The 57,671-nt window shown below is 69.1% G+C and carries 49 protein-coding genes and 1 pseudogene (1 of these 50 running past the window's edge); 35 read left to right on the plus strand and 15 right to left on the minus strand.

The genetic code is table 11. From position 1 onward, the window contains the following. On the plus strand, positions 1–1,307 hold a 1,307-nt coding region (locus tag ASF18_RS24095), incomplete at its 5' end, for an Ig-like domain-containing protein (RefSeq protein WP_244472619.1). Positions 1,308–1,365: 58 nt separating this feature from the next. On the opposite strand, the gene ASF18_RS07700 is transcribed toward ASF18_RS24095, so the two are convergent. The 3 genes from ASF18_RS07700 to ASF18_RS07710 all read right to left on the minus strand — a co-directional run bounded on the left by ASF18_RS07700 (position 1,366) and on the right by ASF18_RS07710 (position 3,526). Next, positions 1,366–1,581, minus strand: a complete 216-nt coding sequence (locus tag ASF18_RS07700) for a hypothetical protein (RefSeq protein WP_056213480.1) — start codon at positions 1,579–1,581, stop codon at positions 1,366–1,368. Between the two features lie 376 nt (positions 1,582–1,957). Next, positions 1,958–2,833, minus strand: coding sequence for an SDR family oxidoreductase (locus tag ASF18_RS07705; protein ID WP_056213482.1), 876 nt, complete (start codon positions 2,831–2,833; stop codon positions 1,958–1,960). Between the two features lie 84 nt (positions 2,834–2,917). Then, on the minus strand, positions 2,918–3,526 hold the full coding sequence (locus ASF18_RS07710) for a phosphatase PAP2 family protein (protein ID WP_244472620.1): 609 nt from the start codon (positions 3,524–3,526) through the stop codon (positions 2,918–2,920). A gap of 353 nt (positions 3,527–3,879) precedes the next feature. Here ASF18_RS07710 and ASF18_RS07715 point away from each other — a divergent pair, with 353 nt between their 5' ends. After that, positions 3,880–4,542: a DUF2147 domain-containing protein gene (locus ASF18_RS07715; RefSeq protein ID WP_056350608.1), complete on the plus strand. Its 663-nt coding sequence runs from the start codon at positions 3,880–3,882 to the stop codon at positions 4,540–4,542. Between the two features lie 79 nt (positions 4,543–4,621). On the opposite strand, the gene ASF18_RS07720 is transcribed toward ASF18_RS07715, so the two are convergent. Continuing rightward, positions 4,622–5,848: a serine hydrolase domain-containing protein gene (locus ASF18_RS07720; RefSeq protein ID WP_056350610.1), complete on the minus strand. Its 1,227-nt coding sequence runs from the start codon at positions 5,846–5,848 to the stop codon at positions 4,622–4,624. 271 nt (positions 5,849–6,119) lie between these two features. Here ASF18_RS07720 and ASF18_RS07725 point away from each other — a divergent pair, with 271 nt between their 5' ends. Continuing rightward, positions 6,120–7,238, plus strand: a complete 1,119-nt coding sequence (locus ASF18_RS07725) for a metallophosphoesterase (RefSeq protein ID WP_056350612.1) — start codon at positions 6,120–6,122, stop codon at positions 7,236–7,238. Positions 7,239–7,319: 81 nt separating this feature from the next. Here the strand turns inward: ASF18_RS07725 and ASF18_RS07730 are convergent, their stop codons facing one another. After that, the gene (locus tag ASF18_RS07730) at positions 7,320–7,814 is read right to left on the minus strand and encodes a DUF427 domain-containing protein (RefSeq protein ID WP_056350614.1); all 495 of its coding nucleotides are present in this window, start codon (positions 7,812–7,814) and stop codon (positions 7,320–7,322) included. Between the two features lie 159 nt (positions 7,815–7,973). On the opposite strand from ASF18_RS07730, the gene otsB reads away from it, so the two are divergent. The 10 genes from otsB to ASF18_RS07780 all read left to right on the plus strand — a co-directional run bounded on the left by otsB (position 7,974) and on the right by ASF18_RS07780 (position 18,392). After that, complete coding sequence (gene otsB / locus ASF18_RS07735) at positions 7,974–8,729, plus strand: trehalose-phosphatase (protein WP_056350615.1); 756 nt, start codon at positions 7,974–7,976, stop codon at positions 8,727–8,729. 61 nt (positions 8,730–8,790) lie between these two features. Then, the gene (locus ASF18_RS07740) at positions 8,791–9,801 is read left to right on the plus strand and encodes a glucokinase (protein WP_056213498.1); all 1,011 of its coding nucleotides are present in this window, start codon (positions 8,791–8,793) and stop codon (positions 9,799–9,801) included. A 14-nt stretch (positions 9,802–9,815) separates the two neighbouring features. Continuing rightward, a complete protein-coding gene (locus ASF18_RS07745; RefSeq protein ID WP_056350617.1) occupies positions 9,816–10,568 on the plus strand; it encodes a DUF2459 domain-containing protein in 753 nt (250 codons plus the stop codon). 86 nt (positions 10,569–10,654) lie between these two features. Beyond that, complete coding sequence (locus ASF18_RS07750) at positions 10,655–12,184, plus strand: Do family serine endopeptidase (RefSeq protein ID WP_056350619.1); 1,530 nt, start codon at positions 10,655–10,657, stop codon at positions 12,182–12,184. Between the two features lie 267 nt (positions 12,185–12,451). Further along, entirely contained in the window at positions 12,452–13,747 is a 1,296-nt protein-coding gene (locus ASF18_RS07755; RefSeq protein WP_056350621.1) for an aminotransferase, read from the plus strand. A gap of 65 nt (positions 13,748–13,812) precedes the next feature. Next, positions 13,813–14,301 carry a hypothetical protein gene (locus tag ASF18_RS07760; RefSeq protein WP_244472621.1) on the plus strand — a complete coding sequence of 163 codons (489 nt, stop codon included), beginning with the start codon at positions 13,813–13,815 and terminating at the stop codon, positions 14,299–14,301. A gap of 39 nt (positions 14,302–14,340) precedes the next feature. Continuing rightward, positions 14,341–14,850, plus strand: coding sequence for a hypothetical protein (locus ASF18_RS07765; protein WP_244472622.1), 510 nt, complete (start codon positions 14,341–14,343; stop codon positions 14,848–14,850). A 60-nt stretch (positions 14,851–14,910) separates the two neighbouring features. Next, positions 14,911–15,744, plus strand: a complete 834-nt coding sequence (gene kdsA / locus ASF18_RS07770; protein WP_200917534.1) for a 3-deoxy-8-phosphooctulonate synthase — start codon at positions 14,911–14,913, stop codon at positions 15,742–15,744. A 188-nt stretch (positions 15,745–15,932) separates the two neighbouring features. Then, complete coding sequence (locus ASF18_RS07775; RefSeq protein ID WP_082487217.1) at positions 15,933–16,262, plus strand: hypothetical protein; 330 nt, start codon at positions 15,933–15,935, stop codon at positions 16,260–16,262. Positions 16,263–16,472: 210 nt separating this feature from the next. Beyond that, entirely contained in the window at positions 16,473–18,392 is a 1,920-nt protein-coding gene (locus tag ASF18_RS07780; protein ID WP_244472623.1) for a Hint domain-containing protein, read from the plus strand. 28 nt (positions 18,393–18,420) lie between these two features. Here the strand turns inward: ASF18_RS07780 and queF are convergent, their stop codons facing one another. Continuing rightward, a complete protein-coding gene (gene queF, locus ASF18_RS07785; RefSeq protein ID WP_056213513.1) occupies positions 18,421–18,885 on the minus strand; it encodes a preQ(1) synthase in 465 nt (154 codons plus the stop codon). 132 nt (positions 18,886–19,017) lie between these two features. Between queF and ASF18_RS07790 the strand changes: the two genes are divergently transcribed. The 4 genes from ASF18_RS07790 (at position 19,018) to ASF18_RS07805 (ending at position 21,936) form a co-directional block, all read left to right on the plus strand. After that, a complete protein-coding gene (locus tag ASF18_RS07790; protein ID WP_056183260.1) occupies positions 19,018–19,221 on the plus strand; it encodes a hypothetical protein in 204 nt (67 codons plus the stop codon). Between the two features lie 206 nt (positions 19,222–19,427). Further along, complete coding sequence (gene eno, locus ASF18_RS07795) at positions 19,428–20,717, plus strand: phosphopyruvate hydratase (RefSeq protein ID WP_055951092.1); 1,290 nt, start codon at positions 19,428–19,430, stop codon at positions 20,715–20,717. Between the two features lie 102 nt (positions 20,718–20,819). Further along, positions 20,820–21,230 (plus strand): DUF393 domain-containing protein, encoded by a 411-nt coding sequence (locus ASF18_RS07800; RefSeq protein WP_056350677.1) that lies wholly within the window; start codon positions 20,820–20,822, stop codon positions 21,228–21,230. Positions 21,231–21,282: 52 nt separating this feature from the next. After that, positions 21,283–21,936: a DUF1345 domain-containing protein gene (locus ASF18_RS07805; protein WP_056350628.1), complete on the plus strand. Its 654-nt coding sequence runs from the start codon at positions 21,283–21,285 to the stop codon at positions 21,934–21,936. Between the two features lie 21 nt (positions 21,937–21,957). Here the strand turns inward: ASF18_RS07805 and ASF18_RS24595 are convergent. After that, positions 21,958–22,330, minus strand: a 373-nt coding sequence (locus tag ASF18_RS24595) for an endonuclease/exonuclease/phosphatase family protein (protein ID WP_244472624.1), incomplete at its 5' end; no start/stop codon positions are given. Positions 22,331–22,333: 3 nt separating this feature from the next. Then, positions 22,334–22,995 (minus strand): annotated as a pseudogene (locus ASF18_RS25160) (endonuclease/exonuclease/phosphatase family protein); the annotation flags it as partial. Positions 22,996–23,108: 113 nt separating this feature from the next. Between ASF18_RS25160 and ASF18_RS07815 the strand changes: the two are divergent. The 4 genes from ASF18_RS07815 (at position 23,109) to ASF18_RS07830 (ending at position 29,482) form a co-directional block, all read left to right on the plus strand. Continuing rightward, a complete protein-coding gene (locus ASF18_RS07815; RefSeq protein ID WP_056350631.1) occupies positions 23,109–24,485 on the plus strand; it encodes a pentapeptide repeat-containing protein in 1,377 nt (458 codons plus the stop codon). A 31-nt stretch (positions 24,486–24,516) separates the two neighbouring features. Then, positions 24,517–25,287, plus strand: coding sequence for a potassium channel family protein (locus ASF18_RS07820; protein WP_056350633.1), 771 nt, complete (start codon positions 24,517–24,519; stop codon positions 25,285–25,287). A gap of 192 nt (positions 25,288–25,479) precedes the next feature. Beyond that, a complete protein-coding gene (locus ASF18_RS07825) occupies positions 25,480–28,464 on the plus strand; it encodes a response regulator (RefSeq protein WP_056350635.1) in 2,985 nt (994 codons plus the stop codon). Positions 28,465–28,537: 73 nt separating this feature from the next. Next, a complete protein-coding gene (locus ASF18_RS07830) occupies positions 28,538–29,482 on the plus strand; it encodes an aspartate carbamoyltransferase catalytic subunit (protein ID WP_056350637.1) in 945 nt (314 codons plus the stop codon). A 22-nt stretch (positions 29,483–29,504) separates the two neighbouring features. Here the strand turns inward: ASF18_RS07830 and purN are convergent, their stop codons facing one another. Both purN and purM read right to left on the minus strand, forming a co-directional pair. Next, on the minus strand, positions 29,505–30,179 hold the full coding sequence (gene purN, locus ASF18_RS07835; protein ID WP_056350640.1) for a phosphoribosylglycinamide formyltransferase: 675 nt from the start codon (positions 30,177–30,179) through the stop codon (positions 29,505–29,507). Then, positions 30,179–31,246, minus strand: a complete 1,068-nt coding sequence (gene purM / locus ASF18_RS07840; protein WP_056272042.1) for a phosphoribosylformylglycinamidine cyclo-ligase — start codon at positions 31,244–31,246, stop codon at positions 30,179–30,181. The genes purN and purM overlap by 1 nt, the downstream gene beginning before the upstream one ends. A gap of 252 nt (positions 31,247–31,498) precedes the next feature. Here purM and ASF18_RS07845 point away from each other — a divergent pair, with 252 nt between their 5' ends. From ASF18_RS07845 to ASF18_RS07870, 6 genes are all read left to right on the plus strand, one after another. Next, complete coding sequence (locus ASF18_RS07845) at positions 31,499–32,590, plus strand: AI-2E family transporter (protein WP_056350642.1); 1,092 nt, start codon at positions 31,499–31,501, stop codon at positions 32,588–32,590. Then, entirely contained in the window at positions 32,591–33,355 is a 765-nt protein-coding gene (locus tag ASF18_RS07850) for a hypothetical protein (protein ID WP_056350644.1), read from the plus strand. Positions 33,356–33,475: 120 nt separating this feature from the next. Beyond that, a complete protein-coding gene (locus tag ASF18_RS07855; RefSeq protein ID WP_082487219.1) occupies positions 33,476–35,896 on the plus strand; it encodes an RNA degradosome polyphosphate kinase in 2,421 nt (806 codons plus the stop codon). A 22-nt stretch (positions 35,897–35,918) separates the two neighbouring features. Next, positions 35,919–37,466: an exopolyphosphatase gene (gene ppx, locus ASF18_RS07860; protein ID WP_082487221.1), complete on the plus strand. Its 1,548-nt coding sequence runs from the start codon at positions 35,919–35,921 to the stop codon at positions 37,464–37,466. A 52-nt stretch (positions 37,467–37,518) separates the two neighbouring features. Beyond that, on the plus strand, positions 37,519–37,848 hold the full coding sequence (locus ASF18_RS07865) for a hypothetical protein (RefSeq protein WP_056213546.1): 330 nt from the start codon (positions 37,519–37,521) through the stop codon (positions 37,846–37,848). Between the two features lie 328 nt (positions 37,849–38,176). After that, positions 38,177–38,884 carry an SAM-dependent methyltransferase gene (locus ASF18_RS07870; protein ID WP_244472625.1) on the plus strand — a complete coding sequence of 236 codons (708 nt, stop codon included), beginning with the start codon at positions 38,177–38,179 and terminating at the stop codon, positions 38,882–38,884. Between the two features lie 19 nt (positions 38,885–38,903). Here ASF18_RS07870 and ASF18_RS07875 read toward each other — a convergent pair whose 3' ends face one another. Beyond that, complete coding sequence (locus ASF18_RS07875; RefSeq protein ID WP_056272028.1) at positions 38,904–40,349, minus strand: acetamidase/formamidase family protein; 1,446 nt, start codon at positions 40,347–40,349, stop codon at positions 38,904–38,906. 205 nt (positions 40,350–40,554) lie between these two features. On the opposite strand from ASF18_RS07875, the gene ASF18_RS07880 reads away from it, so the two are divergent. Further along, entirely contained in the window at positions 40,555–42,000 is a 1,446-nt protein-coding gene (locus tag ASF18_RS07880; protein ID WP_056350646.1) for a helix-turn-helix transcriptional regulator, read from the plus strand. A gap of 129 nt (positions 42,001–42,129) precedes the next feature. Here ASF18_RS07880 and ASF18_RS07885 read toward each other — a convergent pair whose 3' ends face one another. The 4 genes from ASF18_RS07885 to ASF18_RS07900 all read right to left on the minus strand — a co-directional run bounded on the left by ASF18_RS07885 (position 42,130) and on the right by ASF18_RS07900 (position 49,982). Beyond that, positions 42,130–44,952, minus strand: coding sequence for a bifunctional transaldolase/phosoglucose isomerase (locus ASF18_RS07885; RefSeq protein ID WP_056350681.1), 2,823 nt, complete (start codon positions 44,950–44,952; stop codon positions 42,130–42,132). A 197-nt stretch (positions 44,953–45,149) separates the two neighbouring features. After that, positions 45,150–47,225 (minus strand): transketolase, encoded by a 2,076-nt coding sequence (gene tkt, locus ASF18_RS07890; RefSeq protein ID WP_056350648.1) that lies wholly within the window; start codon positions 47,223–47,225, stop codon positions 45,150–45,152. A gap of 51 nt (positions 47,226–47,276) precedes the next feature. Continuing rightward, on the minus strand, positions 47,277–49,181 hold the full coding sequence (locus ASF18_RS07895; protein ID WP_056213624.1) for a glycoside hydrolase family 15 protein: 1,905 nt from the start codon (positions 49,179–49,181) through the stop codon (positions 47,277–47,279). A 132-nt stretch (positions 49,182–49,313) separates the two neighbouring features. Further along, positions 49,314–49,982, minus strand: coding sequence for a hypothetical protein (locus ASF18_RS07900; RefSeq protein ID WP_156649712.1), 669 nt, complete (start codon positions 49,980–49,982; stop codon positions 49,314–49,316). Positions 49,983–50,304: 322 nt separating this feature from the next. Between ASF18_RS07900 and ASF18_RS07905 the strand changes: the two genes are divergently transcribed. The 7 genes from ASF18_RS07905 to ASF18_RS07935 form a co-directional block, all read left to right on the plus strand. Continuing rightward, positions 50,305–50,892, plus strand: coding sequence for an ANTAR domain-containing protein (locus ASF18_RS07905; RefSeq protein ID WP_056213559.1), 588 nt, complete (start codon positions 50,305–50,307; stop codon positions 50,890–50,892). A gap of 13 nt (positions 50,893–50,905) precedes the next feature. Next, positions 50,906–51,916, plus strand: coding sequence for a CmpA/NrtA family ABC transporter substrate-binding protein (locus ASF18_RS07910; protein ID WP_056350651.1), 1,011 nt, complete (start codon positions 50,906–50,908; stop codon positions 51,914–51,916). A 409-nt stretch (positions 51,917–52,325) separates the two neighbouring features. After that, on the plus strand, positions 52,326–53,615 hold the full coding sequence (locus ASF18_RS07915) for a CmpA/NrtA family ABC transporter substrate-binding protein (protein WP_056213563.1): 1,290 nt from the start codon (positions 52,326–52,328) through the stop codon (positions 53,613–53,615). Next, entirely contained in the window at positions 53,615–54,478 is an 864-nt protein-coding gene (gene ntrB / locus ASF18_RS07920; RefSeq protein WP_056213565.1) for a nitrate ABC transporter permease, read from the plus strand. The genes ASF18_RS07915 and ntrB overlap by 1 nt, the downstream gene beginning before the upstream one ends. A gap of 12 nt (positions 54,479–54,490) precedes the next feature. After that, positions 54,491–55,285: an ABC transporter ATP-binding protein gene (locus ASF18_RS07925; RefSeq protein ID WP_056272007.1), complete on the plus strand. Its 795-nt coding sequence runs from the start codon at positions 54,491–54,493 to the stop codon at positions 55,283–55,285. 17 nt (positions 55,286–55,302) lie between these two features. Next, the gene (locus ASF18_RS07930) at positions 55,303–56,523 is read left to right on the plus strand and encodes an FAD-dependent oxidoreductase (protein ID WP_056350654.1); all 1,221 of its coding nucleotides are present in this window, start codon (positions 55,303–55,305) and stop codon (positions 56,521–56,523) included. Positions 56,524–56,534: 11 nt separating this feature from the next. Then, positions 56,535–57,671, plus strand: the 5' portion of a protein-coding gene (locus tag ASF18_RS07935; protein WP_056350656.1) for a NirA family protein. 651 nt of this gene lie beyond the right edge of the window; the window shows 1,137 of its 1,788 coding nt (coding positions 1–1,137); it begins with the start codon at positions 56,535–56,537; the stop codon falls past the right edge of the window.

A 57,671-nucleotide genomic window follows, 5' to 3' on the forward strand; every position in this document is an offset into this window, starting at 1 on the left:
CCCTGACCGCCACGGCGACGGATGCGGCCGGCAATTCCGCCGATCCGGTCGGCTTCAGCTTCATGGTGGCTGGCACCCCGATCGCGGCGGCGGATACGGCCGCCCTCGACGCCCACACCTTCGCGACGGGGAACGTGCTCGCGAACGACGTCGATCTCGGCGGTGCGGCCCTGCACGTCACGACCATGCGCACGGAGGACGGCGCGACCACCGCCGTGCCGGCCGGCGGCACCGTCACCCTCGCGAGCCCCCACGGGGCCCTGACGATCGGCGCCGACGGGCGCTACGCGTATCTCGGGCGGAGCCCAGGGGCCGATTCCTTCGCCTACACCATCGCCGACAGCGACGGCGCCACCGCCTCGGCCACCCTCACCACCGCCGTCGCGGCGCACGGCCCCGCTGCGGAGGCGACCTTCGCCTTCGCCTTCACGCAGGCGACCCTGACCTATCAGAACGGGGCGGCGGTGCTGACGGGGCCGGATGGCACGGTCCAGGACGTGACCGGCATCGGCCGCCTTCACTTCACCGACGGCACGATCGACGAGGCCGACGGATCCCCCCTCGTGGACGATCTGTTCTACCTCGCCCAGAACCGCGATGTCTGGCAGGCGCGCGTCGATCCCGATCGGCACTATGCCGAATGGGGCTGGCGCGAAGGACGCGATCCCAACCCTCAGTTCTCGACATCGGGCTACCTGGCGGCCAATCCGGACGTGGCCGCGGCCGGTGTCGATCCGCTCACCCATTACGATCGGTTCGGCTGGCAGGAGGGACGCAATCCCTCGGCGGCGTTCGATACGGAGGCGTACCTGGCCGCCAACCCGGATGTCGCGGCGGCGGGGATCGACCCCCTCGCGCACTACCTGGAATACGGGCAAGTCGAGGGCCGCACGGCCCTGCCCGTCCCGCCCGCGGGGCCCGCCGCCCACCACCTCGATGGCGCGTTCGATGCCACCTACTATCTCGCGCAGTACCCGGACGTGGCCCGCGCGGCGGCGGCCGCCGGCGGTGATCCGGACAGCTTCGCCTTCGCGCATTACCTGCGGTACGGGGCCGTCGAAGGGCGCGACCCGGACGCCTACTTCTCGACGACGGGCTATCTGGTGGCCAATCCCGACGTGGCCGAGGCCGGGCTGAATCCGCTCCTCCATTACGAGGCCTACGGCTGGCGGGAGGGCCGCAACCCCTCCGCCCTGTTCGACACGAAGGCGTACCTCGCCGCCAACCCGGACGTGGCCGCCGCGGGGATCGACCCGCTCGCCCATTATCTCCAGTACGGCCTCGCCGAGCATCGGGACCTCGCCTGACGGGGCACACGGCGCCCGGGCACCCGACGCCCGGGGAACACGGCCTCGTCGAGCCGGATCAACCCGGTGCGCGCCCCCGCGTGTCGCGGCAGAGGGCAGCCGCCTCGGCCATGGCCTCGCGACCCTGGCGCAGGGCGGCCTCCGCGTCGGGCAGGGAATAAAGGGCGCTCCGCACCACCTGGTCCGCCTCCCGCACGGTCCAGCGGTACCGGGTGGCGTCCTCGGGGCAGCTCTCAACCTCCAGGGTGAGGGGACCCATCGCTTCGCGCGCCATCGTGACCTCCTGCGGTGCCGGGTTCGACGCCCGCGGCGGCGGGCGGACACTCGGGGAAGTCCATCCAGTCCGTGAAGGCCTCCGCCGGGTAGCTGTGCTGGCAGGAGGCGACGTGCCACGGCCGGGGATCGCCCAGGCCCGCCGGGTCCCAGCGGATCACCGCGCGCCGGTCCGGGTCGGACCGGTGGATCGCGATGATCCAGCGACCGTCATGCGGGGCCCGGTCCATCGCCCTCCAGGTGCGCATCCTGCTTCTCCCCCTCCGAGGCCACAGGAACGCGCGAACCGGCCGAACCGTTCGGCGAACCGTTGGGCGAACCCTTCGGCGAACACTTCGGAACGACCCCGGCGCCGAGGCCGGGGTCGGCAGGGTCCCTCAGAGGACCGGCATCGCCCCGGCGACAGTGACGAGGGCGCCGGAGGTGTAGCTGCTCTCGGCCGAGGCCAGCATCACGTAGGCGGAGGCGAGCTCCGCCGGCTGGCCCGGGCGCCCGAACGGGACCTGGCTGCCGAAGGACTTGACCGCGTCCTCGCTCATCCCCGCGGGGATGAACGGCGTCCAGATCGGCCCCGGCAGCACGCCGTTCACCCGGATGCCCTTCTCGGCCAGCAGCTGCGCCAGGCTCAGGACCATGTTGCTGAGCGCCCCCTTGGTGGCGCTGTAGGCCATCAGCGAGGGCATCGGGTGCTTCGAATTCACCGAGGAGGTGAAGATCACCGAGGCCCCGGGCTTGAGGTGGGGCAGGGCGGCCTTGGTCACGTAGAACGGCCCGAACACGTTGGTGCGGAAATGGTCCTCGAAGACCGCGTCCTCGATGGCGTCGAGCCCCTGGTTCGGCTGCTGGAAGGCGCCGTTGTTCACCAGCACGTCGAGGCGGCCGAAGGCGGCGACCGTGCGCGCCACGAGGTCGCGGCCATGGGCCGGGTCCTTGAGGTCGCCCGGCAGCAGCAGGGCGCGCCGGCCCGCCTTCTCGATCCAGCCGGCCACCGCCTCGGCATCCGCCTGCTCCTCCGGCAGGTAGGCGATCGCCACGTCGGCGCCCTCGCGGGCGAAGGCGATGGCCACCGCCCGGCCGATGCCGGAATCGCCGCCGGTGATCAGCGCCGCCTGGCCCGTCAGCTTGCCCGAGCCCCGGTAGCTCGCCTCGCCGTGATCCGGCTCGGGCACCATCCGGTCGGTCTTGCCGGGAAAGCTCTGCGGCTGGCCCGCGAAGGGCGGGCCGGGATAGGTCGTCAGGGGATTGTCGGTCACGCGGCATCTCCGATGGAATGCCGCGTCAACCGGAGGTCGCGTCGCGGCGTTCCCGGCACGCGATGCCGCGCGACCTCGCCGCGATCATCCGGGTATACCGCGCGCCGCCAGACCGGCGACGCCATCCCGCCCGAGGGCGATCCGGTGGTCCACCGCCTCGGCCGAAAGCCCGATCAGCGCCCCGGCGGCGACGTCCACCGGAAAGTGCGCGCCACGCAGGACCTGGACGACCACGACCCCGAGGGCCGCCGCCGTCGCGACGCCGCGGATCTCGGGATAGGCCCGGCCGGCCGCCGTCGCCACCGCGACGCTCAGGGCCGAGTGTCCCGACGGAAACGACTGCCACGGCCCGACATTCGGCCCGAACCAGCCCTTCTCGTAGAGGCCCTCATCCATCAGCACGTTGGGCCGGGTCCGGTGCACGACCCGCTTCACGGTGGTCTTGGTGGCCGCCGCCAGGATCCCGGCGAGGAGCATGTGCCGGCCGGCCTCGGCCAGACGCGGGTCCCGCCGCAGCACGCCGAGGGCGAGGGTTCCGCTGGAGAGCGCCAGCAGCCACTTCCAGCCGCCCGCCTCGCTGGCCGCCGCCAGGGCCCGCACCCGGCGGGTGTCCTTGGCACGCGCCAGAGAGACGCCGAGACGGATGTCCGCCGCTTCGAGGCGCCGACCCATCCCGACCGATCCATCCGCCATCACGTCGTCCGCCATCCCCGAGAAGCACGGCCGTAAACGCGGTCCCCGGCGGATCGTTCGCGGCACGGCCGGCGATCGCGGGCGCCGGCAGTCCGTCTCCGCGCCGGAGGCCGAAGGGCCGGTTCGCCGTGGCACCCCGGCACGATCCAGCGAACATCAAGACTTCGCCCTCGGCCGGGCTCGGCCACGAAGATAAGGCCACGTCGTCACGACGAATCTGCAGGATTCGGTGCATGCCGGCCATGATCCCGTCACCTTCACGTCGGATGGCGAGGCATCACGTGACAAGCGCTTGCCGTCCTGCGGACGAGGGCGGATCGCCACGGGGCGAGCGCATGAGGGTTGTTGGAAGCATGACGAATCGATCCACCATGGCGGGCGCCGCGCGCCGGCTGGCGCCCCTGGCCGGGCTCGTTGCCGCCGTTCTGCCGGGCCTCGCACTGGCTGCCGCCCCCAACGATGCCAGCGGCACCTGGCTCACCGAGGATGGGCGCGCCCGCATCCGCACCGAGAGGTGCGGCCCGCAGAACACCAACCTGTGCGGCTACGTCGTCTGGCTGAAGGTGCCCCTGAACGACCAGGGTCAGCCCCGCATCGACTTCAAGAATCCCGATCCGAAGAAGCAATCCCGTCCCTCCCTGGGCCTTCAGCTGATCATGGGCCTGAAGCCGCAGCCGGACGGCCATTACGGCGGCAAGATCTACAACGCCGACGAGGGCAAGTTCTACGACGTGACGATGTGGTCGGACCAGCCGACGGAGCTGTCGGTGCGCGGCTGCCTCCTCGGCTTCCTCTGCGGCTCGCAGACCTGGAACCGGGTCAACGACGTGGTGCCGGGCCAGCTCACCGGCCCGACCAACGGCCCGGGCGGCCCGCGCGCCGATGCGGAATGGGCCCCCAAGGCGGCGCCGAGCGCCGGAGCGGGTGCGCCCGCCGCGACCGGCACGGCCAAGGCGCCTGCGCCCAAGCCGGCGGCCAAGCCGAGTGCCGCTCCGGCGGCGGCACCGACCGAGTAGTCCCGCGCCGCACGCGCGAGGGGTCGTGAAACGCCGCCGTCCCGCCAAGGGCCGGCGGCGTTTCGCGTTTCCGGGGCCTTCAATCCACCAGGGCCGCGTAGGTCAGCACGCGCAGCTCGCGTCGCAGCGGCAAGGCCGAGGAGGGGATGAGCTGCGTGAGCAGCACCACGGCGAGATCCTCGGCCGGGTCGACCCAGAAAGCGGTGCTGGCAAGTCCGCCCCAGGCCACCTCGCCCGGCGTGCCGACGATCTGGGCGCGGGCCGGATCGAGCATCACCGAGAAGCCGAGGCCGAAGCCGATCCCCGTATAGGCGGTCTCGGAGAAGCGCGGCTGGCCCATCGCCGCCAAGTCCCCGTCGAGGTGATTCATCAGCATGAGGTCGACGGTCTTGCGCCCGAGGAGCCGGGTGCCCTCGAGTTCGCCGCGCCCGAGGAGGAAGCGGCAGAAGCGCATGTAGTCGGACGCGGTCGAGACGAGGCCGCCGCCGCCCGAGGCCACCGCCGGCGGGCGGGCGAAGCGACTGCCGACCGCATCGTCGTAGAGCTTCAGCGTCCGGTCCCGGAACAGGCTGTAATTGGCGGCCAGACGCGGCAGCTTCTCGGCGGGCACGAAGAAGTCCGTATCGACCATGCCGAGGGGACCGATCACGCGTCGGCGCAGGACGTCGGCGAAATCCTCGCCGGAGACGACGGCCACGAGGTGTCCGAGGACGTCGGTGGCCACCGAATAGTTCCACTCGGCGCCGGGCTGGGCGAGGAGGGGCTGCCGGGCGAGCCGGGCCACCACCTCGGCGAGGCTCGCCTCCTGGGCCTCGCCGAAATCGACGCCGTTCTGGCGATAGAGCGCATCGACGAGGGTCGCCTCCATGAAACCGTAGGTCAGGCCGGAGGTATGGGTGAGAAGGTCGCGGATCGTGATCGGGCGCCGGGCCGGCTCACTGTCGAACTTTGCCCGGTTGCCGCCGGTGAGAACTCGCAGATCCGAAAATTCCGGCAGGAAGCGGGTGATCGGGTCGTCGAGTTGGAAGCGGCCCTCCTCATAAAGCATCATCACCGCCACCGAGGTCAGCGGTTTCGTCATCGAGTAGATGCGCGCGATGGTGTCGGGGGCGAAGGGCGCGTCGCGCGCGATGTCGGCCCGGCCATGGGCGCGGAAGAAGGCCGTCCGGTCACCGCGGGCCAGCATCACCGACAGGCCCGCGACCTTGCCGTCGTCGACGAGGCGCCGCATCCAGCCGTCGATCCGCTCCAGGCGGTCCGGGCAGAGCCCGAGGGCCCGCGGCTCGCTTGCGATCTCACCGTGCATCACACCTGCTCCGTCCCTGGCCACCAGCCCTGCCGACCGGCCCTGGCATAGCGGCGCGGCCGGACGGCGCAAACCCTGGCCTGCGCCGGAACGCCGACGCGATCACCCGACGCTCAGTCCCGCCTCGAAGGCCGCCCGGCGCTCCCCTCCCAACGCTTCCCTCCCAACGCTTCCCTTGCGGGTCGGTGGCGACCCCGAAGCGTCCCTCGGGCTCCGCAACGCCGAGCAGAAAACTTTGCGCTGGGCCCCTGCCGCGGTCCATGGAGCAGCCATGATCCACCTGATCTTCAGCCTGCCCTGCCTGTACGTCGTCACCCGGGGCGTCTGGCCGCTGCCCTGGCCGCTTCCGCTCAAGCTCGGTCTCGCCGCCCTCCTGCTGGTCGCCTCGCAGTACCACCTGTGGAGCCGCCTCTCCTCCGGGTCCGTCTTCTCGCCCGAGTTTCCGCGGCCCATCGTTATGCTGTTCAGCGGGGCGTTCGGTGCGATCATCCTGCTGGCGGTGCTGCTCTTCGCGCTCGACGCCGTCGCCCTGGCATCCCTGGCCCTGCCCGGCGGCGGTTGGGCGGTTTCCAGCGCCTGGCGCATCGGGGCGGCCCTGGCGGTCGCGGTCCTGGCGGCGGTCGCGGTGCAGCAGGCCGTGCGCGTGCCGCCCCTGAAGGATGTCACGGTCGCGGTCAGGGACCTGCCGCCGGGCTTCGAGGGATACACCATCCTCCATCTCACCGACCTGCACATCAGCCGCCTGTTCCCCGCGACCTGGGCACAGGCGGTCGTCTCGCGCGCCAACGGGCTCGGCACGGACGTGATCCTCGTCACGGGGGATTTCATCGACGGTTCGTTCGCGGCCCGGCAGGCCGACGTGGAGCCGCTGCGCGACCTGACGGCGCGGGACGGCGTCTGGGCCATCCCCGGCAACCACGAATACTTTTTCGACGTCGAGACCTGGATGCGCCACTTCGCCGGCATGGGGATGCACATCCTCGCCAACGCCCATGCGGTCGTGACCCGCGGCGGCGACGCGCTGGTGCTGGCGGGAGTCACCGATCGCTCGGCGCCCGCCATCGGCCATCCGGGGCCCGACCTCGACGGTGCCCTGGCGGGTGCGCCCACGGATGCGCCGATCGTGCTCCTCGATCACCAGCCGGCAAATGCCCCTCGGGCAGCCGCGCGCGGGGTGGCGCTGCAACTGTCCGGCCATACACACGGCGGCATGATCATCGGACTGGACCGGCTCGTGGCGCGCGGCAACAACGGGTTCGTCTCCGGCGCCTACCAGGTCGGCGGCATGACCCTCTACGTCAGCAACGGGACGGGCCTGTGGGCCGGCTTCGCACTGCGCCTCGGCCGCCCGTCCGAGCTGACCCGCATCACCCTGCGCCGCACGTCTTGAGGGGGCACGGATACCGGGCGTCGCGCAGGCAGTCCGACGGGGCCTGGATCGGCGGCGATGCCTTTCGGCCCAGCCCGCGCTTCACCACCCCATGGTGCCGGGGCCGCCCTTGAACGGGCCGACGATGGCGGGCGTGATCCAGCCGCCGTAGAAGCCGCCGGGCTGCGGCGTCACACGCGCGTCGCCGACGAAGCAGGCCTCCATCGGACCGGCATAGAAGGCGATGTAGCCCGCGATCGCGGTGAAGTCCGGCGTGGGGGCGGGGTAGGCCCAGGCCGCGCCCTCGACGCGAAAGCCGCCCGCCGCGACGTCGTACAGGACGGCGCGCCCCTTCCACTCGCAGATGCCGGCCCGGCGAGCGGGCCCGAGCACGCCGGCCACCACATCGCAGGGCGGAAAGTAGTAGGTCGGCGGATGGCTGGTCTCCAGCACCCGGTATCCGGCACCGGTCTCGGCGATGGTCCGGCCGTCGAGCACGACCCGCAGCCGCTCCGGAACCCTCTCGAGGCGGGGCGGGCGCGGGTAGTCCCAGACGCTCTCCTCGTTCGGGCCGGGCGGGATCGGGGTGGGCCACATGCGATCGGGACCTTGCCTCACAGGGATCGGAAGGTCGGACAGATAGGGCAGGGTGTTGCGCCCGCCCTGTTTTCCGGCCTCCCGATTTCCCCATCCCGCGTTTTCCCCCGGCGCAGGGCATGCTAGCGCAGGCCCGGATCAGACGAAGGGACAACCTGCGTGACCGACCCGACCGCCTTCGCCCTCTATCTCGACTTCGACGGCACCCTGGTGGAGATCGCGCCCAAGCCCGACCAGGTCCGGGTCGATCCCGCCCTCGCTCCGGCCCTGGAGCGTCTGCGCGCCCGGCTCGGGGGCGCCCTCGCCATCGTCACGGGCCGGCCCATCGGGGTGATCGACGATTTCCTGGTCCCCGCCCGCTTCGATGTCGCCGGCCTTCACGGCGTCGAACGGCGGGTCGACGGCATCGTCTCGGGCGGCTCCGCCGAGGATCACCCTGACCTGCGGGCCCAGGTGCCGGCCCTGCATGCGGCGGTCACCGCCCTCGATCACGTCCTGATCGAAGACAAGGGCGCCTCCGTGGCGGTGCATTGGCGCCTCGCCACCCCGAGCGATGCCGCCGCGGCCGAGGAGGCCGTGAAGGCCGCCGCCACCGCCCTCGGATCCGCCTATCGGCTCCAGCTCGGCAAGGCGGTAGGCGAGATCGTGCCCGCCTCCGCCACCAAGGGCCATGCCATCCGGGCGCTCGCCGAGAACCCGCCCTATGCCGGCCGCCGGGCGATCTTTCTCGGAGACGACCTCACCGACGAGAAGGCCTTCGCCGTGATCAACGAGACCGGTGGCGTCAGCGTCCGTATCGGCGGGGCCGAGACGATCGCGTCTCGCCGCCTCATCGATCCGGAGGATGTGCGCCGTCTGCTCTACGCCTGGGCCGATGGAGCACAGATCGACCCAGACGCCCTGCCGGCCGCCTGAGCGGCGTCCCACGACCGATCCCTAATCCCCGTTCCCCGGGGCCCAGACGGAAGCGACGCGCATGTTCGAATTTCCCGTCCTCGTCGGCGATATCGGCGGCACCAACGCCCGCTTTGCCCTGGTCCCCGAAGCGGGGGCGAAGCCGGTCCTCCTCTCCCACGAGGAGACGGCCGGCCACCCCGATCCCAGTGCCGCCATCCGCGCCTCCCTGGCCAAGGGGAACGGCACCGCCCCACGCTCCGCCATCCTGGCGGTGGCGGCCCGGGTCGACGGGCCGGCGGTGCAACTCACCAATGCCCATTGGGTGATCGAGGGCGCGCGAATCGGGCAGGATTTCGGCCTGTCGCGCTCGGTGGTGGTCAACGACTACGTACCCGTGGCGGCAGGTGCTGCCGGGATCAGCCCCTCCGAGCTGACGCCCATCGGTCCGAACCGGGAGGAGGGCCGGGCCGGCGACCAGGGGGCGCGCCTCGTCCTCGGGCCCGGCACCGGGTTCGGTGCAGCGGCCCTGTTGCCGGTGGGCGGGCGCCTCGTCATCGTCTCGACCGAGAGCGGCCACGTGGATTTCGGGCCGAGCTCGCCGGCCGAGCTCGCCCTGTGGCCGCATCTGGAGCGGGTCGAGGGCCGCATCACCGTCGAAACTCTCCTTTCCGGCCCCGGCCTGACCCGGCTCCATGCAGGCCTGCACCGGCTGCGCACCGGCGCCGACGGCCCGCGCCTCGACCCGGCCGCGGTCACGGAGGCGGGGCTCACCGGCGCCGACCCGGACGCGGCGGCCGCCCTCAACCTGTTCGCCAAACTCCTGGGCCGCGTCTGCGGCGACCTCGCGCTCACGTTCCTGGCCACCGGGGGCGTCTATATCGGCGGCGGGATCGCGCCCCGCATCATCGACGTGCTCCGGCGCGGCGCCTTCCGCGCGGCCTTCGAGTACAAGCCCCCCTTCGTGGCGCAGATGGAGGCGATCCCCACGAGCGTCATCGCCGTGCACGATCCCGCGCTGACGGGCCTCGCCGCCCTCGCAAGCCAGCCTGACCGGTTCGACTATCACGGCCAGGTCTGGCAGGCGCCCTGACCGATCGCGCAGCCATGCGCACGGGTCGATGGGGACTCGCTCGAATTGTCGCGGGCCTCGCCGCCCTGATCGTCACCCTGGTCGGACTCGTCGTCCTCGCAGCGCTGCTGACGGCGCAGCGGGGCGACCCGGACCTTTATCCGCCGGCGGACGCGGACAGTATCGGCATCGCGCTGGTGTCGCACGGCTGGCATTCCGGCCTCGTGCTGCCGCGGGCCGCTCTGACGGGAGCGGGGAGCGGGCCGGCCCTCGCCAGCATCGCAACGCGGTTCCGCGCCTATCCGCAGATCGAGTTCGGTTGGGGCGAGGCCCGCTTCTACCGGACGACGCCGACCCTGGCCCAGTTCGATCTCGGCCTCGCGCTCGCAGCCCTGTTCACGCCGGGCGGACGGGCCGGGGTGGTCCAGGTGGTCGGCCTCGAGCGGCCGGTGCGTGATAGCTTTCCCTATTCGGACCTCGTGCCGCTGCGGGTTTCGAAGCCCGGCCTCGCGCGCCTTCTCGCTCGCCTGGAAGGAAGCTTCCGCCTCGTCGACGGACAGCCGGCCGCGGGCGGTCCGGGCCTCTACGGGCCGAGCCTGTTCTACGATGGGGCAGGGCGCTTCTCCTACGCGAACGTCTGCAACCACTGGGCGGCACGCCTGTTGCACGCCGCAGGCCTACCCATCACTCCCGTCCTCGATACCCACCCGGCGGGCCTCCTCCTCGACCTGCACTGGCGGTCCGGACTTGCCCCTCAGCCGCCGTCCGCGAACCTGTCCAAACCGTAATCTTCACGCCACGCCCGGGTCAGGCGGCGCCCTCTACAAACCGGATCACGGCCTGCCGATGGCGGCCCCCCGATCCGGAGACCCCTATGACCGCTCAGCCCAACCGTCTGCGCCGCAACGCCCTCGCCTCCGTCGCCGTGGCCGCCCTCGTGGCGACCGGCGCGGCCGGTGTCGGCCTGACCCAGCCGGCCGCGCCGGCCTACGCCCAATCCCTTTCCAAGAACCCGATCGAGACCCCCGATCATCCGCCGGGCTCCTTCGCCAGCGTCGTCGACAAGGTGAAACCGGGCGTCGTCGCCGTGAAGGTGAAGCTCGACGACAGTGCCGATTCCGACGACGAGGACGGCCCCGGCCAGGGACAGCAGGTCCCGCCGCAGCTGCGCGAATTCTTCAAGCGCTTCGGCCAGGGCGGACCGGGTCAGGGTGGTCAGGGCCAGGGCTTCGGCATGCCCAAGCGCCAGGGTCAACGCGGCGCCATGGGCTCGGGCTTCATCATCTCGGCGGACGGCTACGTCGTCACCAACAACCACGTGGTCGACAAGGCCAAGTTGGTGCAGGTGACCCTGGACGACAACCGCACCCTCGATGCGAAGGTGATCGGCAAGGATCCCAAGACCGACCTCGCCCTCCTCAAGATCACCGAGGGCGGCACCTTCCCTTACGTCTCCCTCAGCAAGTCGGCGCCCCGCGTGGGCGACTGGGTGGTGGCGATTGGCAACCCGTTCGGCCTCGGCGGCACGGTGACGGCGGGCATCGTCTCGGCCCGCGGCCGTGACATCGGCGCCGGCCCCTACGACGACTTCCTGCAGATCGACGCGCCGATCAACAAGGGTAATTCCGGCGGCCCGACCTTCAACGTCGGCGGTGAGGTGGTGGGCGTGAACACCGCCATCGCGTCGCCCTCCGGCGGCAGCGTTGGCCTGGCCTTCGCCATCCCGGCCGAGACCGTGCAGGCGGTGGTCGACCAGCTCCGGGCCGACGGCAAGGTGGCCCGCGGCTACCTCGGCGTACAGGTCCAGCCGGTGACGAAGGACATCGCCGACGGCCTCGGTCTCGACAAGGCCAAGGGCGCCCTCGTGGATCATGCCGAGGCGGGGACTCCGGCGGCGAAGGCGGGCCTGAAGTCCGGCGACGTGATCGAATCGGTCAACGGTGCCCCGATCAACGACGCCAAGGAGTTGTCCCGCAAGATCGCCGGCATCAAGCCGGGGGCCAAGGTCGAGCTGACCTACCTGCGCGGTGGCAAGACCGACACCGCAACGGTGGAACTCGGCGTGCTGCCCAACGACACCAAGGTGGCGAGCACCGACCGCGGCTCCTCGGCGAACGGACAGCCGCGGCTGGGCCTCAGCCTCGCCCCGGCCTCCGAGGTCGGTGCCGGCTCCGAAGGCGTGGCGGTGATGGAGGTCGATCCCGACGGTCCGGCTGCGGCCAAGGGCATCGAGCAGGGTGACATCATCCTGGATGTCGCGGGCTCCAGCGTCTCGCAGCCCTCGGAGGTGGCCGAGCGCGTCCGCTCCGCCGAGTCGAGCGGCCGCAAGGCGGTACTGATGCGGGTCAAGAGCGCCAAGGGCGTCACCCGCTTCGTCGCGGTGGCCCTGAGCAAGGCGGGCTGATCCGGAGTCTCCTCCGAGGGGGATCGAACGAGACCGAACGGCGGCCCACCCTGCGGGCCGCCGTTCGCCATGGTTCTTCCAGGCGCACGGACTGGACGCGCCGAGCCGACATCGGAGGCATGGACTCGGATCAGAGCCACCTGGCATGCCACGCAACCCTGAGACCGGGAGCCCCGCGCCCGTGCGGGGTGACGCGGGCGACGCGAGACGTCATGGTGCGCGCGCTTTTTGAACGCCCGCGCGGCCCCACCCGGACCTGAGCCAACCATGACGACGATCGCCGACCGCAGCACGGCCGACCTCGCGGACCTGCACGCGCAGGCTCGCAACGCCTACGACGCCTTCAAGGCCCGGGGCCTCAAGCTCGATATGACGCGCGGCAAGCCGGCGCCCGAGCAGCTCGACCTCTCCAACGGCATGCTCGCGCTGCCGGGCAACGGCGACTACACCACCGCGACGAAAGAGGATGCGCGCAATTACGGCGGTCAGCAGGGCCTGCCCGAGCTGCGGGCCCTGTTCTCACACCTCATCGATGCGCCGGCCGATCAGATCGTGGTCGGCGGCAATTCCAGCCTGGCCCTGATGCACGACACCATCGTGTGGGCGCTCCTGAAGGGCGTGCCCGGCTCCGAGCGGCCGTGGTCGCAGGGCGAGACGCCGGTCTTCCTCTGCCCGGTGCCGGGCTATGACCGCCACTTCGCCCTCTGCGAGGAGTTTGGAATCCGCATGATCCCCGTGCCGATGACGGGGCAGGGGCCCGACATGGACGTGGTCGAGAAGCTGGTCGCTGACCCCGCCGTGAAGGGCATGTGGTGCGTGCCGAAATACGCGAACCCGTCGGGCGAGATCTTCTCCGACGAGACCGTCCGGCGCCTCGCCACGATGACGACCGGCGCTCCCGATTTCCGCCTGTTCTGGGACAACGCCTACGCGGTGCACCACCTCACCACCGATCGCCACCCGGTACGCGATATTCTCACCGCCTGCGCCGAGGCCGGCCATCCGGACCGGCCCTTTCTCTACGCTTCGACCTCGAAGATCACCCTGGCGGGCGCCGGTCTCGCGGTCTTTGCCGGCTCGCCCGAGAACACGCGCTGGTTCCTCGCCCGTGCCGCCAAGCAGACCATCGGCCCCGACAAGCTGAACCAGCTCCGCCACGTGCGCTTCCTGCGCGACGCCGCCGGACTCCAGGCCCACATGGACGCCCACCGGGCCCTCATCGCGCCGAAGTTCGCGGCCGTACAGGAGGCCCTGGAGCGGCACCTGGCCGGAACCGGAGCCGCGCGCTGGACCCGGCCCGAGGGCGGCTACTTCATCACCGTCGAAGCCCGTGAAGGCACCGCCACCGAGGTGGTTCGGCTCGCCAAGGAAGCGGGCATCGCCCTGACACCGGCCGGAGCGACCTCGCCCTATGGCCGCGACCCGCAGGACAGCGTCCTGCGTCTTGCGCCGACCTTTCCCAGCCTCGGCGACGTGACGAAGGCAGCCGAGGGCATCGCCATCTGCATCCTTCTTGCATCCCTGGAGGCCGAGCACCGGGCCCGCGCGCGCTCGGCGGCCTGACCCCTCTGACGCAATCCGGAAACGTCGGCGCCGGATGATGCGGCGCCTATCCGGGAGGCAACGCGATGGTGACCCTGAGGACGGTGACCCCGAGAACGCTGCAACGCGCCGGCGCTCATGTTTTGCCCGGCCTGGCTTTCTGCATCCTCATGGCCGAGGCGGCCCCGGCCCAGGCGCGCACCGCCTGGGCGTCCGGCACCTTCGTCTATGCCGACCTTTGTACCCTGCCGCAGACCGGCACGCGCAGCGGCCAGCGCATCACCCTGCGACGCTCACCGAACGGGAACGGGCTGACCTACGAGAGGGCCGAGCAGCGTGGCCCCCGCGCTGCCGCCGACGTCACCCTCGACGACGCCACCAAGGCGATCCGCTTCGCGGTTGAGACGGAGGTCGGGCCGCTCCACTTCCAGGGCGTCGCCGGCGCAGATGCTCTCACCGGCACCTTCGAGGACGAGGCGGGCGCACATGCGGTGTCCCTGCCGCGGGTCCTGCGCTCCCATGCTCACGAGGCCTGCCACGGCGACACCACGGGTTCGATCACCTCGCGGCGGTAAGTGGTGGGCGCGGTCCGTCTCCTGCGCTAGATCGGACCGATGATGCTTTCCTTCCGGCTCGCCGCGATCCTGCTTTCCCCGATGCTGTACGCTGCGGCTCCGGCGGCGGCGGATGGCTGCGATGCCCTCGCCGCACGGATGATCCGCGCCACCGGGGCTTCCCTGGCCGGTCGCGAGGGGACACGCGCCGTATTCCGCGCAGCCGATGCCGAGCGGATGAGCCTCGATTGCCGGGCGCACCGGATGGTCTTCTCCGCCCTGGAACGGGAGCCGGCTCGCCGCTACTACGCGCTGATCGGCCTCGCCGCCGGGGCGCTCACCGGCGCGAAACCCGAGGCTGTCGAGACCCTCGCCCTCAGCCTGCATCAGAGCGCCCTGGTCACGGGACGCCCCCAGGAGGGCGTTGTAGGGCGCGCTGCGCTCCGCTGCGAGACGGCGCCCGATACCGACCCGTTCGTGTCGCCGCGGACCCTCTGCGTGCTGATCCCCAGCACCCGGGGCGTGCTTCGCCGCCATGCCGGCCTTCCCGTGGCAGCGCAGGCGGGCTAGACCGGCGCCATGCCTCAGATCGCTTCATCCGAGACCGCGTCTTCCACCGCTCCCATCGTGATGGCCGGTTCGGTCGCGTTCGCGAACCACCTACCCTTCGCGCTGATCGCCGGCCCGTGCCAGCTCGAGAGTCGCGATCACGCGGTCGAGATCGCCGATGCCCTGAAGGCGATGACCGACCGCCTCGGGATCGGCCTCGTGTTCAAGGCCTCGTTCGACAAGGCCAACCGGACCTCCGGCACCACCGCGCGCGGCCTCGGCCTCGCCGGGGCCCTGCCGATCTTCTCGGAGATCAAGGAGCGCTTCGGCCTGCCCGTCCTGACCGACGTGCACGAGGCAGCGCAATGCGCGGCTGCGGCCGAGGTGATCGACGTGCTCCAGATCCCGGCCTTCCTCTGCCGGCAGACCGACCTCCTTCTCGCGGCCGCCGCCACCGGCCGAGTGGTGAATGTGAAGAAAGGTCAGTTCCTCGCACCCTGGGACATGGCCCACGTGGCCGCGAAGGTGACCAGGGCAGGCAATCCCAACGTGCTGGTGACCGAGCGCGGCGCCTCGTTCGGCTACAACACCCTCGTCTCCGACATGCGCAGCCTGCCGATCATGGCGCAGGTGACCCACGGCGCCCCAGTGGTGTTCGACGCCACCCACTCGGTGCAGCAGCCGGGTGGTCAGGGCGCGACATCGGGCGGTCAGCGGGAGTTCGTCGCCGTGCTCGCTCGCGCGGCCGTAGCGGTGGGCGTCGCCGGCCTGTTCATCGAGACGCATCCCGATCCGGACCAGGCCCCCTCGGATGGACCGAACATGGTGCCCCTGACGGCGATGCCGGCGCTGCTCGCCGAGTTGCAGGCCTTCGATCGCCTCGCCAAGGCGCGGAGCGTCGGCCAGGCCCCCTGAGATCGAGGAAAACCGTCAATCTAGATCCGGCAAGTCCAGGCACGGGCTCGACAACTCCGGACGGCTGAAGCGATTCACCAAGGGCGATGAACCACGTTGCGCTTTGTTCATCTGGGAAAGCGGACGGGAACGATCGGGACATCCTGACGTTGGAATGTCCAATTCGTTCTCGAATGCTGTAGGATACCATGCGCAAGCTCGCTCTGATTTCTGCCCTTACCCTTTCGCTCGGCGGTCTCGCCGCTGCCACCTCCGCCGAGGCCGGGCCGCGTGGCCATGGTTACGGTCATGGGGGCTACGGTCATGGCCATGCCTACGGCCATCGTGGCTATGGTCGCGGCTACGCGTATGGCGGTCGTCGTCGTGGGATCGGAACCGGCGCGGCCGTCGGTCTCGGCATTGCCGGTCTCGCGGCGGGCGCAATCGCTGCGGGCGCTGCGCGGGATTCCTATTATCGCGACGGTTATGCGCGTCCTGCCTATGGCTACGGCGCTCCCGCTTACGGTTATGGCTACTAAGCTCTTCATCGTCTGACACCGAGGACCGATACGCAAACGCAAGCAGGGGCGGCCAACGAAAGTTGGCCGCCCCTGCTTGCGTTTGGACCCCGCCTGGAACTGCGAACCGCTCCGCTTCGCGCGCTCGCGGCCATATCAATTTTTGCGCCTCGTCCCACAAGCTTCGCACAGGGGTTCGCGTCCGATCCCCACGGTTGCGAGGAATGTGGAATGGCCATCTTGACGGACCTGAATGCAGGACAGCGCGACGAGTTCACTTTCCTGTCGGGCCTCGACGAGGATGGACGGATCGGAAACGATACCTATTACACATGGAACTACAAGGACTTCAGCACAACCGATGTCTGGATGAACAAGTGGTACAACGACAGTAAAGGCGCTCCTCTCGCCACCACGAGCCAAGCCGGGACACCGGGCGGAACGGTTACCTATTCCTTCAGCGCCGGTCTACCGGTCGCTGCGCAGCCTGCCTATACGGCCGCCCTGTCGCTCTGGTCGGACATTGCGGACATCAAGTTCGAATATGTACCTGATGCCAAGGCCGCAAATCTCCTGTTTACGACATTCGGAGAGGGCGGCGCTGCTACTTTCATTCCAAACAACGGTAAGAAGCCGATCGGCAGTGAGGATATCCCTGCACAGACGTCACCCCTTGCTCAGGGCGGTCAGGCGAGCATCGCCCTCGAGGCGCCGGACAACATATGGGGCAGCTTTGAACTCGGTCGCTCCAAGTTCATGAGCGATACCGCCCACGAGATTGGTCACGTCCTCGGTTTGGGCCACGGAGGATACTACAACGGCGGCACCTTCGAAGGGCAGCGGGGACCATACGACCAGAATCTCTGGACTTTGATGTCCTACGTCGGAACCGGCGATCCAAACGCACCTTTCGCATCACAGGCTCCCGTCAACGCAGACTGGCAGGGCGGATGGGCCCAGACGCCGATGTCGATCGATGTTCTGGCCAGTCAGCGTTATTATGGCGAATCGAAGACAAGCACCTTCGCCGGCGGACAAACCTACGGTTTCAACACAAACATTAAGGGCGCGTCTCGAGATTACTTCGATTTTACCAAGAATAGCACGCCGTTCGTCAACTTGTACAATCGCGGCACCAATAACACCCTCGACGTCTCCGGCTTCAGCACGAACGCTCGGATCAACCTCAATCCCGGCACCTTCAGCACCGCCAGTGCCAACAGTGCCGTCACCAAAAACATCAGCATCTCCTTCGGCACACGGATCGATACGGCCATCACCGGTGCCGGCAACGACATCATCGTCGGCAACGAAAACAGCAACGTGATCGACGGCGGCGGCGGCACGGACACCTTCGTGGTCACGGGTTCGAGCGCGAACTTCCGGATCGACAGGACGAGCGAAACGAGCGCCACCGTCACCGACAAGACCACCGGCGCCGTCGATACCCTGACGAACATCGAAAGGATCAGGTTCGCCGATCCCGTCTGCTTCACCACCGGAACGCGCCTCGCGGTCGTCCGGGACGGCGTCGCCGGCCAGGTCTTTATCCAAGATCTACGCGTGGGCGATATGGCGGTGACCGCGACGGGCGGATCCCGCCCAATCCGCTGGATCGGTCGGCGGGAGGTCCGGCCCGGTGCCTATCCCGTGCCTGCGACGCAATGGCCCGTACGCATCCTGGCCGGAGCGTTCGGCACGGATGCCTGCGGTCAGGTCGTCCCGGCCCGAGACCTGCGCCTGTCGCCGGGACACCCGGTGCTGATCGGCGCCGATGCGGCGAACGCGGGCGGCGTGCTGGTGCCGATCATGAACCTCATCGATGGCATCGCGATCTGCCGAGAGGCTGTGGACCGGGTGACCTACTGGCATGTGGAGTTCGACCGGCACGACATCCTGCTGGCGGAAGGCCTGCCGGCCGAATCGTACTTCGAGAGCGGCGCGCGCGCCTGGTTCGGCAGCGACACCAGGCAGGGCTGCTGGAGGGACGTCGACGGGACCGGCAGTCCGCTGTCCGGTCGCTGCCGTCCGGTGGCGTTCGACGGTCCGATCGTCGAGGCTGCGCGCTGCCGGATCGGCAGCGCCTTGCGCCTGCGTCTGGCCGCACAGGCAGCCTGGCCTTGCATCGAGACGCGGACGATGGCGGCCTGAGCCGAGGCCGCTCTCAAGGGAACGGCTCTCAGCGGGCCCGGTAGGGTGGCACGCCGGGATCCGGAAGCCAGACGGACTTCGGCGGCTCGCCCGTCTGCCAGAACACGTCGATGGGAATACCGCCGCGTGGGTACCAGAAGCCGCCGATGCGCAGGTAGCGGGGCGCCAGCAACTCGGTGAGGCGCAGGCCGATACCCACCGTGCAATCCTCGTGGAAGGCTCCGTGATTGCGGAAGGCCGTCAGATAGAGCTTCAGCGACTTCGATTCGACCAGCCACTGATCCGGTACGTAGTCGATCACCAGGATGGCGAAATCCGGCTGGCCGGTGACCGGGCACAGGGAGGTGAATTCCGGCACGGTGAAGCGGGCCAGATAGTCGGTGGTCGGATGTGGGTTCGGCACCCGGTCGAGTCGAGCCTCGTCCGGGCTGCCCGGCGGGGGCGTCATCTGTCCAAGTTGCAGGCTCTCGGCGCCTGAAGGCGGTGGCGTCATGGGCAAAATCTTCCGAAGGCGAGGAGCGGACCACGTCGCAGGCGTCAGGCCTTATGACGAAATCCAATCATTTCGCCAGTCATGTGTCACCGACGAGTGGCAGGCGCGGGGTCCGCGTGCCATATGGAACGTATGAGCGACGAAAACACGGCTACCTACCCCTACACCCTGGAGATCCAGCCGCCCAAGGCGCCGGGCAGTCCATACCAGTGGGCGATTCGCCGGAAGGGGAAGCTGATCCAGCGATCCGACCGCAATCATCCCACCGAAGCCAAGGCGCGCGAGAACGGGATGGCCCAGATCGAGTTGCTTCTATCGGGCGCCGGAGACCGCTGACGCGATCCGGTCCAGACGGGACGCGGCAGATTCTGTCGGCCCGAAGGCAGCGGGTTACCGAGGGCGCTTGCCGGACGCGAAGCGTTGGCGGATAAGCCTCGGCGGGATCACCCCATCCCCGATGCGGCCAAATGGCGGCGTCCGGGAGGGGCCCGGCCTCACGCGATTGAGGCCTCGACAAGCCGAAACGTCCGGAAGGCGCCTGCATGACCGCGATCACCAACATCGCCGCCCGTGAAATCCTCGACAGCCGAGGCAACCCGACCATCGAGGTCGACGTGCTGCTCGAGGACGGCTCCTTCGGCCGCGCAGCCGTGCCGTCAGGCGCCTCCACCGGCGCGCACGAGGCGATGGAGCTGCGCGACGGCGACAAGGGCCGCTACGGCGGCAAGGGCGTGCGCAAGGCGGTCAACGCCGTGCAGTCCGACATCCTCGACGCCATCGGCGGCATGGATGCCGAGGACCAGATCGCCATCGACGAGGCGATGATCGAGCTCGACGGCACCCCGAACAAGAGCCGCCTCGGCGCCAACGCGATCCTCGGCGTCTCGCTGGCCGTCGCCAAGGCTGCTGCCGAGACGGCCGGACTGCCGCTTTATCGCTACATCGGCGGAACGCAGGGTCGGGTGCTGCCCGTACCGATGATGAACATCATCAACGGTGGCGCGCATGCCGACAATCCGATCGACTTCCAGGAATTCATGATCATGCCGGTGGGCGCATCGTCGCTCGCCGAGGCCGTTCGCATGGGCGCCGAGGTGTTCCACACTCTGAAGGGCGCCCTGAAGAAGGCCGGCCACAACACCAACGTGGGCGACGAGGGCGGCTTTGCCCCGAACCTGCCTTCGGCCGAGGCCGCCCTCGACTTCGTGATGCAGTCGATCCAGGCCGCCGGCTTCAAGCCCGGTACCGACATGGTCCTGGCCCTGGACTGCGCCGCGACGGAATTCTTCAAGGACGGTGCCTACCACTATGAGGGCGAGGGGCAGACCCGCGATATCGAAGCACAGGTCGCCTACCTCGCCGGCCTCGTGGATGCCTATCCGATCCTGTCGATCGAGGACGGCATGTCCGAGGACGACTGGGAGGGCTGGAAGCTGCTCACCGACCGGGTCGGCGACCGTTGCCAGCTCGTGGGCGACGACCTGTTCGTGACCAACGTCACCCGCCTCTCGCGGGGCATCGCCGAGCAGACCGGCAACTCGATCCTGGTGAAGGTCAACCAGATCGGGTCGCTCACCGAGACGCTGGCGGCCGTCGACATGGCCCAGCGCGCCGGCTACACCGCCGTGATGTCCCACCGCTCCGGCGAGACCGAGGACTCGACCATTGCCGACCTCGCGGTCGCGACGAATTGCGGACAGATCAAGACCGGCTCGCTCGCCCGCTCGGATCGGTTGGCCAAGTACAACCAGCTGATCCGCATCGAGGAGGGCCTCGGCTCGCAGGCGCTCTATGCTGGCCGCAACGCCCTGAAGGCGCTCGCACGCCGCTGAGGCCACGCAAGCGCGCCTGCAAAGGTGCCTGAGTGAATCCGACACGGCCGCGAAGTCCTTCGCGGCCGTGTTTCGTTGCAGGCCGTGCCCTATGTCTCGTCCATGTCCACCTCCCAGACCGCGCGCCCCGCGCTGACCGTCTATTACGACGGCGCCTGTCCTCTCTGTGCCGCGGAAATCCGGCTGTACCGGCGCTCCGAGGGGGCCGAGCGCATCGCCTGGGTCGATGTCGGGGCCGAAGGCCCTGCGGAACTCGGGCCCGGCCTCACGCGGGGTGCGGCCCAGGCGCGCTTCCACGTTCGGCGCCCCGATGGTGCCCTGGTCTCGGGGGCCGCCGGATTCGTCGCACTCTGGGCCGTGCTGCCGCGCTGGCGCTTCCTCGCGTGGCTCGCCCGCCTACCGGGCGTGCTCGGTCTGGGCGAGTTCGCCTACCGCCTCTTTCTGCCGTTGCGGCCCTGGATCGCCCGGCGCGTTCGGGGCGGTGGACCACGCTGCGACAAGGCTTGCGGATAGGGCGCGCGTGGGCGCAGGAGCAGGGACGGAGCTCACTCCTGCGAGGCGGCGCATGCTCAATCCCATCCAGGCCTTCTGGCTCCGGCCGCGCCTCCTCGTCAGCGTCGGGCTCACCCTGGTGCTCGCCCTGATCCTGCCCTTCGCCGACCTGTCTGTCCGGCTTCTGATCGGTTGGTGTCTCGGCGTTCTCGTCTATTGCGGGCTCATCGTCGGCAAGGCTGCACGCCAGTCACGGGATTCCCTGCGGGCCGAGGCCTCGCGCCTTGATGACAGCGCCTTCACGGTCACGCTCTTCGCGATCCTGGCGGCGGCGGCGAGCTTCGGCGCCGTGGCCATGCTGGTTCTCGGAGGAAACGGCAGCGAAGCCTATCGCCTGACTCACCTGGCCCTCGCGGCCGCCACGATGATCTGTGCCTGGCTCTTCGTGCAGGTCGTGTTCACGGTGCACTACGCGCACCTCTACTACGGCGCCGATGCCGACACGTCCCGCGGCGGCCTCGACTTCAACGGCGACGAGAACCCAGACTTCTGGGACTTCTTCTACTTTTCCGCGACGATCGGGGCGACGTCCCAAACCTCGGACACCGACATCACCAGCAAGGCGATGCGCCGGGTCGCCACGGTGCAGACGATCTATGCCTATGTCTTCAACACAAGCGTCCTGGCGCTGGCGATCAACATGGCGGCGGGTGTCGCCCAGCATTGAGCCTACAGGCGGCGCCGAACATCAGGGCGCGGCCTCCAGGGCTTCTCGAGCGTCCGCGTGATCGTCCACCGTAGCCTCCGGTGCCTCCTGCAGGTCCGGAGCTCGATCGCTGCGGCACAGGCTGATGAGGATCGGGAAATGGTCGGACTGGATATGGGGCAGGCGCTCGATCCGGCCAAGCAGGAAGTCGGCGCTGAAGAAGATATGATCGAGGGGCCAGCGCAGCAGCGGCCACTTCGCGTTGAAGGTCGGATAGAGACCGCGCCCGATGCGCGGATCGAGGAGCCCGCTGATCCGCTGGAAGAGGTCGTTGGTCTTGGACCAGGCGACGTCGTTGAGATCCCCCGCCACAACGGCGGGACGCCCCTCCGCCTTCACCTCGCGGGCCACCAGGNNNGCGTCGCGTGCGGCGCTGCTCTGGCCCGGGTGGGGCGGGCGCGGATGCACGCCGAAGAACGTGAAGGTCTCGCCGGAACGCAGGGTCACGCCGGCGCGGACGGAGGGGACGTCGTCCTCCAGGAGGAAGCGCACCTGCGGGTCGGTGAGGGGGAGCTTCGAATAGAACATCAGCCCGTAGGTGTTGCCCTGCGGCTGGGCCAGCACGTGGGGATACCGGGCCCGCAGGGGTTCGAGCGCCTGCGCCCAGGCTGCGTCGGTCTCGACCAGCAGCAGCAGGTCGGGGTCCTGGGCGGCGATGAGATCGAGGATCGGTGCGTAGGCGCGGTTGGACTCGAGCACGTTGGCGATCATGATCGACACGCCGGCCTCGGAGCGGCAGGCGCCGGCCTCCGCGGCCATGGCCTGCGGCGAGGACAGACGCGTGAACGGGTAGATGCAAGCCACTTGGTAGGCTAGGGCTGCGACGAGGCCCACGGCGAGCATCAGCCCCGGGGCATCGCGGGCGACGAGAAGCAGGCCCAGGATCACCGGCACGATCAGGGCCGCAATCTGCAGTCGCGGAAAATCGAAGGTGCGGATGAAGCCGGAATTGCTCGGAACGAACGGCAGCAGCGTCGCTGCCACGAGGAGCACGCCGAAGGCCTTCAGGCCCAGTGCCATCCATGTCACCGCCACACTTCACCTCCCGTGCCGTCGCCGGCACGCCGTGGCCGAGCGTTGCGAAACGTCCCAGGGCCGGAATGGTGCCCGCATGGCCCACCGGGAGGTCGGTCATGGAGCCTGACGGCGAGGAGACTGCCGCAGCGCGCGCACGGGTCGACGCGCTCCTCGCCCGCCTCGAATCCGCAGCCTTCATGGGCTTTTCCGGTGGCGAAGCCCGCGACCTCGGCGGCCTGCCCCTGGGGCGGGAAGCCCTGGCGGCCCGGCTCGGCGACACCCCGCAATCACCCGCCTGGTGGGACCCGAAGCAGGCCGGCTTCGCCCTCGCCGGTGCCGATCTCAGCGACGCGCACCTTGAGGACACGGATCTCACCGGCGCCAACCTCGCGGGGGCCAATCTCGCCGGGGCCCTCGGACGCTCCGCGGGCTTCGCCGGCGCCACGGTGGAGGAGGCGAATTTCGCCGGTGCCGATCTCAGCGGCGCCCGCTTCACCGGCATTGCCGGCGGCGAAGCCAATTTCGACGACGCCATGCTGGAGGATGCGCATTTCGGGGGCGCTGCGATGCGCTTCGCCAAGCTCCGCCGGGCGCTCCTCGACGGCGCCAATTTCGACGGCGCAGACCTCTGGGGGGCCGACTTCACCGGTGCAGATGCCGACTACACGCATTTCCGCGGTGCACGCCTGGACGAGGTCAAGCTCGTGGGCGTCAACCTGACCTACGCGGATTTCGAGGGCGCCAGCTTGAAGAAGACCCAGCTCAGCGGGTCACGCCTGCGAGGGGCCAACCTCACCGGGGTGAAGCTCGACGGGGCCGACCTGTCCGGGGCCGACCTGTCCGAGACCAGCCTGGTGCGGCTCAATCTTTCCACCTGCGACCTGCGCCATGCGCGCTTCGCCGGGGCCTGGCTCAACGGCACCCGGATGCGGGTGGACCAGCTCGGCGGCGCGGTGGGCGAGGAGATCGCCCGGGACTACGTCGCCGCGCAGGCGAGCTACCTCGCCCTGGAACAGAACTTCAAGAGCATCGGCAGCCAGGATGCGGCGAGCTGGGCCTACAAGCGGGGCCGCCGGATGGGCCGGTTCCACGCGGGCGCCCAGGCACGGGCGGCCTGGGAGAAGCGCGTGGGCCCGGACCTCGCCCGCCACGGCTATCAATGGGTTGCCGACCGCTTCGTGGAGTGGCTCTGCGACTACGGCGAGAGCCTGTCGCGCATCGCCCGCGCCTTCGTCATCCTGATCTTCGTCTTCGCGGTTCTCTACGGCTTGACCGGTGGCCTGATCCCGGAGGGGGGCGACGGGGGGGCGACCTACAATCCCCTGGATCTCGTGAGCTACAGCGCCCTGAACATGATGACCGCCAATCCCCCCGAGATCGGCGTGAAGCCGGTCGGCCGCGTCACCAACCTGCTTGTGGGCATCGAGGGCGCGGCCGGCATCATCCTGATGGGCCTGTTCGGCTTCGTTCTCGGCAATCGGCTGCGGCGCTGATCGACCAACCCCGATCGGCCGTTCTGCCGCCATGACCTCACTCACCGCGCGCCTCGCCGGACTCTACGAAGGAAATACCGACGGGGCGCATCGCTTCCGCTACGGCCTCCTCGTGTTGGACGTGACCACCGTCGCCTACGTCGTGGTGACCTCGTTCCTGCCGCGCGCGCCCTGGATCGAGGGAATCGACGTCGTCCTCGGCCTCGTCGTCCTCCTCGACTTCCTGGCGCGCCTCGCCATCAGCCGGAACCGGGCGCAGGAATTCCTGCACCTTTCCACCTGGGCGGACATCGCCGCGGTGGTATCGTTCCTCGCGCCGGTGGTGGGGGAGGGGGTCGGCTTCCTACGCATCCTCCGGACCCTGCGCCTCCTGCGCACCTACCAGCTCCTCGATCGCCTCCGCGCCGACAGCACCGTCTTTCGCGCCAACGAGGACGCGATCCTGGCCGCCACCAATCTCGCGGTCTTCGTCTTCGTGATGACCGGGATCGTCTACGCCACGCAGCACGGCAGCAACCCGGCGATCGGCAACGCCATCGACGCGCTCTATTTTACCGTGACCTCGCTGACGACCACCGGCTACGGCGACATCACCCTGCCGGGCCCGACCGGACGCCTGATCTCGGTCGTCGTCATGATCTTCGGCGTGACGCTGTTCCTGCGTCTCGCCCAGGTGCTGTTCCGCCCCCCCAAGGTACGGTTTCCCTGCTCGGCCTGCGGCCTGCAGCGCCACGACAGCGATGCGGTTCACTGCAAGGCCTGCGGCACGCGTCTCGCCATCCCGGACGAAGGTGCCGATTGAGCGGATATCGCACCGGGCGCGGTGAGCCCCGGGATGAACGGAAACGGCGCCGGCGCGTTTGCGAGCGTCGGACCCGTGATCCTGTTCCTCCGATCCTGTCGTGGTGGGGCTGGAGCACAACACCATCGCCGCCGCGACCACGCCGGCCCTTCCTCCCGCCCGCCCGGGCGTCAACCCCGTGAACCGCATCGCATGACCAGCGCCTACCCGAAGCGTCCCGATCGTGGTTGGCGCAAGCCCCGCATCCTCGCGGGCCTGCCGAGCTCCCCCCTCGCCCTGGTGCTCATCGGCATCGCGGTGGCGGCCGGCATCGGAAACTATCTGGCCGGTGAGGCCAGCCGCACCGAAGCGGCGCGCCAGCACGCGATCCTCAGCGAGAGCGAGCGCCTGCTGTCGAACATGGTCGAGCTCGAGACCGGCATGCGCGGCTACGTGCTGTTTGGTGAGGAACCCTACCTCGAGCCCTATCAGGCGGCCCAGAACACCATCGACGGGCAGCTCGATACCATCGAGACCCTGACGAAGCAGACCGATGCCCAGGCGCCCGAACACATGCGCGACCTGCGCCGTTTCGTGGAAGCGAAGCGGAACTACGCCGCCCACGTCATCGACCTGCGCCGGAACCGAGGCTACGACGCGGCCGTCTCGCTGGCTCGCCTGGGGGAGGGCAAGCGCACCATGGACGGCGTGCGGGGGGCCGCCAAGGGTGTCCAGAACCACGCTACCGCTGTCCTCGCCGTCAGCGAGGAGCGGGACCGGGTGCTCTCACTCGTGCTGCTGCTGGTGTCGATCGCCTCGGCCCTGGGTGCGGTCGGGCTGCTCGGGCGCCTCGCCTTGGTGCGCCGTCGCGACGAGCAGCGCACCGCCGCCCTCCTCGACGGCGTCTTCGCCAACGCACCCGTCGGCCTCGGCTTCCTCGACCGTGACCTGACGATTCAGAACATGAACCGGGCGCTCGCCACCATGAATGAGCGCGGATTCGGCGCCGATCTTGGTGCGCCGATCTGGGCGAACGTACCGACGCTGCAGGAGCAGCTCATCCCGAAGCTCAAAGCCGCCCGCGACGAGGGCTTGGTGACCACCAACGTCGACGTGGCGGTGCCCACCCCGAGCGCACCACGCGGGGTGCGTCACTTCCAGATGAGCTTCTATCCCCTGCGCGGACGGACCGGCTCCGCACGTACCGGCGGCGCCCAGGCCGACGGCGTCGGACTCGTGGTCTCGGACGAAACCCTGCGCAAGCTCTCCGAGGAGCGCATGCGCCACAGCGAGGAGCGCTTCCGCTCCCTCACCGAAGCCACCACCGCCATCGTCTGGACGACCAATCCGGATGGCGGATTCGAGGTGACGCCCTCCGAATGGACCCGCTTCACCGGTCAGACGCCCCAGGAGGCCGCCGGAGCCGGATGGCTGGGCTCGATTCATCCCGACGACCGCGAACGCACCAACGCGGCTTGGCTGCAGGCCCTGGAAGCCCTCGCGCCCTACGAGATCGAGCACCGTGTCCGCCGCCAGGACGGGGTGTGGCGGATCATGTCGGCCCGTGCCGTCCCGATCCTGGAAGAGAACGGCAGCATCCGCGAATGGGTCGGCACCCATTCCGACGTCACCGCCCGCAAGGAAGCGGAACTCGCCCTGGAGGCCGCCAAGGAGGCGGCCGAGGAGGCCAACCGCGCCAAGAGCCAGTTCCTGGCCAACATGAGCCACGAGTTGCGGACCCCGCTCTCGGCGGTGATCGGCTATTCCGAGATGCTGCAGGAGGAGATCGAGGATCTCGGCGAGGAGGGACTCCTCGCCGACATGCGCAAGATCGAGGCGAACGCCCGCCACCTGCTGGGCCTCATCAACGATGTCCTCGACCTTTCGAAGATCGAGGCCGAGCGCATGGAGATCTATGCCGAGGCCTTCCCGGTAGCCGAGACCGTGCGCGACGTCGCCGCCACCGTGGAATCGCTGGTCGACAAGAAGGGCAACAGCCTGGCCCTCGAGATCGCGGACGACCTCGGCGAGGCGCAGACCGACCAAACCAAGCTGCGCCAGTGCCTCATCAACCTCCTGAGCAATGCGGCGAAGTTCACCGAGGCCGGGCGCATCACCCTGGGGGTCACCCGCACGGCGCGCGAGGGGGCCGACTGGCTCGTCTTCCGCGTGACGGACACCGGTATCGGCATGACCCCCGAGCAGCAGGCCAAGCTGTTCCAGCGCTTCACCCAAGCCGACGCCTCGACCACCCGCCGGTTCGGCGGCACCGGCCTCGGCCTCGCCATCACCCGCGCCTTCGCCGAGATGCTGGGTGGCCGCATCGAGGTGGAGAGCGAGGAGGGAGCCGGCACGACCTTCACCCTGGCGGTGCCGGCGACCTACGTGCCTCCAAACCCGATCGCGGCGGCTCATCAGGACCACGACGCTCTGCACCGGACCGGCGAGGCACGACCGATCGCCGGCGGCCATGTCCTGATCATCGACGACGACGCCGCGACGCGCGATCTCCTGGCGCGCTTCCTGGAACGCGACGGCTTCACCGTGGCCACCGCCCGTGACGGGCGCGAGGGCGTGGAGCGGGCCCGCGAGCTCAAGCCCCGGGTGATCCTCCTCGACGTGACGATGCCGCGCATGGATGGCTGGTCGGTGCTGCGTACCCTGCGGGCCGACCCGGAACTCGGCGCGACCCCGATCATCATGGTGACGGTGCTCGACGAGCAGAACCTCGCCTTCTCGCTGGGCGCCACCGACTACCTGCAGAAGCCGATTGAGTGGGGCCAGCTCAAGTCGGCCATGGAGCGGTTCAAGCCCTCCGAGCACAAGGGCCCGGTGCTGATCATCGATGACGATCCGGATGCCCGCGAGCGCCTCTCCGCGATGCTGACCCGCGAGGGCTGGCGCGTCGCCTCGGCCGAGAACGGCGTGGCCGGCCTGGAGGCGACGGCGGCCAAGAAGCCCTGCCTCATCCTCCTCGACCTGATGATGCCGGAGATGGACGGCTTCGGCTTTCTGAGAGCCCTGCGCGAGCAGGCTGAGTGGCGCGATATCCCGGTCGTCGTCCTCACCGCCAAGGACATCACGGCCGACGACCGCAGGCGGCTCGCGGGGCGTGCGGATCGGGTCCTGCAGAAGGGCGGCCTGAGCCTGACGGATCTGGCCGAATCCCTACGGCCGCTGGTGGCCCCCGGGGTCTGACGACGCCAGCCCGGCGGGCGCTCCGCGCGCGCTTGCCGGCCCCTGCGGGGCGGCCTATAGCCCTGGACTCACCATGACAGCCGCCCCTCCCAGCTTCCCCCACCGGCACCTGCTCGGGATCGAGGGGCTCACCCGATCCGACATCGAGATCCTCCTCGACCGGGCGGAGGACGCCGTAGCCCTCTCGCGTCAGGTCGAGAAGAAGCGCACCACCCTGCGCGGTCGCACCCAGATCAATCTGTTCTTCGAGCCCTCGACGCGGACGCAGAGTTCCTTCGAGCTCGCCGGCAAGCGCCTTGGAGCCGACGTGATGAACATGTCGGTGGCCTCGTCCTCGGTGAAGAAGGGTGAGACCCTCATCGACACTGCCGCCACCCTCAACGCCATGCGGCCCGATATCATCGTGGTGCGCCATCACGCGGCCGGCGCCGTGCACCTCCTGGCCCGCAAGGTCGACTGTGCGGTGGTCAATGCCGGCGACGGTGCCCACGAGCACCCGACGCAGGCGCTCCTCGACGCGCTGACGATCCGGCGCAATAAGGGCCGGATCGAAGGTTTGCGGGTCGCGATCTGCGGCGACGTCCTGCACAGTCGCGTGGCCCGCTCGAACCTCATCCTGCTGCAGGCCCTCGGTGCGCGGGTCCGGGTGATCGGACCCTCGACCCTGCTGCCCACCGGCATCGAGCGCTTCGGTGTCGAGGTCTTCACCGACATGCGCAAGGGCCTGGAGGGCTGCGACATCGTCATGATGCTGCGCCTGCAGCGCGAGCGCATGAACGGCTCCTTCGTGCCCTCCGTGAAGGAATATTTCCGCTATTTCGGGCTCGATGCCGACAAGCTGCGGCTGGCCGCACCCGACGCCCTGGTGATGCATCCGGGCCCGATGAACCGCGGCGTCGAGATCTCTTCGGAAATCGCCGACGGGGCGCAGTCGCTCATCAGAGAGCAGGTCGAGATGGGCGTGGCCGTTCGCATGGCGGTGCTGGAAGCTCTGGCGACGCATCTGCCGAACGCGTGAGGCGGCTGCGGCGTCTGCCCGCCTACAGGCTGAGCAGCGCCCCCTCCGCCTCCGGCACCTCCTCCGAGAATACCACCCGCGCGCCATCGAGCCGGGCCTTTCCGCCCGCGACGAGAGCCAAGGCTTGTGGATAGAGCCGGTGCTCCTGCACCAGGATGCGAGCGGCAAGAGCGTCGGAATCGTCGCCGGGCCGGACCGGCACGGCCCCCTGCGCGATGATGGGGCCGGCATCGAGCTCGGGCACGACGTAATGCACGGTGCAGCCATGCAGCCGCACCCCGGCGGCGAGCGCCTGTTCATGGGTGCGCACGCCCTTGAACAACGGCAGCAGGGAGGGATGGATGTTGATCATCCGGCCGGCCCAGGTCTCGACGAACCCGGCGGTGAAGATCCGCATGAATCCGGCGAGACACACGAGGTCGATGCCGGCCGCCTCCAATTCGGCGTTCAGCGCGGCGTCGAAGGCCTCCCGGCTCGAATAGGCCCTGTGATCGAGGGCACGGGTCGGGATGCCACGCTCGGCGGCGTAGGTCAGGCCGGGCGCTTCGGGCCGGTTGGATGCCACCAGCACGATCTCGGCGGGGTAATCCGGCCCCTCGGCCGCCGCGATCAGCGAAGCCATGTTCGAGCCGCGCCCCGAAATGAGGATCGCGACGCGGGTCTTGCCTCCGACCGATGATGTCTGCGCGGCCGCCATCAGAAGGCGAGCCGGCCTTCGAAGGTCACGGGCTCGGCCCCACGCGGGGTGATGCGGCCGAGGCGGACCGGGGAGGCGCCACCAAGGTCGAGGGCCTTCGACACGGCGCTTACGCTCTCGGGTGCCACCACCACGACCATCCCGATGCCGCAGTTGAAGGTGCGCAGCATCTCGGATTCGGCGACTCCGCCGACCTCCGACAGCCAGCCGAAGACCGGGGGCGGGATGATCGCGTCGAGGTCGATGCTGATGCCGACGCCGTCGGGCAGCACCCGGGGCAGGTTGTCAGGGAAACCGCCGCCGGTGATGTGGGCGAGGGCCTTGATCCCATCGGTGGTGCGCAGGGCCGCCAGCAGCGGCTTGACGTAGATCTGGGTTGGCTCCAGCAGGGCCTCGCCGAGGGTCCGGGCAGGCTCGAAGGGCGCGGGATCGTCGTAGGACAGGCCGCTCTTCTCGACGATGCGGCGCACCAGCGAAAAGCCGTTGGAATGGACGCCCGAGGACGGCAGGCCCAGGACGACATCGCCGGGCACGATGTTGCCGCGCGGCAGCAGGGTCCCGCGCTCGGCCGCCCCGACGCTGAAGCCGGCCAGATCGTAATCGGAGCCGTCGTAGAGGCCCGGCATCTCGGCAGTCTCGCCACCGATCAGCGCACAGCCGGCGAGCCGGCACCCGGCCGCGATGCCGCGCACGATGTCGGCGCCCACCCCCGGCACCAGCTTGGCGGTAGCGAAATAGTCGAGGAAGAACAGCGGCTCGGCGCCCTGTACGATGATGTCGTTGACGCACATGGCCACGAGATCGATGCCGATGGTGTCGTGCCGGTTCGTCTCGATGGCAATCTTCACCTTGGTGCCGACGCCGTCATTGGCCGCCACCAGGATCGGATCCTTGAAACCTGCGGCCTTCAGATCGAACAGGCCGCCGAACCCGCCGATCTCGGCATCCGCCCCCGGCCGGCGCGTGGCGCGCACCAGCGGCTTGATCGTCTCGACCATGGCGTTGCCGGCATCGATGTCGACGCCCGCGTCCGCGTAGGTCATTCCGTGTCTGGGCTCGCCGGTCATCCGCGCCGCTCTCCGAAGGTCCGTGTTCCGCGACCTCTAACCGCTCCCGCGCGCCTTCGCGAGTCCGTCCTCGCAGCGAGCGCATCGCAGGTCGCGGGGATTCGCACCAAGGTCCGCAGCCGAGGCTCCGACAGCGGCGCACGCGAAACGTCGGCATGCGCCCTGCAGCCTTGACCGCGTCCCCTCCCGTTCCCACTGTTGATCCGCGAACGGCGACGTCGCGCACACGACGATTGGAACGGGGAACGGCCGATGCGCGGCAGGGCGATGATCGGGCTGATGGCCCTCGTGGGCGTCGCCCTCCTGCTCTATCTGCTCTCCGACGTCATGCTGCCCTTCGTGGCGGGCCTCGCGTTGGCCTACCTCCTCGACCCGATCGCGGACCGACTCGAGCGCCTCGGGCTCGGGCGGCTTTCGGCCTCGCTCCTCATCCTCGCGGTCTTCGTCGTCGGGCTCGTGGTGGCCCTTCTTCTCGTGGTGCCGCTCGCCGCCAATCAGGTATCCGCCCTCGTGGCGACTCTGCCCGGTATGGTCTCGCGGCTGCAGGGCATCCTCGCCGAACGGGCCGGCCCTCTGCTGCAGCGGGTGGGAGGCGCCGACGTGCTCACCGATCTGCAGTCGCAGGTCGGCACCTTGGTGGGACAGGGCAGCACCTGGTTCCTGACCTTCCTGAAATCCTTGTGGTCGGGCAGCCAAGCGCTGATCTCCATCGCATCGCTCCTCGTCGTCACGCCGGTGGTGGCATTCTACCTCCTCGTCGATTGGGACCGGATGATCGCGACCCTCGACGGCTGGGTGCCTCCCCGGCATCGCCCGGTGGTCCGGCGCCTCGGGCGCGAGATCGACGGGGCGGTGACGGGGTTCGTCCGCGGGCAGACCCTGGTCTGCCTCATCCTCGGCACCTTCTACGCCGTCGGCCTCTTCTTCGTCGGATTGAACTTCGGCGTCCTCATCGGCCTGATCGCCGGCTTCCTCACCTTTATCCCCTACGTGGGGACGCTGACCGGCTTCCTGCTCTCGGTCGGGGTCGCCCTGGCGCAGTTCTGGCCAGGTTCCGACTGGCTGCATATCGGCCTGACCATCGGGGTGTTCGTGGTGGGACAGTTCCTCGAAGGCAACATCATCTCGCCCAAGCTCGTGGGCGAATCGGTGGGTCTTCATCCGGTCTGGCTGATGTTCGCACTCCTCGCCTTCGGCTCGCTGTTCGGATTCCTCGGGCTGTTGCTGGCCGTTCCGGTGGCGGCGTCCATCGGCGTGCTGGTCCGCTTCGTCCTGGAGCGTTACCTCCAGAGTCCGCTCTACTACGCGGACGCACCCGCGCTCCTGTCGAAGCCTGAACCCTGAATGGCAACCCGCGACACCGTCCCCCCGAAGCAGCTGGCCTTCGACCTGCCGGCCGACCCGCGCTACGGCCGCGAGGACTTCCTCGTGGGCCCGGCCAACGAGGCCGCCTATACGCTGGTCGAGGCTTGGCCCAACTGGCCCGACACGGTGTGCCTGCTCACCGGACCACCGGGGAGCGGCAAGAGCCATCTCGCCTCGATCTGGGCGACCCGCTCCCACGCCTGGACGGCCCAGGCTTCGGAGATCACCGCTGCGACGGTGCCGCGCTTCCTCTCCAACGGCGCCCTGGTGATCGAGGACATCGACCGAGTGGGAGCGGACGGGAGCGCGCCCCGCGACGAGGCGGCCCTGTTCCACCTCCTCAACCTCGCGCGCGAACGGGGCTGCCCGGTGCTGGTCACTTCCGCCACCTCGGTGGAGGGGCTGGGCCTGACGACGGCGGACCTGCGTTCCCGCCTGCGCCTCGCTCCCGGCGCCACCATCCTGCCCCCGGACGACGCCCTGTTGCGCGCGGTCCTCGTCAAGCTGTTCGTCGACCGGCAGCTGGTGGTGGATCTCGCCATCGTGGAGGCTCTGGCCCTGCGGATCGACCGCTCCCTCGGGCGCGCCCGAGAAGTGGTCACCGCCCTGGACCGGGATGCCCTCAGCCGGGGTCGACGCATCACCAAGCCACTGGCGCTGGCAGTGCTGGAGCGCCTTGGCTTCGGGGCCGAAGAACCGGAGGACGAGGACGAGACGGATCCCGGGGATCATGCCCCGATCTGACGGCGGCCTGGCTACACGACCAACGGCCGAAGATCGTCATGCAACCGTCACAAACGCCGGCCCGGCCCATGTTACGACGCCGACCCTCGAAGACCTGTAGGAGACGAACTCTTGGCGGACATGGACTCGGACACGACCGCATCGGATGCCGGAACCCCGCGTGTCACCGAGGGCCGTACGCGGGCTGCCCGGCCCGCCGCCCGGCGGACCGGGCAGCCCGCAGCGGTAGCCTCCAAACCTCAGCTGGGGAAGACGATCCGGGACGCGCTCGCGGATGCCAAGGCGCCCGTATCCAATGCCCTGCCCGATGCCGATCTCGACCTGCCGCCTCCCGGAGACCTGCCGCTCCCTCCCGCCGAGGGCTTCCCAGGTGCGGAGGCGCGTGATTCCGTGCGGGAGGCAGGGCTCGCCCTGCGCCACTCGCCCGAGCGCTTCGTCAACCGCGAACTGTCCTGGCTCCAGTTCAATCGCCGGGTGCTGGAGGAGGCCTCGAACGCCAACCACCCCCTCCTGGAGCAGGTCCGGTTCCTCTCAATCTCGGCCAACAACCTCGACGAATTCTTCATGGTGCGGGTCGCTGGCCTGCACGACCAGGTTCGTGCCGGTCTCGTCCTGCCCTCGCAGGACGGCCTGACCCCGGCCGAGCAGCTGGCGCGGGTGGGAACCGAGGTCTCTCGCCTCGCCCTCGACCAGCAGGCGCGCTGGCGCGAGCTGCGCGGTGAACTCCTCGGCGTCGGCATCGAGCTCATGGAGCCCGCGGGCCTGACCCAGGATCACAAGGCGTGGCTGGAGGACTACTTCCTCAACCACGTCTTTCCGGTCCTGACGCCGCTCGCCATCGATCCGGCGCACCCGTTCCCGTTCATCCCGAATCTCGGCTCCACCATCGCACTGATGCTGGTGCGCCCCCGCGACGGCCGGACCCTACGCGCGTTGATCCGTCTGCCAGCGGTGCTCGACCGCTTCGTGCGCCTGCCGGATGCCGAGAACGATGCAACCGCCCGCTTCATCGCCATCGAGCAGGTCATCGTGCTGTTCACCGGGCGGCTCTTCCCCGGCTATGCCTTGCGCGGACAGGGCGCGTTCCGCGTCATCCGCGACTCGGACCTCGAGATCGAGGAGGAGGCCGAGGATCTCGTCCTGCATTTCGAGACGGCCCTCAAGCAGCGCCGCCGCGGCGTCGTCATCCGGCTGGAGGTCGAGGCCGGGATGCCCGAGGACCTGCGTGCCTTCGTGGCCGACGAGCTCGAGATCAGCAGCGACGCGGTGATCTTCGTGGAGGGGATGCTCGCCCTCAACGAGCTGTCGCAGATCGTCGGCATCGATCGGCCGGACCTGAAGTTCAAGTCCTACAACCCCCGCTTCCCCGAGCGCATCCGCGAGAGCGGCGGCGACGTCTTCGCGGCGATCCGACAGAAGGACTTCATCGTCCACCACCCCTACGAATCCTTCGACGCGGTGGTGCAGTTCCTCGCCCAGGCCGCCCGCGACCCCAACGTGGTGGCGATCAAGCAGACGCTCTACCGCACCTCCTCGAACTCGCCGATCGTCGCGGCCCTGGCGGAGGCCGCCGAGCTCGGCAAGTCGGTGACGGCGCTGGTCGAGCTGAAGGCCCGCTTTGACGAGGAGGCCAACATCCGGTGGGCGCGCAACCTGGAGAAGGCCGGCGCGCAGGTCGTGTTCGGCTTCATTGAGCTCAAAACCCATGCCAAGCTGTCGATGGTGGTCCGGCGCGAGGGCGACCGCCTCGTCACCTACTGCCACGTCGGCACCGGCAACTACCATCCGATCACCGCGCGCATTTACACCGACCTGTCCTTCTTCACCGCCGATCCCGCCGTGGCGCGGGACGTCAGCCGGATCTTCAACTTCATCACCGGCTACGCCGAGCCCGCCGAGCTGGAGCGGATGTCGGTCTCGCCGTTGACCCTGAAACCGCGCCTCTTGGAGAACATCGAGGCGGAGGTGGCCCACGCGAAGGCCGGACGCCCGGCCGCGATCTGGATCAAATGCAACTCGCTGGTCGACCAGCAGATCATCGATGCGCTCTACGACGCCTCACAGGCGGGGGTCCAGATCGACTGCGTGGTGCGCGGCATCTGCTGTCTGCGCCCGGGAATCCCGGGGCTGTCGGAGACGATCCGCGTCAAATCGATCGTCGGGCGCTTCCTGGAGCATGGACGCATCTACTGCTTCGGCAACGGTGTCGGGCTGCCCCACCCCAAGGCCGTCGTCTACATCTCGTCAGCCGACCTGATGAGCCGGAATCTCGATCGCCGCGTCGAGGCGCTCCTGCCGATCACCAATCCAACGGTGCATCAGCAGGTGCTGGACCAGATCATGCTGGCCAATCTCCTCGACAACCGCCAAAGCTGGCGTGTACTGGCGTCTGGTGCCAGCGAACGGATCCAACCTGCCGAAGGGGAGGAGCCGTTCAATGCGCACAAGTATTTCATGACGAATCCGAGCCTCTCCGGGCGCGGCAAGTCGTCGAAGAAGTCGAGCCCGCGCGCCCTGAGCCGACGCGCGCAGCGTGGCTGACGGACCGTCCAGAGGAGCCCGCATGGGCCTCGACCCAGCCCGCCCCGCGCCCGTCCAGGGCATCCCCTTGTCCGGGGCCGGGGACCACATCGAGCCGGTGGCGATCATCGACATCGGCTCGAACTCGGTACGGCTCGTCGCCTATGACGGCCTGACCCGGGCGCCCACTCCGCTCTATAACGAGAAGGTGCTGTGCGGCCTCGGCCGCAACGTGCTCTCCACGGGCCGCCTCAACGAGGAGGCGGTGCGCCGGGCACTGGTCGCGCTCGCGCGCTTCCGCGTGCTGTGCGAAACCATGCGCGTGTCGCGCACCTTCGTGCTGGCCACCGCCGCCGCGCGCGACGCCGAGAACGGCCAGGAATTTCTCGCCGCGGCGGAAGCCGCCTGCGGCCAGCGCATCGAACTGCTCTCCGGCCGGCGCGAGGCCGAGCTCTCGGCGCTCGGCGTCATCTCGGGCTTCCACGCGCCCGACGGGGTCGTGGGCGACCTCGGCGGGGGCTCCCTGGAACTGGTGGATGTGCGCGGGGCCACGGTGGGGATGGGCGTGACGATGCCGCTCGGCGGCCTTGCCCTCCAGGATCTCTCGGGCGGCTCGGTCAAGAAGGCCCTCAAGATCGTCCGCGAGAACCTGAAGAAGGCGGCGCCCCAGCTGGAGACCCTGCGCGGGCGCAGCTTCTACGCCGTCGGGGGGACGTGGCGCGCGCTCGCGCGGCTGCACCAATCGGCCCGGGGATACCCGCTGCACGTCATGCACGGCTACAGCGTCGAGCCGTCGGACGAGCTGAACTTCCTCGAAGTGGTGGAGCGCACCGACGCGGCCCTGCTGCAGGATGTGGAGAGCGTCTCCGAAGCGCGCCGTCCCCTCCTCGCTTACGGGGCCGTGGTGCTGGAAGAGATCATCCGGATCGGACGTCCGCGCGAGCTTGCCGTCTCCGCCAGCGGCGTGCGCGAGGGCCTGCTCTACGAGCAGCTCGACCGCGACGCACGCCTTGCCGACCCGCTGCTGGCGGCGGCGGCCGAATTGAACACCTTGCGTGCCCGCTCGCCGGGCCATGCGGAGGACCTCATCACCTGGAGCGACCGCTTCATCGCCAGCCTCGATCAACCGGAGACTGCCGACGAGCGTCGCCTGCGCCACGCAGCCTGCCTCCTGTCCGATATCGGCTGGCGGGCGCACCCGGATTACCGCGGCGAGCAGAGCGTCAACGTGATCACCCACGCGGCTTTCGTCGGGATCGACCATCCAGGCCGGGCCTATCTGGCACTGGCCATCTACTTCCGCCACGAGGGAATCGCCCCCGAGAAGGCGAGCCCGATGCTGCGCAACCTGGCGGGCCCCCGCCTGTTCGAGCGCGCCCGTCTGCTCGGCGCCCTGCTGCGCCTCGCCTTTCCGCTCTCGGCCGGCATGGCGGGAGCCCTCGGGCGGATTCCCGTCACCATCGAGAGTGGCCGGGTGACGCTGACCCTTCCCGCGGACCTGGGTTCCCTTCCCGGTGATCGGATCCTCAACCGGGTGCGCGGTCTCGGTCGCCTGTTCGGCCTCGAAGGCCGGATCGTCGCAGCGGATTGAACCAAAACACAAGCGGAACCGTTTTCCGCGTCCGGCAAGGAGAATTACGGACATGAAGTCACTCTGTGCAGCGGCGGTTCTGGGGCTGACGGTCCTCGGCTCGGTGAGCCCTGTCCTGGCCCAGCCCTACCGCGGATACGAAGACGGCTATCGCGGCCGCGACGACGGATATCGGGGTAGGGACGACGGATATCGCGATCGCGATGGCGATTTCCGGGACCGCGGCCGCGGCTCCGGCCGACGGGACTATGGCTTCGACGAGGCCGAATACCTGCGCTGCAACCCCGATGTCCGCCGGGCCGTCAATCGCGGCCAGATGGAATCCGGCGCCGCACATTATCGGGTCTTCGGCCGTCGGGAAGGTCGGCGCCTGAGCTGCTGACGCACGCGATCGAAGTCGGCAACTCGGGGCGACGTCTCCGAGGGGCCGGCCCCGGTTCTGAGCCCAGGCTCCGTATAACTTCGTTCGGAGGGCACGAGCTGGGAGGCGGCAGCGAGAGCCGTGGCTCCGCCTCGGTTAATCTGTCTGTGCGGTCGAGACATCCCCGAGCAAAGACCGGGAGCCGCCGGACCGCCCGGATCGCGGGCTCAAGCCTCTCGCTCGGAACGTGGCGCTCGCGACCGGGACCCGCCCCGGTCGGTTCGGGGCGGCCCCTTGAGTCAGAAGGGCCTGACAGCGATGACGTGTTTCCAGGATCATTTTTCGGCCCATGCGGCCGAGTATGCAGCGCACCGACGGACCTAATCAGGGGGCCCTAGCCGATGCGCTCGCGGATGCCGCGCCGGGGCAGTACGTGGCCCTCGATTGCACCTGCGGCACCGGGCAGCTCTCAGTCCTGCTTGCCGATCGATTCGAACACGTCATCGCCGCGGATGCGAGCGCCGCGCAGGTTGCCCCTGCGAGGCCGCATGCCCGCGTCGCCTACAGCGTGGCGCCCGCCGAGCGGAGCGGTCAGCCGGCGGCGCGCGCGGCCTCGTGCCGGTCGCGCAGGCAGCCCACTGGCTCGAACTTCCGACCTTCTACACCGAGATGCGACGGGTCGCGCATCCTGGCGCTCATCACATACTGGGTGCTGCACATCGATGATGCGGCGATCGATGCCGTGACGCAGCGCTTCTATGGCGGAACCCTCGGCCCCTATTGGCCGCCCAAGCGCCGCCACGTCGAAGACGGCTATCGCATGCTCCCGTTCCCCTTCCCGGCCGTTGCGATGCCAGAACTTGCCATCAGGCTGTCCTGGGGACGCTCCGAGCTGATCGGCTACACGGAGACCTGGTCGGCGGTCCGGGCATTGGAAACGGCGTTGGGCCGGGCGCTCATCACGGCATTCCAGGATGCCCTGGCCGCGGCCTGGGGCGCCCCCACCGTGCAGCGGGACATCCGTTGGCCCCTGTCCGTGCGCGCCGGTCGACTCTGACCGGCGCGAAGGCTGCGGATCAGGTTACCCGCACCGGGAAGATCGATTTCTTCACGATGGCGTGGACGCCCCAATTGCCGTCCACCACCTGGGTGATGCCGAAATCCACCGCGACGGACATGAGGGAGATCGCTTCGTCCTCGGTCAGTCCGTGTCCATGCATCAGGAACCGGCGCATCTTGCGGAAGGCATCGCGCATGGCGAGGTCGATGGAGGATTGGGCGAAGATCGCGGTCTGCGCATCGGGCCCGAGATCGGCCAGATAGTTCGGGTAGCTGAAGCCCGAGAGCACCCAATCGTCGGCCGTCTCGATCATCGGGAAATCGAGGGTCTCAAGGGCCGTGCCCGGAAGGTCCGCCTTCTTGTGCAGGATGAACTGGAAGGTGCCGGTGAGCGAGCACTCGATGGCGGTGCCGCAGAGTTCGGAATCGCCCTGGCTCGCATGGGGGTCACCCACCGAGAACAGGGCGCCCGGCACGGCGACAGGATAGTAGAGGGTCGCGCCCTTGCCGATGCGCCAGTTGTCGATGTTGCCGCCGGTGTAGCTCGGCGGGATCGAGTTCACCATCTCGGCTTCCTTGGGTGCCAAGCCCATCGTCCCGAAATGCGGTCGGATCGGCACGCGGAAGCCCTTGAGCGCATCGAAATTGCGCTGCGTGCGGGTGTGGTCCACCGGCAGGCCCGGATAGTCGATGGTCGGGTGGTCGACACCGGACGGGTCCGTCACGCCCGGCCAGCGAAAGCTGTAGACCGCCTGTGCCCAATCGCGCGCGCCCGTGGCATCGACCTCGTAGATCGTCACCACCTCGCGGGGCCGATCACCGGTGATCATGTCCTTGTAGTGGTAACCCCAGTTCGCGGCGGCGTTGCTCCCGAAGGTGCGGCCCTTGAAGGTCGGGTTGGCCGAGGGGCGGGGCATCACGTCCAGGATGCGGACCTCGAGGACATCGCCGGGCTCGGCTCCACGGATCGCCACCGGGCCGGTACAGATATGCACGCCGAGGCCGCCGCCGGGTCCGAATTTGGTGTCCTCCGGGCCGGCCCCGCGCCGGGCGACGCCCTTCTTCTCCTTTGTCCAGAGAAAGACGCTCTCTGCACCGGGATCGCCGTTGACCATGCGCTCGGCGTCGTCGTTGGCATGGTGCGTCAGGGTTTCGATGGTGACGTAATCGCCGGAATCGATCTCGATCTGCGGTTTCAGGCTGCGGCTGAAATAGCCCCAATGCACGGTCTCGGCCGTGGCCGGCAGGTGGTAATGCGCCGTCCGCTTGGGGCCACGCTGCGCGCTCGCCTGGGCAAGGGCGACACCGGGCAACGTGAGGCCACCGGCCATCAGAGCGGCGGCGCCACCCGAAGCGACGAAGCCGCTTTTCAGGAAGGCCCGCCGCTCCGGTTCGAGGTCGCCCAGCAGGCGCCGCCGGTGCTCGGGAAAGTGGCTACAACTCGGATCGTCACCTTGGCACATCGCGATCTCCCGCCTAACCCATTCAGCAGGAATATTGCATGCAAAGCAGCGGCCACGCTTCCCGGCCCGGAACATTTCGGCAACGAGTCGGACGCTCCTGCGTTTGTTCCTCGGGCGAACGGATTCGTTCGCGTGAGGGGCGCCGACGCACCCGGGCGTCCTCTCCGGTGTCGGCGCCGCTTCTGTACACAGGATGCCAAAACCTTTGACGACGGGTGTCGACCGTTCTCAGCTGCACCAAATCATCGCCGGGCTCTCCGAGGGCGTGATCCTCATCGAGCCCGATCAGCGCATTGCCTGGGCCAATGCGGCCGCCCTCGCGATGCATGGGGCGGCTGACCTCGCCGAACTGGGCGGAACGGTCTCGGCATTTCGCGAGACCTTTGTCCTGCGCTACCGCAACAACCACGTCATCACGCGCACGCCGATCGAGCGCGTTCTCGCCGGCGAGACCTTCGATGAGGTCATCGTCAATGTCCGACGAACGGACCGGCCCGAATTCGATGTGATGCAGCGCATCCGCAGCCTCATCATCAGAGATGCGGCGGGCAAGCCCGATTGCCTCGTGCTGATCCTGGCCGACGTCACCTCGCAATTCGCAGCCGAAGAACGATTCGAGAAGACATTCAACGCGAACCCGGCACCGGCCGTGATCTGCCGGCTGTCAGACCTCCGCCACGTAAAGGTCAATCTCGGCTTCCTGGAAATGACGGGCTATCGCAGCGCGGACATCATCGGGCGCAGCGTCTATGAGGTCGACGTGCTCAACGAGGCCCGCAGCCGGGACTTGGCCATCGCACGCCTCAACGCGGGCGAGACGATCCCGCAGATGGAGGCCTGCCTGCGTTTGCCCGACGGCGGTACCCGGTTCGTCATCGTGGCAGGCCAGCCCATCGACATGGGCGACGAGCCCTGCATGCTCTTCACCTTCGCCGATCTTGAATTGCGCAAGAAGGCCGAGACAGCCCTGCGCCACAGCGAGGAGCGCTTCGCAACGGCGTTCCGCCTCACGCCCGTTCCGACTCTGCTGTGTCGGGCCGATGGCCTCGCCGTGATCGGAATCAACCAAGCCTTCACGCGGACCTTCGGTCATGCGGAGGACGCCGTGGTGGGGCACGAACTCGATGCGATCGGCCTTTGGGCCAACGGCGCTCAGCGCGAGCGCTTCGGCCATGACCTTGCCGCGCAAGGCAGCGTTCTCGGCTTCGAGGCCTGCCTGCGCAGCCGGGATGGAATCGATCTCGACTGCCTCGTCTCGGCCGAGAGCGTCAGCATCGGCGACGAACCCTGTCTCCTCGCGGTGCTGCAGGACATCAGCGATCGCAAGCGCTCCGAGCGTGAATTGTTCGATGCGATCGAGACCGTGATGGCCGACACCTCGTGGTTCAGCCGCGGTCTGATCGACAAGCTCGGCAGCCTGCGTCATCCGAGTTCGTCGGAGCCAGCGCCGGTCAGACCCGACCTCACCCGCCGCGAGGGCGAGGTGCTCCGCCTGATCTGTCAGGGCCTCGGCGACGGCGCCATCGCCAAGCGCCTGGGGCTGACCCCCAACACCGTGCGCAACCACGCTGCCGCACTCTATCGGAAGCTCGGCATTCATCGCCGCGGCGAGGCCATCATCTGGGGACGGGACAACGGCTTCGCGTCGTAGGTCGCGGCCGCGTCTCTGCCCGAGCCGCCGCGTCCGTTTCGGATCAGCTCCCTCGGCAAAGAACCGCCCGCTCCCTGTTGGAAGCGGGCGGTTCTCGAGGTCCCCGGCGGGGGTACCCTGGAGCCGATGCTAGAGCGCCGCTCGAATCGCCGCGGCGATGCGCTTCAGGCCGGCCTCGACTTGACCGCCCTTGATATGGACGCGCAGGGCCCGGCGTCTGCGCTCGGCCAGGACCGCGAAATCGCCCCGGGCCTGGGCCGCCACCACCGTGCCGAAACCGAGGCTGCGACCGGGAATCGCGAGATCCGCCGAGGGATCGGCCGTGATCTGCAGGAACACGCCGGTATCGGGCCCGCCCTTGTAGGCCTGACCGGTGGAGTGCAGGAAGCGCGGCCCGAATTCGAGACAGGTGGCGAGGCGGCGCGTGTCGCGCAGCGCCACCCGGGCCTCCTGCAGGATCGCGTAGTGGCCGGGATTGCGCGCCACATAGGCCAGGAGCGCGACGTAGTCGCCGTCCTTCGCCCGGGCGAGATGGGCCGCGATGGCCGCCTCGAGCCCTTCGGTGGCCCGGGGCAGGGCGCCGGCATTGCCCGCATCCGCGTAGAGGGCCATCGTCTCGTCGGCGAAGATCGGCGTCTCGCCCGGCAGGGCACCGCTCTTCTCGGCCGCATCGAACAGCTTCTTCGTCTCGATCTTGCTCGCCTCGACGTCGGGCTGGTCGAAGGGATTGATACCGAGCATCGCGCCCGCGACCGCCGTGGCGATCTCGAAGCGGAAGAATTCCTGTGGCAGCTGCTCCTCGTTGGCCAGGGTGATGTGCGCCACCGGGTGGCCTTCTCGCTCGAGGTTGCGCACCGCCTCGTCCTGGTGAGGATCGGCGCGGCCGTCGAGGCGCAGGTAGACGAAGAAGCGGTCGCGGCCGTAGACGGCGGGTACGTCGACGGGCTCGCCGTCGATGGGGATCAGGCCCTTGCCCGCCTTGCCGGTGGATTCGGCGATGAGTTGCTCGGCCCAGGCGCCGAAGGTGTCGATGCCGGGGGACGCGACGATCGTGACCTTGTCACGGCCAGCGCTCAGCGCAGCCGCCCCCATGGCGGTGCCGAGGAGCACGCCCGGGTTCTGGGCAGGCGGCACGGCTGGGCCACAGGAGCGGACCATGGTTCGGGCGGTGTCGAGGAAGGTCCTCACGTCGATACCTGAAGCCGCCGCCGGGACGAGGCCGAACGCCGACAGGACCGAGTAGCGCCCGCCGATCTGCGGCACGCCGTAGAAGATATTTCGGAAATTGTCCGTCTTCGCGGCCTTTTCCATGGCCGAACCCGGGTCGGTGACGGCGACGAAATGGGCACCGGCCTTGTCGGCCCCCACCGTCTCCTTCATCCGGCCGAGGAAGTAATCCCGGAAGACGTTGGGCTCGAGGGTCGAGCCCGACTTGCTCGCCACGATGAACAGCGTGGTCGGCAGGCTGATCGCGGCCTCCGTCTCGCGGACCTGATCCGGATCGGTGGAGTCGAGAATCCGCAGATGGGGGAAGCCCTCGCGGCTGCCGTAAGTCTCGGCGAGCACTTCCGGGCCGAGGCTCGAGCCGCCCATTCCAAGAACGACGACGTCGCTGAAGCCGCCCGCCCGCACGTCCTCGGCAAAGGCCTCGTAGTCGGCGACATGGTCGAGCTCGTCCTCGACGATGCGCAACCAGCCGAGCCAGCGGTCTTCGTCCGTCCCGCTCCAAACGGTCTTGTCGTGCGCCCAGAGCCGGCGGATTTTGCCGGACGCGCGCCACTCCTCGACCGCCTTCTTGGCGGCGGCGCCGAGCGTCTCGCCCAACACGAGAGTCTGCGCGTCGAGCTTCGGCCCCAGGAAGTCGATGCGCTTGGCCGCCACCGCACTGAGGAGCTTATCGGCGGCGTCGATGAAGAGTTGCACGCCCTCGTCGACCAGGGTGTCGGCGACCGTCTCGATGTGGATGCCGGCCTCGGCGAGGCGCGCCATCACGGCCTGCGCGCCCGAGACGTCGCTCTCGATGGCGGCCTTGACGGTGCCGTGATCGCGGAACGCGTCCATGGTGGCCGGCGGCATGGTGTTGACGGTATCGGGGCCGATCAGCGCCTCGACGTAGAGAACGTCGGAATAAGCCTTGTTCTTCACGCCCGTCGAGGCCCAGAGCAGGCGCTGCGCCTTGGCACCCTTCTGCGCGAGGGCCTGCCATTGCGGCTCGGCGTGGATAGCCTTGTAGCGCTGGTAGGCGAGCTTGGCATTGGCGATGGCGACCTTGCCCTTGAGGTCGTCGAAGCCGCCGGCCTCGTCCAAGGCCTTGTCGACCGCGACATCGATCCGGCTGATGAAGAAGCTCGCAACGCTCGCGACCTTCGACACGTCACCGCCTTTGGCCGCGAAGGCCTGCAGGCCGGCGATGAAGGCGCGGGCCACCGCCTCGTAGGTGTCGACCGAGAACAGAAGGGTGACGTTGATGCTGATGCCGTCCGCGGTCAAGGCCTGGATCGCCGGAATGCCCTCCCGGGTCGCCGGCACCTTCACCATCAGGTTGTCGCGGGCCACCATCGCGTGGAGGCGGCGGGCCTCGGCCAAGGTCTCCTCGGTGTCGAGAGCCAAGTAAGGCGACACCTCAAGACTGACGTAGCCGTCGGCGCCGTCGCTCTCGTCGTAGACCGGGCGCAGCACATCGGCGGCGGCCTGGATGTCGGCCACCGCGCAACCTTCGTAGAGGTCGATGACGCGCGCATCGCCTTGATCCATCACGGATTTCAGGGCGTCATCATATTCCGACGATCCGCCGATGGCCTTCTCGAAGATCGAGGGGTTCGAGGTGACGCCGCGCAGGCCGTCCTCGTCCACCAAAGCCTTCAGCTTGCCTTGCGCAACGAAGCCGCGGGCGACGAAATCGAGCCACACGGCCTGCCCCTGTTCGGGAAAGAGAGCCTTGAGCGGGTTCATGGGAAACTCCTCGTCGTCCGGGCGCCGGGCGGGGAGCCCCGTCGCCGACATCCATCACCGGTTCTGTGCATCTCCCCCCAACGAGGGGAGGAGAGGATGGTAGGGTGGCCGGTCACGCTGACCGGCTGGGGAAGCTGGCGGCGCCGACTCGGCCCTCGGCCCTCCCCCAGAAGGGGAGGGGAAAACGTTCGCGCCGCCTACTTCCTGTGTCGAGCGATCTGATCGCGGGCGGCCTGGAGCACCTTCTCGGGGGTGAAGCCGAACTTGGTCTGCAGGTCCTTAATCGGCGCCGAGGAGCCGAAGGTGTGCATGCCGATGATCGTGCCCGCCGAGCCCGCAAAGCGGTCCCAGCCGATCACCGAGCCCTGCTCGACGGCGACGCGGGCCAGTACCTCGGGGATCAGCACGCTGTTGCGGTAGCCCTCGTCCTGACGCTCGAACAGGTCCCAGGACGGCATCGAGACGACGCGGGCCTTGACGCCCTCTGCCGTCAGCGCCTCGTAGGCCGAGACACAGAGCTGTACCTCCGAGCCCGTGCCGATGAGGATGACCTCTGGCGTTCCCTCGCAATCGGCGAGGACATAGGCCCCCTTGGCGGTGCCGGACGCCGCGGCGTACGTCGACCGGTCCAGGGTCGGCAGCGGCTGGCGGCTCAGCGCCAGCACCGCCGGCTGATCCTTCAGACTCATGATCACCCGATAGGATTCCGCGACCTCGTTGGCGTCCGCCGGGCGGAGGGTGACGAGCCCCGGGATCGCCCGCAGCGTCAGCAGTTGCTCCACCGGCTGGTGGGTGGGACCATCCTCGCCGACGCCGATCGAATCGTGCGTGAAGACGTGGAAGACCGGCACCTCCATCAAGGCCGCCAAACGGATCGGCGGGCGCATGTAGTCGGCGAAGACCAGGAAGGTGGCGCCGTAGGCGCGCAAACCGACGAGGCCGAGGCCGTTCACGATCGAGCCCATCGCGTGCTCGCGCACACCGAAGTGGATGTTGCGGCCACCCGGTTCGAAGGGTGTCAGAGAGCCGGCTCCCTCGAAGGTGAGATTGGTCTTGTTGGACGGCGCGAGATCGGCCGAGCCGCCCAGCATGAACGGCACGTGCTGCGCGATGGCGTTCAGCACCTTCCCGGAGGACTCACGGGTGGCAAGGCCCTTGGCGTCCGCTTCGAAGACCGGAATGTCCTTGTCCCAGCCGGCCGGCAACCGGCCCTCGAGATAGGCATCGAGTTCCTCGGCATGCACCGGGTCCGCGGCCTTGGCCTCATGGAAGAAGCCCTCCCAGGTGGCGTAGAGTTCGGCACCGCGCTTGCCGATGCCATTGCGGAAGTTGTCGTAGACCCCGTCGGGCACCAGGAACTGCGCGTCCTCGGGCCAGCCATAGGCACGCTTGGCCCCCTTGACCTCGTCCTCGCCGAGCGCGTCCGAGTGGGCCTTGGCGGTGTTCTGCTTCTTGGGCGCGCCGTAGCCGATGATCGAGTTGACGACGATCAACGTCGGGCGGTCGCTGGACTGGAGGAAGGTCTCCAGAGCCGACGAGACCGCGTGGACATCGTTGGCATCGGCCACGCGCAGGACCTGCCAGCCATAGGCAAGGAAGCGAGCCGCGACCTCCTCGGAGAAGGCGAGTTCGGTGTGGCCCTCGATCGTGATGGTGTTGTTGTCGTAGATCCAGCACAGGTTCGACAAACGAAGGTGCCCGGCGATGGAGGCCGCCTCCGAGGCGACGCCTTCCATCAGATCGCCGTCCGAGCAGATGGCGTAGACGTTGTAGTCGAACAGCGGCAGGTCGGGCCGATTCAGGCGCTCGCCCAGAAAGCGGCCGCCCATCGCCATGCCGACGGAGTTCGCCACGCCCTGACCGAGGGGACCGGTCGTGGTCTCGACGCCGGTGGTGAAGTGGTACTCGGGATGGCCGGGAGTCCGGCTGTCGAGTTGGCGAAAATTCTTGAGGTCGTCGATGGTCAGGGCGGGCGCGTTGCCGCCGTCCTTCTCGGTCACGCCGGCGAGATGGATCAGGCCGTAGAGCAGCATCGAGGCGTGACCGGCCGAGAGCACGAAGCGGTCGCGATTGGGCCAGTGCGGGTGCGCCGGGTCATAGCGCAGGTAGCGGTTCCATAGGGTGTAGGCCACCGGTGCCAGCGCCATAGGGGCGCCGGCGTGGCCTGAATTGGCCTTCTGCACCGCGTCGATGGCGAGCGTCCGGAGCGTGTCGATGCTGAGCTTGTCGATCTCGCTCAGGGCCGCGTTCGGCTTGGTATCTGCTCCGCTCATCTCTCGTCGTCCTTCATCTGTGGGCTTGTTCGCCTGGAGCGTCCGAAACGCTCAGGCGTCGCACCGTTGGGGTGCAGGCGTGGTCGCACCCGGAGATTCGGCTTCCGCAGAGCCGCTGCTCCGCTCCCTGGCCGGCCCCTTGGCCCGGCTGTAGTTGAGAATGGTGTTCACCAGCGTGACGTGGCTGAAAGCCTGCGGGAAGTTGCCCACGAGGCGCCGGGCCTTCACATCATACTCCTCCGCCACCAATCCGACATCGTTGCAGACGCCGATCAGCCTCTCGATCAGCGCACGCGCCTCGTCGCATCGCCCGAGACCGATGAGGTTGTCGGCGTACCAGAACGAGCAGGGCAGGAACGCGCCCTCGTCGCCGGGCAGACCGTCGGTGGTCTGGTTCTCGGTGTCGTAGCGCAGCACGAAGCCGTCGCGCATCAGGGTGTGCCCGATGGCCTCCACGGTGCCGACCACCCGCGGGTCGTCCTGGGGCAGGAAGCCCATATGGGCGATGAGCAGCAGGCTCGCGTCGAGTCGCTTCGAACCGTAGGACTGCACGAAGCTGTTCAGCTCAGGGTCGAAGCCCTTGGCGCAGACCTCCGCATGAATCTGCTCGCGGATCTCGCGCCAGCGCGCCACCGGCACGTCACGAGCCTCCTTGGGCCGGTGGCTCAAACCGGTGGTCCGAATCTCATCCTGCTCGCGGGTCTCGGCCTCCTCGAAGGAACGGATGGCCCGATCGAAGGCGACCCAGGCCATGACCTTCGAGTGAACGAAGTGCCGGCGTCCGCCGCGCACCTCCCAGATGCCCTCGTCGGGCGTACACCAGACCTTCTCGAGATGGCGCAGCAGCGCTTCGCCGACGCGCCAGCCGTCGGCATCGCCCTGGAGGCCGCGTTGGTGCGCCTGATAGAGCGCGTCGAAGATTTCGCCGTAGACGTCGAGCTGGAACTGCTCCACCGCCGCGTTGCCGATGCGCACGGGCTTCGAGTTCTCGTAGCCGGGCAGCCAATCGAGCTCGATCTCGGGCAGCATGCGCTCCCCGGCGATGCCGTAGAGGATGTGCGCCTGCTCCGGGTTCCCAGCCACGGCGCGCACCAGCCAGTCGCGCCAGGCGCGGGCCTCGTCGAGGTAGCCGCCATCCATCAGGGCGATCAGCGTGAAGGTGGAATCGCGCAGCCAGCAGAACCGGTAGTCCCAGTTGCGTACGCCGCCAAGATCCTCCGGCAGGGACGTGGTGGGCGCGGCCACGATGCCGCCGGTCGGCTGGTAGATCAGCGCCTTCAGGGTGAGCAGCGATCGCTTCAGGATCGCGTCCCAGGGCGTGCCGGAAGCAGCGCGGCTGGACCAGTCGCGCCAGTAGCGATCGGTCTCGAACAGCACCTTGCGCGGCTGGATCGGCGCCGGGTCGTCCTCGTGGGATGCCCCGTAGCTCAGGGTGAAGGCCACGCTCTGACCGGCTTCCACCGTGAATTCCGAGACGGTGGTCTGATCCTGGCCGAACGTCGGCACTAGGGTGCGCAGCACCACCTTGTGCGGTCCGGAGATCGCGCGGAGATCACCGAGTTCGTTGTGCGAGACCCAGGGCACCGCCAATCCGTAATCGAAGCGGACGCGAAGGCGCATCCGCATGGGCACGGTCCCCTCGAGCCCCTCGACGATCCTGACGAGATGCGCGCCATCGTTGGCCGGCATGTAGTCGGTCACCCGCACGACGCCGGCGGCGGTCTCGTGCCGGGTCTCCAGGACGAGGCTGCCCTCGCGATACTGGCGCGTCGTGGCGGCCGCATCCATAGGGCCGAGCTTCCAGTAGCCGTGATCCTCCGTGCCGAGCAGGGCGGCGAAGCAGGCGGCGGAATCGAAGCGGGGCCAACAGAGCCAGTCGACGCTGCCGTCGCGGGCGATCAGCGCAGCGGTACGGCCATCGCCGACGAGCGCGTAATCCTCGATCCGTCCGGCCATCCAGGTCCTCGTCCTCGCGACGTCGACCGTCACGGGGCCGCGCAGCATCGCTGAGCGTCCACGTAGTCTTCGAAGGCGGCAGGGTCCAGGGTCAGGGGCGCTTTTGCTGGCCCGCCACCGCTTCGAAAGCGTTCAGCGGAGGCGCCCGATCCAACCGGAGACGGCGGCACCGAGGGTTGCGGTCTCCGCGCCGAGGGCCGCGCCCTGGTCGCTCACGAAAGTACCGGCGGCGGCGGTCTTGACGCCCATGAAGGCACCGGCAGCGGCGCTCGCCTGGGTCACCGCGCGGATCGTCGGCGCGAACGGCAGGGCGAGGTCGGGCAAGGTCGCGTCAGGCAGGCCGATCCCGGGCAGCACGCCCTCGTCCCCCTCGGCGGCGGCATGCGAGACCTCGGCCTCGGCCGCGAAGGGCAGGGCCTTCTCGCGAACCTGCGGCGGTCTCGCTGGGGCCTGCGGTGCCCTCTCGGAAACCTGCGGCGCCTTGTCGGTGGTCGGCGCGACCTTGGCGGCTGCAAGGCGCGGATGCTCGAACCCGCGCGGAGCGGCGAGGCGGGCAGGCCGAGGCGCGGTCCTGTGGGCTTGGGCGGCGGGCTCGGCCTGGGCGACGATGACCAGTGGGAACTGGGACTGGAAGGCAAGAGGGGCCGGGATGAAGGGCGCCACCGCCGTCGCCTCCGGTGCGGCAGCCACCGCTGTCGCCGGAACTGAGGCCGGTGCCACAGGGGCCGGCTCGTGGCAGAGATAGGAGGCTGCCCCGAGGATCACCGCCATGGCCAGCGTCGGCAGGAGGGGCGGCGTCACGCCACGCGCGGAACCCGATTCGAACGCCGTCTGATCGGGGGGCGTGCAGCCTGACATCCGGGGCACCTCGCTGTGCGTTTCAGCAACCGGTCCGATCGCCAGCGCCATTAGCCGGGCCGTTTGCGGCGGAACCTGGGCTGTTTCCTCTCCAAACGGTAATGTTTCGCCGGGCATGCGGCTTGCCTTTCCGGTGATGACCCCCCTGTTCCCCGCCTTCCGAACGCCACGCCCGCGCCCACAGCGTCATGTGCCTTGTCATCCCCTCGACCGGCATGCGACCTGCCGGGACCGCCCCAACCCCGATTCGCGTCCCCGGACACCGATGACCGAGCCGACCCTGACCGTCGCCGTGATCGACCCGAGCCGTGCCCGCGCCGCGATCCTCGAGGAGGGCCTCATGGCGGCGGGCTTCACCCGCGTCGTGGTCCTGCCCGACACCGCCGACCTGCCGGCCCGGGTGGCGGCCCTGAACCCGGACGTGGTCGTGATCCACCTGGAGAGCCCGAGCCGGGACATCCTGGAGCAGATGTCGGGCCTGTCCCGACACGTGGAGCGGCCGGTGGCGATGTTCGTCGACCGCTCGGACGTGCCGATGATGCAGGCGGCGATGGATGCGGGCATTTCCGCCTACGTCGTCGACGGATTGCAGCCGCAGCGCATCCGCTCGATCCTCGACGTGGCGATCCTGCGCTTCAACGCCTTCGCGCGGCTGCAACGCGAATTGTCGGAGGCGCGGGGCGAGCTCGCCGACCGCAAGCTCATCGAGCGGGCCAAGGGTATCCTGATGACGGCCAAGGGCCTCTCGGAGGAGGAGGCCTACCGGACGATGCGGCGCAAGGCCATGAACGAGAAGCGGAAAATCGCCGACATCGCCCGCGCCATCGTGACCGCGGCGGATCTCCTGGGATGAGAGGCCTGCCCCGATGAGACTCGCTCTCGGATACGTGCCGCTCATCGACGCGGCGCCCCTGATCGCCGCCGTGGAGGGGGGCTTCACCGCCGCCGAAGGCCTGGCAGTGGACCTCGTCAGTGAGCCCTCCTGGGCGACGCTCCGGGACAAGCTGGCGCTCGGGCACCTCGACGGCGCGCACATGCTGGCGCCCCTCGCCCTCGCCAGCGCCCTCGGCATCAGCGGGCCCGAGACCGACCTGGTGGTGCCCCTCGGGCTCAGCCTCAACGGCAACGCGGTCACGGTCTCGCGCCCGCTCTGGGCAGAGATGGCGCCGGAGGCCGACGATCTCGACTCGATGGCACGCGCGTTTTCCCGTGTCGCACGCGTGCGGGTCACACAGGGTCGACCCCTGACGCTGGGCACCGTGCACCCCTTCTCGTGCCACACCTACCAGCTCCGGATGTTCGCGGCCCGCGGCGGGCTCGACCTCGACGCCGCGACCCGGCTGGTGGTGATCCCGCCGCCCTGGATCGCCCAGGCCCTGCGCTCCGGGCAGATCGACGGGTTCTGCGCCGGCAGCCCCTGGAACAGCGTGTCGGTGGCCGAGGGATACGGCCGCATCGTCGCCCTCGGCTGCGAACTGGCCCCGGACTGCCCGGAAAAGGTGCTGGCGCTGCCAGCCTATGCGGCGGAGACGAGTGCGGCCCTGGTCCGCGCGGTGCGTCGGGCCGGGCGCTGGTGCGCGGCGGCCGAGAACCGGGGCGAGCTGGCGAGCCTGCTCGCCCATCCGAGCCATCTCGGCATCGATCCGGGCCTCGTCCGCCGGGCCCTGGCCGGCACCGTGGTGGTCGATCCGGACGGGACCGAGCGGCCCGCGTCGCGCTTTGTCGTGTTCGGCGCCGCGGCCGAGCGGCCGGTTCCCGACCAGGCCGACTGGCTCCTCGACCAGATGGGACAGGCCGGTCAGATCACGCCCACCCCCGCCCTGTCCGCCCGTGCCCGGGCGATCTACCGGCCCGACCTGTACGCGGCCGCCGGCTGAGAGGCCGCTGCCGCGGGCATCGGCAGGGTGCCCGCGGATTGTGCAGCGCAGCGCGTGGCGCGCAGGCAGGCAGACCGGGCGGCCGATCTCGCGGTCCGGCCTGGTTTCTCGCATCCGCACGGGCTCCGAAACCGAAGGCGGCCGCTGAGACGTTTCTGACAAAGACCTTTGATCGGAACCGGTTGGAGCGCATCCGGGATGCCCGGCATCGCAATGGTCCGGCGGCCGCACCAGACTTGGCACGCCCCGTGCAGAGCATCGGGGGCTCGCCAACGATGACGAGCCTTATCCGTCGGCAGAGCCGCTGACCCGAGTCCCCCACGGAACGCCGATCGTGCGTTCGATGGATGTGCTTGGTCGGCGGCTTTTTCTTTGGCGGATGTCCATGATTGCGAGGGTTTCGGGTTCGATGACTGACGGTGTCCGCAACAACCGCCGTGACCTCCTGAAGGGGGCCGCCGCGACGCTGTCCCTGGCGGCCCTCGCCCGCACGGCCCTGCCGGGGGGCGCCTTCGCGCAGGGGGCCGGCCCCGAGGTGAAGGGCGCCAAGCTCGGGTTCATCGCGCTCACTGACGCGAGCCCGCTCTTCGTGGCCAAGGAGAAGGGCTTCTTCGCCAAGCACGGCATGCCCGACGTCGAGGTGCTCAAGCAGGCGAGCTGGGGCACCACCCGCGACAACCTCGTCCTCGGCTCCGAAGGCAACGGCATCGACGGCGCCCACATCCTGACGCCGATGCCCTACCTGATCTCGGCCGGACGGGTGACGCAGAACAACGTGCCCGTGCCGATGCAGATCCTGGCCCGGCTCAACACCAACGGCCAGTGCATCTCGGTCGCCAAGGAATACCTCGACCAAAAGGTCGCCCTGGACGCGAAGGTGTTCAAGGCGGCGATCGAGAAGAAGAAGGCCTCCGGCAAGTCGGTCAAGGCGGCCATGACCTTCCCGGGCGGCACCCACGACCTCTGGATCCGCTACTGGATGGCCGCCGGCGGCATCGACCCGGACAAGGACATCGAGACCATCGTCGTGCCGCCGCCCCAGATGGTGGCGAACATGAAGGTCGGCACGATGGACTGCTTCTGCGTCGGCGAGCCGTGGAACGCCCAGCTGGTGCAGCAGGGCCTCGGCTACACCGCGCTCACCACCGGCGAGCTCTGGAAGGACCACCCCGAGAAGGCCTTCGCCATGCGGGCCTCCTTCACGGAGAAGTACCCGAACGCCACCAAGGCTTTGCTGATGGCGGTGCTGGAAGCGCAGGCCTGGTGCGACCGGCCCGAGAACAAGGACGAGGTCGCCGCCATCGCGGCCAAACGCCAGTGGATGAACGTCCCGGTCTCGGACGTCGCCGGCCGCATCAAGGGCACGATCGATTACGGCGACGGCCGCGTTGTCGAGAACAGCCCCTTCGTGATGAAGTTCTGGAACGACAACGCCTCGTATCCCTACCAGTCGCACGACCTCTGGTTCCTCACCGAGGACATCCGCTGGGGCAAGTTCGACGCGCAGACCGACACCAAGGCGCTGATCGCCAAGGTGAACCGCGAAGACCTCTGGCGCGAGGCGGCCAAGGCCCTCGGCGTCACCGCGATCCCGGCCTCCACCTCCCGCGGAAAGGAGACCTTCTTCGACGGCAAGGTCTTCGATCCGGCCGATCCCGCCGCCTACCTGTCCAGCCTCGGCATCAAGAGGATCGCGTGATGGCCAACACCACCACCCTCGCGGCCAGCGCCGCCGCCGCGCCGGCCAAGCCGAAGCGGGCGCCCCTCGTCACGATGGCCACCCTGAACACCATCGCCAAGAACCTGATCCCGCCGGTCGTGGTGCTGATCGCGTTCCTGGTGATCTGGGAGATGCTGTGCTCGCGCCCCGGCGCCGGCCTGCCGCCGCCGTCGCGCGTCGTCACCGAGGCCTGGGACATCATCGCCCACCCGTTCTACGACAACGGCGGTACCGACAAGGGTCTGTTCTGGCACATCTCCGCCAGCATCCAGCGCGTCGCCCTCGGCTTCGCCCTGGCCACCGTCGTGGGCATCCTCACCGGCACCCTGATCGGGCAGTCGGAATGGGCCATGCGCGGCCTCGACCCGATCTTCCAGGTCCTGCGCACGATCCCGCCGCTGGCCTGGCTCCCGCTGTCGCTCGCCGCGTTCCGGGACGGACAGCCCTCCGCGATCTTCGTGATCTTCATCACGTCGATCTGGCCGATCATCATCAACACGGCGGTGGGCATCCGGAACATCCCGCAGGACTACCGCAACGTGGCGGCGGTGCTGCGCCTGAACCCGCTGGAGTTCTTCGCCAAGATCATGCTGCCCTCGGCGGCCCCCTACATCTTCACCGGCCTGCGCATCGGCGTCGGCCTGTCCTGGCTCGCCATCGTGGCGGCCGAGATGCTCATCGGCGGCGTCGGCATCGGCTTCTTCATCTGGGACGCGTGGAACTCCTCCCACATCTCCGAGATCATCGTTGCCCTCGTCTATGTCGGGATCATCGGCTTCATCCTCGACCGCTTCGTCGCCTTCGTCGGCACCCTGGTCACCCGCGGCACCGCGACGGCCTGAGGAGGGATTCCCATGAGCTATCTCAGCATCGAGAACGTCGGCATCAGCTTCACCCGCGCGGGCCGCACCAACGAGGTCCTGCGCGACGTCAGCGTGAAGATCGACAAGGGCGAGTTCGTCTCGCTGATCGGGCATTCGGGCTGCGGCAAGTCGACGGTGCTCAACATCGTGGCCGGCCTGCTCAAGGCCTCCACCGGCGGCGTGCTCCTCGAAGGCAAGGAGGTGAACAGCCCCGGCCCGGACCGGGCCGTGGTGTTCCAGAACCACTCGCTCCTGCCCTGGCTCACCGTGCGCGAGAACGTGGCGCTCGCCGTCGACAAGGTCTTCAAGGGCAAGAAGTCGAAGGCCGAGCGCAACGCCTGGATCGACCACAACCTGGCGCTGGTGAACATGACCCACGCCGCCGACCGGCGCCCGAGCGAGATCTCGGGCGGCATGAAGCAGCGCGTCGGCATCGCCCGCGCCCTCGCCATGGAGCCGAAGGTGCTGCTCCTCGACGAGCCCTTCGGGGCCCTGGACGCGCTCACCCGCGCCCATCTCCAGGACTCGCTGATGGACATCCATGCCCGGCTGAAGAACGCCGTGATCATGATCACCCACGACGTCGACGAGGCGGTGCTCCTCTCCGACCGCATCGTGATGATGACCAACGGCCCCTCGGCCACGGTGGGCGAGATCCTGACCGTCGACCTCGAGCGGCCGCGCCGCCGCCTCGATCTCGTGGAGGACGCGACCTACACCCACGCCCGCGCCGAGGTGCTGGAATTCCTCTACGCGCGCCACGCCAAGCCCGCCATCGCGGCCTGACGGACGGATCGCGAGCGATGCGGGAACGGCTGGTGGTGATCGGCAACGGCATGGCGTCGTTGCGCTTCCTGGAGCGCCTGACCGAGCGGGCGCCGGGCCTGTACGACGTCACCGTCGTCGGGGCGGAGCCGCAGGCGGCCTACAACCGCGTGCTGCTCTCCTCGCTGCTGGGCGGCGAGGTCGACGAGGCCGGTTGCGCCTTTCGGGGCCTCGACTGGTACGCCGATCACGGCATCCGCCTGATCACCGGCGCGCCGGTGACCGCGGTCGACCGCGAGAACGGCCTCGTGATCGTCGGCGAGACCCACGTCCTGCCCTTCGACCGGCTCGTGCTCGCGGTGGGCTCCCTGCCGATCCGGTTGGCCAAGCCCGGCATGGACCTGCCCGGCGTGCTGACCTTCCGCGACCTCGCGGACGTGGCCGCCATCCGCCGGGCGGCGGTGGAGCACGCCCGGGCCATCGTGATCGGCGGCGGGCTCCTCGGCCTGGAAGCCGCCGTCGGCCTTGCGCGGCTCGGCGTCGACACCACGCTCCTGCACGTCATGGACCGGCTGATGGAGCGCCAGCTCGACCACGCCGCCGCCGGCCTGGTGAAGCGGGCCATGGAGGCGCGCGGCGTCAGGGTGCTCCTCAAGGCCGACACCGCGTCGGTCGAGGGGGAGGGCCGGGTCGAGCGCCTGATCCTGTCCGACGGCACCGTGCTGCCGGCCGACCTCGTGGTGATGTCGGTGGGCGTGCGGCCCAACGTGGCGCTGGCACAGAATGCCGGGATCGCGACCGCGCGCGGCATCCTGGTGGACGATCGGATGCAGTCGTCGGATGCCCGCATCTCCGCGCTGGGGGAGTGCGCCGAGCACCGGGGCCAGGTCTATGGCCTCGTGGAGCCCGCCTACGAGCAGGCCGAGGCCCTGAGCCGCCACCTCATGGGCGAGGACGCGGCCTATCTCGGCACCGCCCTCTCCACCAGCCTCAAGGTCTCGGGCCTGCCCGTGTTCTCCGCCGGCCAGATCGAGGCGCCGGAGGGGGCCGAGACCGTGCTGATGTCGGATCCCGGCCTCGGCCTCTACCGCAAGCTCGTCGTCGCCGAGGACCGGCTGCTGGGCGCGGTCTTCGTCGGCGACATCGCCGAGCAGGGCTGGTGCAAGGAGCTGATCCGCACCGGCGCCTCGATCGCCGAGCACCGCGACGACCTCCTGTTCGGGCGCCCCGCGCCCGCATCCCAACCCCTCGCAGCGTGAGGAGGCTACCCATGGCCGATGCATTCAACGCCGAGCAGAAGCGCTATCTCGAAGGCTTCGCCTCCGGCATCAGTGCCGCCCGGATGACCGGCGGCCTGGCGCTCGCGCCGGGCGCCGCCGCCCCGGCCGAGCCCACCGGCCCCGACGCGATTCACATCAAGGCGCAGGACGCCACGGTGAAGGCCGGCGGCAAGCTCTGCGAGCAGGAGAAGTGGAAGCGCGCCGAGAACCCCTTCGACGGCCACAACCGCCTCATCGCCGAGGCTCAGACGGGCAAGGCCCCGAAGCCCGAGGACAATTTCCGCTGGCGCTACCACGGGCTGTTCTGGGTGGCCCCGGCCCAGAATTCCTACATGTGCCGGCTGCGCATCCCCAACGGCATCCTGCACCACTGGCAGTTCGCCGGCATCGCGGATCTGGCCGACGCCCATGGCGGCGGGTACAGTCACGTCACCACCCGGGCCAACCTGCAGGTCCGCGAGATCGCCCCCGAGCACGGCCAGCCCTTCCTCGACGGGCTGATCGACCTCGGGCTGACCGCCCGGGGCGCCGGCGCCGACAATATCCGCAACGTCACCGGCTCGCCGGTGGCCGGCATCGATGCGCAGGAACTCCTCGACACGCGGCCGCTCGCCAAGTCCTGGCACAACCACATCCTCAACGACCGCTCGCTGTTCGGCCTGCCGCGCAAGTTCAACGTCGCCTTCGACGGCGGCGGCGTGATGCCGGTGCTGGAGGAGACCAACGACATCGGCTTCCAGGCCGTGCGGGTGGGGGAGGGCGCGAGCGTCGCGCCGGGCATCTGGATGCGCCTCGTACTGGGCGGCATCTCGGGCCACCGGGACCTCGCCCGCGACACCGGCGTCGTGCTGCGGCCGGAGGATTGCAACAAGGTCGCCGACGCCATCCTGCGCGTCTTCATCCAGAACGGCGACCGCACCAACCGCAACAAGAGCCGGATGAAGTACGTCCTCGACGCCTGGGGCTTCGACAAGTACCTCGCCGCCGTCGAGGCGGTGCTGGGGACCACGCTCGACCGGGTCGACCCGGCCCACATCGCCCCGCGCGGGCCCATGGACCGCTTCGCCCATGTGGGCGTGCACCGGCAGGTCCAGGACGGCCTGAACTGGGTCGGCGTGATCCTGCCC

It is taken from the genome of Methylobacterium sp. Leaf89, from assembly GCF_001422215.1.
Lineage (GTDB): Bacteria > Pseudomonadota > Alphaproteobacteria > Rhizobiales > Beijerinckiaceae > Methylobacterium.

Excerpts from the sequence above, each read along its gene's own strand:
- ASF18_RS07700 (WP_056213480.1), bottom strand. The coding sequence starts at position 1,581 with ATGGCGCGCGAAGCGATGGGTCCCCTCACCCTGGAGGTTGAGAGCTGC.
- ASF18_RS07710 (WP_244472620.1), bottom strand. The coding sequence starts at position 3,526 with ATGGCGGATGGATCGGTCGGGATGGGTCGGCGCCTCGAAGCGGCGGAC.
- ASF18_RS07715 (WP_056350608.1), top strand. The coding sequence starts at position 3,880 with ATGACGAATCGATCCACCATGGCGGGCGCCGCGCGCCGGCTGGCGCCC.
- ASF18_RS07720 (WP_056350610.1), bottom strand. The coding sequence starts at position 5,848 with ATGCACGGTGAGATCGCAAGCGAGCCGCGGGCCCTCGGGCTCTGCCCG.
- ASF18_RS07725 (WP_056350612.1), top strand. The coding sequence starts at position 6,120 with ATGATCCACCTGATCTTCAGCCTGCCCTGCCTGTACGTCGTCACCCGG.
- ASF18_RS07730 (WP_056350614.1), bottom strand. The coding sequence starts at position 7,814 with ATGTGGCCCACCCCGATCCCGCCCGGCCCGAACGAGGAGAGCGTCTGG.
- ASF18_RS07740 (WP_056213498.1), top strand. The coding sequence starts at position 8,791 with ATGTTCGAATTTCCCGTCCTCGTCGGCGATATCGGCGGCACCAACGCC.
- ASF18_RS07745 (WP_056350617.1), top strand. The coding sequence starts at position 9,816 with ATGCGCACGGGTCGATGGGGACTCGCTCGAATTGTCGCGGGCCTCGCC.
- ASF18_RS07750 (WP_056350619.1), top strand. The coding sequence starts at position 10,655 with ATGACCGCTCAGCCCAACCGTCTGCGCCGCAACGCCCTCGCCTCCGTC.
- ASF18_RS07755 (WP_056350621.1), top strand. The coding sequence starts at position 12,452 with ATGACGACGATCGCCGACCGCAGCACGGCCGACCTCGCGGACCTGCAC.
- ASF18_RS07760 (WP_244472621.1), top strand. The coding sequence starts at position 13,813 with ATGGTGACCCTGAGGACGGTGACCCCGAGAACGCTGCAACGCGCCGGC.
- ASF18_RS07765 (WP_244472622.1), top strand. The coding sequence starts at position 14,341 with ATGATGCTTTCCTTCCGGCTCGCCGCGATCCTGCTTTCCCCGATGCTG.
- kdsA (WP_200917534.1), top strand. The coding sequence starts at position 14,911 with ATGGCCGGTTCGGTCGCGTTCGCGAACCACCTACCCTTCGCGCTGATC.
- ASF18_RS07775 (WP_082487217.1), top strand. The coding sequence starts at position 15,933 with ATGCGCAAGCTCGCTCTGATTTCTGCCCTTACCCTTTCGCTCGGCGGT.
- ASF18_RS07780 (WP_244472623.1), top strand. The coding sequence starts at position 16,473 with ATGGCCATCTTGACGGACCTGAATGCAGGACAGCGCGACGAGTTCACT.
- queF (WP_056213513.1), bottom strand. The coding sequence starts at position 18,885 with ATGACGCCACCGCCTTCAGGCGCCGAGAGCCTGCAACTTGGACAGATG.
- ASF18_RS07790 (WP_056183260.1), top strand. The coding sequence starts at position 19,018 with ATGAGCGACGAAAACACGGCTACCTACCCCTACACCCTGGAGATCCAG.
- eno (WP_055951092.1), top strand. The coding sequence starts at position 19,428 with ATGACCGCGATCACCAACATCGCCGCCCGTGAAATCCTCGACAGCCGA.
- ASF18_RS07800 (WP_056350677.1), top strand. The coding sequence starts at position 20,820 with ATGTCCACCTCCCAGACCGCGCGCCCCGCGCTGACCGTCTATTACGAC.
- ASF18_RS07805 (WP_056350628.1), top strand. The coding sequence starts at position 21,283 with ATGCTCAATCCCATCCAGGCCTTCTGGCTCCGGCCGCGCCTCCTCGTC.
- ASF18_RS07815 (WP_056350631.1), top strand. The coding sequence starts at position 23,109 with ATGGAGCCTGACGGCGAGGAGACTGCCGCAGCGCGCGCACGGGTCGAC.
- ASF18_RS07820 (WP_056350633.1), top strand. The coding sequence starts at position 24,517 with ATGACCTCACTCACCGCGCGCCTCGCCGGACTCTACGAAGGAAATACC.
- ASF18_RS07825 (WP_056350635.1), top strand. The coding sequence starts at position 25,480 with ATGACCAGCGCCTACCCGAAGCGTCCCGATCGTGGTTGGCGCAAGCCC.
- ASF18_RS07830 (WP_056350637.1), top strand. The coding sequence starts at position 28,538 with ATGACAGCCGCCCCTCCCAGCTTCCCCCACCGGCACCTGCTCGGGATC.
- purN (WP_056350640.1), bottom strand. The coding sequence starts at position 30,179 with ATGGCGGCCGCGCAGACATCATCGGTCGGAGGCAAGACCCGCGTCGCG.
- purM (WP_056272042.1), bottom strand. The coding sequence starts at position 31,246 with ATGACCGGCGAGCCCAGACACGGAATGACCTACGCGGACGCGGGCGTC.
- ASF18_RS07845 (WP_056350642.1), top strand. The coding sequence starts at position 31,499 with ATGCGCGGCAGGGCGATGATCGGGCTGATGGCCCTCGTGGGCGTCGCC.
- ASF18_RS07850 (WP_056350644.1), top strand. The coding sequence starts at position 32,591 with ATGGCAACCCGCGACACCGTCCCCCCGAAGCAGCTGGCCTTCGACCTG.
- ASF18_RS07855 (WP_082487219.1), top strand. The coding sequence starts at position 33,476 with ATGGACTCGGACACGACCGCATCGGATGCCGGAACCCCGCGTGTCACC.
- ppx (WP_082487221.1), top strand. The coding sequence starts at position 35,919 with ATGGGCCTCGACCCAGCCCGCCCCGCGCCCGTCCAGGGCATCCCCTTG.
- ASF18_RS07865 (WP_056213546.1), top strand. The coding sequence starts at position 37,519 with ATGAAGTCACTCTGTGCAGCGGCGGTTCTGGGGCTGACGGTCCTCGGC.
- ASF18_RS07870 (WP_244472625.1), top strand. The coding sequence starts at position 38,177 with ATGCGGCCGAGTATGCAGCGCACCGACGGACCTAATCAGGGGGCCCTA.
- ASF18_RS07875 (WP_056272028.1), bottom strand. The coding sequence starts at position 40,349 with ATGTGCCAAGGTGACGATCCGAGTTGTAGCCACTTTCCCGAGCACCGG.
- ASF18_RS07885 (WP_056350681.1), bottom strand. The coding sequence starts at position 44,952 with ATGAACCCGCTCAAGGCTCTCTTTCCCGAACAGGGGCAGGCCGTGTGG.
- tkt (WP_056350648.1), bottom strand. The coding sequence starts at position 47,225 with ATGAGCGGAGCAGATACCAAGCCGAACGCGGCCCTGAGCGAGATCGAC.
- ASF18_RS07895 (WP_056213624.1), bottom strand. The coding sequence starts at position 49,181 with ATGGCCGGACGGATCGAGGATTACGCGCTCGTCGGCGATGGCCGTACC.
- ASF18_RS07905 (WP_056213559.1), top strand. The coding sequence starts at position 50,305 with ATGACCGAGCCGACCCTGACCGTCGCCGTGATCGACCCGAGCCGTGCC.
- ASF18_RS07910 (WP_056350651.1), top strand. The coding sequence starts at position 50,906 with ATGAGACTCGCTCTCGGATACGTGCCGCTCATCGACGCGGCGCCCCTG.
- ASF18_RS07915 (WP_056213563.1), top strand. The coding sequence starts at position 52,326 with ATGACTGACGGTGTCCGCAACAACCGCCGTGACCTCCTGAAGGGGGCC.
- ntrB (WP_056213565.1), top strand. The coding sequence starts at position 53,615 with ATGGCCAACACCACCACCCTCGCGGCCAGCGCCGCCGCCGCGCCGGCC.
- ASF18_RS07925 (WP_056272007.1), top strand. The coding sequence starts at position 54,491 with ATGAGCTATCTCAGCATCGAGAACGTCGGCATCAGCTTCACCCGCGCG.
- ASF18_RS07930 (WP_056350654.1), top strand. The coding sequence starts at position 55,303 with ATGCGGGAACGGCTGGTGGTGATCGGCAACGGCATGGCGTCGTTGCGC.